Origin of the sequence: Caballeronia sp. LZ016 (assembly GCF_031450805.1) — a bacterium.
Lineage (GTDB): Bacteria > Pseudomonadota > Gammaproteobacteria > Burkholderiales > Burkholderiaceae > Caballeronia.
This window is the reverse complement of record NZ_JARTVY010000004.1, coordinates 343,186-400,856: the sequence shown is the minus strand read 5'-3', so window position 1 is coordinate 400,856 and position 57,671 is coordinate 343,186. Positions and strand designations below refer to the sequence as shown.

Sequence of the window (57,671 nt, the reverse complement as noted above, 5' to 3'; positions counted from 1 at the left end):
TTCGATCGCATGAACGGGGACCGCCTGCCTAACTCGGTGAAGTTCCTGTCCAATGACTATGGCGGCTTCACGTTCGGCGGCATGTATTCGTTCGGCAACGTGTCGGGGAATTTTCATCAGAACAGCGCATGGAGCGTAGGCGGGCATTACGCCGCGAACACGTTCAACCTCGGCATCGCCTATACGCAGCTGAACAATCCGAATGGAATCTATGCGTTCGATCCGTACGCGATGATCGGCGCACACACTTTTCTAGGGCAACCGGCAGTCAGCATCGACCCGGCCACGGGTGCGCGCACCGATCCATACAGCACCAACGCTTTTCTCGTCGACAGGCAGGGCGCGCTGGCCGTGGGTGGCGCATGGACGATCGGTAACCTGATGGTATCGGGCAACTTCACGTGGACGAACATCAAGGGACTGGGCGTCACTTCGTACATGAAGGTGTACGAGGCAGGCGCATCCTACAACTTCAGGCCGGATATCGCGCTATACGGCGGCTATCAGCACACGCGCTTCGAAGGCAATCACTGGAATCAGGGATCGCTCGGTCTGCACTATCTGCTGTCCAAGCGCACCGACGTCTATATTTCCGGCGATTATCTGCGCGCCTCCGGCCCGGTCGATGCGGTCATCGGCTATAGCTTCACGCCGTCGACCTCGAACACGCAGGCCGATGTCCGGATCGGCATGAGGCAATCCTTCTAGCGTCACGCGGCCTGTGCGGCGACCACGGCGCGCAATGCGCTGCGGTCCTGACGCGGGCTCGTGTTGAAGCGCGCGCGATACGTCCGCGAGAAATGCGACGGCGATTCGAAGCCGCACGCGACGCACACCGCGAGTATCGACATGTCGGTTTGCTGAAGCAGTTCGCGGGCGCGCGCGAGACGCAGGCCGAGATAGAAGTGCGTCGGCGTGTCCTTCATCGCCGAGCAGAAAAGACGTTCGAGCTGGCGCCGCGTGACACCGATGGATTGCGCGAGCGCATCCGGCGAGAGCGGCTCCTCCATGTGCTGCTCCATCACGCCGATAACCTGAATCAGCTTTCGATTGTGCACGCCGTAGCGCGCCGCGATCTTCATGCGTTGATGATCGCTGCGCTGACGAATGCGCCCGAGCACGAACTGCTCCGAGACCTGCGCGGCGAGCTCGGCGCCATGATCGCGCGCGATCAGATCCAGCATCAGATCGATCGACGCGGTGCCGCCCGCGCACGTGATGCGCCGCGCGTCGATCTCGAACAGTTCCTGGCTCGTTTCAATCGACGGATAACGTTCGGAGAACGCGGCCAACGCTTCCCAATGCAGCGTCGCTCGCTTGCCCGAGAGCAGCCCCGCTTCGGCGAGAATGAAGCTGCCGGTATCGATGCCGCCGAGCGTCGCGCCCGCCCGATCCAGCCGTCGCAGCCACTCGCCGATGCTGCGCGTGTATCGCGCAAGCGGCTCGAACCCCGACACGACGATGACCGTGCGCGCGTCGGCGGCAGCGGCGATCGATGCCTCCGCATTGAGCGAAATGCCGTTGCTCGCGACGACCGGCCCGCCATCCACCGACAGGATATGCCAGCGGTAAAGCTCGCCCTGGAAGCGATTGGCGACGCGCAACGGCTCGATCGCCGACATGAAGCCGATCGACGAGAATTGAGGCAGCACCAGAAAGTGAAAGTCTTGAGGAGCGGGCATCGATGATTGAGCACCAGGCGGCGATCCTTCACGCTAACAAGCGCAAAAATCGCGCGCAATCAGGCGTGTCCCTGAAAACCCTGACGTCGCTGACAGTCAACTCGCGGTCGCAATGGGGCGTTCGGGTCTTTTAATGCAGCGGTACTTTCTACTCACGTTCTCTAGACGGTCACTCCACCATGAAACATCGCCTGCTTTCGATTCTCGTTGCATCCGCCTGCGCAGCCAACGTCGCGAGCGCCTTCGCCGCCGACGACGCCACATGCCGCACGGTGCGCTTCGTCGATATCGGCTGGACCGACATCACTTCGACGACCGCGCTGGCCTCCGTGCTCTTCGAAGGGCTCGGATATACGCCGCGCACGACGGTCGCCTCGGTGCCCATCTCGCTGGCGGGCCTGAAGAGCAAGCAGATCGATGTCTCCCTCGGTTACTGGTGGCCGGTGCAGGAAAAGGCGGTGCAGCCATTCCTCGATGCGAAGAGCATCGACAAGATCGAACCGCCGAACCTCTCGGGCGCGAAAGCGACGCTCGCCGTGCCGGCCTATGCCTACGACGCGGGCATCAGGACGTTTGCGGATATTGCGAAACACAAGGACGAGCTCGACGGCAAGATCTACGGCATCGAGCCGGGCAGCAGCGCGAACGCAAAGATTCAGAAGATGATCGACACCAATCAGTTCGGTCTCGGCGGCTTCAAGCTGGTGCAATCGAGTGAGGCCGGGATGCTGGTGACGGTCGAGCGCGCGATTCGCGACAAGAAGCCGGTCGCGTTTCTCGCGTGGGAGCCGCATCCGATGAACATTCAGATGAAGATCAACTATCTGTCCGGCGGCGATGAGGTATTCGGCCCGAACTATGGCGAAGCACGCGTCTATACGCTCACGAACCCGGACTTCCTCACGCGCTGCCCGAACGCGGGCCAGCTCGTGAAGAACCTGCGCTTCACGACCGATCTCGAGAACCGCCTCATGCAGCCGGTGATGAACAAGGAGCGTCCCGCCGAAGCCGCGAAAGCCTATCTCAAGAAGAACCCGCAACTGCTCAGTTCGTGGCTTGCAGGCGTGAAGACCGTCGATGGAAAGGACGGCCTGCCCGCCGTCAGGCAGTATCTCGGACTCTGAATCTCCGGCCCGGTGACGCGGTCGCCGGCTTCAATAACGATTAGCTATCCCTATCATCATGAACTACGACGTCATCGTAACCTGCGCAGTCACCGGGGCCGGCGACACGACCGCCCGGCATCCCGCGATTCCTGTCACGCCGAAGCAGATCGCCGGGGCAGCCATCGAAGCGGCCCGCGCCGGCGCGACCGTGGCGCATTGTCATGTGCGCGATCCCCGCACCGGACGTGGCAGCCGCGATCCCGCGCTTTATCGTGAAGTGGTGGACCGCATTCGCTCATCGGATGTCGATGTCATCATCAATCTGACAGCCGGTATGGGCGGCGACCTGGAGATCGGTCCGGGCGAGGAGCCGATGCGCTTCGGCAAGGGCACCGATCTCGTCGGCGGTCTCACGCGTCTCGCTCACGTGGAGGAGTTGCTTCCCGAGATTTGCACGCTCGATTGCGGCACGCTCAATTTCGGCGACGGCGACTACATCTATGTATCGACGCCCGCGCAGTTGCGCGCCGGCGCAAAGCGCATTCAGGCACTCGGCGTGAGGCCCGAACTCGAGATCTTCGACACCGGCCATCTATGGTTCGCCAATCAGTTGCTCAAAGAAGGGCTTCTCGATGCGCCGCCGCTCTTTCAGCTTTGCATGGGCATTCCGTGGGGCGCGCCGCCCGACACCGGCACCCTGAAGGCGATGGTCGACAACTTGCCGCCCGGCGCGCACTGGGCCGGCTTCGGCATCGGCCGGATGCAGATGCCGATGGTCGCGCAAGCGATGCTGCTCGGCGGCCATGTACGCGTAGGGCTCGAAGACAACCTCTGGCTCGACCGCGGCGTGCACGCAAGCAACGGAACGCTGGTGCAGCGCGCCATCGAGATCATCGAACGGCTGGGTGGCCGCGCGCTCACGCCCGCGGAAGGACGCAGGAAACTGGGTCTGCCCGCGCGCGGCGAGCGTCCGCTGGAGAAGCGCGTCGTCGAACAATTCGCCTGAGTGTCGAAGGAGAATCACATGCAAGTCAAACAGTTCGCCGCGCTCGGCGCTGGCGTAATCGGTAGCGGATGGGTGTCCCGTGCGCTGGCGCATGGTCTTGACGTGACCGTGTGGGACCCGGCTCCGAACGCCGAAGCGGTCGTGCGCGCCAACGTCGCGAATGCGTGGCCTGCGCTGGAGCGCGTGGGACTCGCGCCGGGCGCATCGCAGCAACGGCTGCGCGTCGTCGAGACCGTCGAGCAATGCGTCGCGGGTGCGGATTTCATTCAGGAGAGCGCGCCGGAACGCGAGGAACTCAAGCTCGCGCTGCATGAGCGCGTGAGCCGCGCAGCGAAGCCGGAGGCCATCATCGCATCATCGACGTCGGGGCTTCTGCCGAGCGATTTCTACGCGAACGCGGTCCGTCCCGAGCGATGCCTCGTGGGGCATCCGTTCAATCCGGTCTATCTGCTGCCGCTGGTCGAAGTGCTCGGCGGCGGGCACACCTCGGAAGAGGCGATCGATGCGGCATCGACGTTCTATTCGTCCATCGGCATGCGGCCGTTGCGCGTACGCGCCGAAGTGCCGGGCTTCATCGCCGACAGATTGCTCGAGGCGCTGTGGCGCGAGGCGCTTCATCTCGTGAACGAGGGCGTCGCGACGACCGGCGAGATCGACGACGCCATTCGCTACGGTGCGGGCATCCGCTGGTCGTTCATGGGCACGTTCCTGACCTACACGCTTGCAGGCGGCGAAGCGGGAATGCGGCATTTCATGCAGCAGTTCGGGCCGGCGCTCGAATTGCCGTGGACGAAGCTCGTTGCGCCCAGGCTGACCGATGAACTCATCGATCGCGTCGTGGAAGGCACCGCGAAGCAGACGAACGGGCGCAGCATCAAGGATCTTGAGCGGTATCGCGACGACTGCATCACGAGCGTCATCGAGGCGATCGCGCAGGCCAGGGCGCGTCACGGCATCGAGGACTGAGCGATGATCTACCGCGACACGGTCAGGCCCGAATGGGTCGATTACAACGGCCACTTGCGCGATGCGTTCTACATGCTGATCTACAGCCTCGCCACCGATGCCTTCATGGACGGCATCGGTCTCGGCGATGAAACGCGCCGCGCGCGGCATCGCACGCTGTACACGCTGGAGGCGCACGTCACCTATCTGCGCGAGTTGAAGGAAGGCGCGGCGGTGCGTGTCGATGTCCGCGTGATCGCGAAGGACACGAAGCGCATTCACCTGTATCTGCAAATGTTCGAAGGCGAGGGCGTCGATGCGGTGTCCGCGTGCGAACAGATGCTGATGCATATCGATACGAGCGGCATGCCGAAGGCCGCTGCGTTCGACGGCGATATCGCTGCGAATATCGCGGCGCAGGCGACGATCGCAGCGGCGCAGGCGAGTCACGCGGGGCGCGTGATCGGCTTGCCGGTGCGCCGGCAATAGTGGTCGAAGTCAGCTCTGCGCGCTTCTTTCCTGCGACTGGTTCGAGGCGCCCGTTCGCGCCAGGAAGAAGCTGATTCACGCAGCCACGGCTTCCGGCGGGCGCCCGCGCTTCGATCCGCTCACGGTGGTAGCCAGCAGCGACGCCGCCACGATCAGCCCGCCACCAATCCATGCAATGAGCGAGATTGTTTCGCCCAGCCAGAAGCACGCGAACAACGCGCCGAACGCCGGCTCGCTGCCCATCAACAGCGCGACGCGCGTCGGGCTACTGTGCTTGATGCCGTAGTTCTGCGCGAAGAACGCGAACAGCGTGCATGCCAGCACCAGGTACAACACGCATCCCCAGAACATCGGATGAGCGGTCATCGACGGCAGCGATTGCCACTGCGCACGCGAGAACATCAGCGCCGCCGCCGCACTGCCGATCGCCACCACGCCGGATTGCACAGCGGTCACCGTCAAGGGCGGCAGCGCCGCATCGCGCATCAACTGCTTGGTCACGCAGACGGTGATCGCGCGAAGGAATGCGGCTGCAAGAATCAGCATGTCGCCACGATTGAGCGTCAATGCGCCATCCCCGGTCAGGAGCCATGCGCCCAGCAGCGATACCCCCACGGCCATCCATTCGATGCGACCCGGCCGCCGCTTCAGCAGCGACCATTCCACGAGCGGCGTCAACACCACGCACAAACCAATCAGAAACGCCGCATTGGCTGCGCGCGTGAGCAGCAAGCCGAACGTCTCGCACAGAAAGATCCCGAGCAATAGCAGGCCCACGCCGATTACGCGGCTCAGTGTCCGGACACCGGCATGACGCATCGCGCGCAGCGCAGGCGACAGCAACACGAACGTGATGCCGAAACGCAGCGCAAGCAGCCCGAGCACCGGGTAGTACACGAGCGCGCTCTTGGCGATGCCGTAGCTCGAGCCCCATACGACGGCGACTGCCAGCAGCATCAGGTCGGAAATCAATTGCAGGCGATAGGGTCTGGACATGGCGAATCTCGATGACGGGATTCGCATTGTCGAGCTTTGCTTTTCTCGTGATAATCCGGTCACGGCGCATAGCCATTGTGCGTGGCGTGCATGAATCCTTCTTTGCGGACACGATGGACCACAACGAACTCTTCGACTTGTTGCCCGACATGGCGGTCTTCGCGCGGGTCGTCGACGCCGGCAACTTCTCGCTGGCGGCACGCCAGCTCGCGAGCACGCCATCGACGGTCAGCCGGCAGATCAAGCGTCTCGAAGAAGCGCTGGCCACGCGCCTGCTGGAACGTTCGACGCGCAAGGTCCGCGTCACCGAAGCGGGCGAGCAGGTCGCGCGCTACTGCCGCGAGATGGTGAGCGCCGCCTCCGCTGCGGTCGATGCCGCGGGTCAAGGCGGCGACCGTCCGCAAGGCAGAGTGAGCGTCAGCGCGCCGAGCCAGTTCGCGAGAACGGTGCTTCATCCGCTCGTGCCCGCATTCCTCCGTGCCTATCCGGAAGTCGACCTGAAGCTGTTGTATTCGGACCGCGACATCGACCCGTTGACCGATGGCCTCGATCTCGTGATCCGCTTGACCGAGCGGCCGCCGCCCGGTCTCGCGGGCCGGCAGCTCGGTGCGGTGCGCTGGGTGCTCTGCGCGTCGCAGGCCTATCTCGACGCACGAGGTACGCCGCAAGAGCCGCGCGATCTTGCGCAGCACGATTGCATCTATCTGGGAGAAACGCCGGGGGACAATCGATGGCGGTTCCGGCGCGGCACGCACGCGCAGACCGTCGACGTGCATGGGCGCTATATCGCCAACCATGCGGGCGCGCGGCTCGAAGCGGCGCGCGACGGTTTCGGCGTGGCGAACGTGCCGGAATTCACGGCGGCGGATGCCTTCGCGCGCGGCGAGCTGGTGCGCGTGCTGCCCGAGTGGTCACTCGACGCGCAGCCGTATGCGGGTTCGTTGTGGCTGCTGTATCCGCCGAACCGGTTCTTGCCGCTCAAGGTGCGGGTGTTGATCGATTATCTGGTCGAGCGGTTGCGGGATGCCGGCTGACGTTCGCCGATAGTGTCATCGATGAGCGATCGATGGCAGCGCCGCCGCTTGCTTCGCCGCTGTCGCGCACGCCCCTTCGATGACGCCTCCGACGCCTGCCTTCGTGATAACGAGCACGCCGTCCTCGTCGCATGAAAGCCGGACACCGGGGATCATGCAAAATACGCGGCATCTGAATGCGGAGACCGGCCCGTGGGCGTCAACTTCGATTTGAACGATTTGCAGGCGTTTCGCGCGGTGGTCGAGCTGGGGAGCTTTCGCAAGGCCGCCGAAGCGGTCAACATCTCCCAGCCCGCCCTGAGCCGCCGTATCGACAAGCTCGAGGAAGCGCTCGGCGTGCGCCTCTTCGAGCGCACCACGCGCAGCGTGACGCTCACCACCGTGGGCCGCGTGTTCGCGCCGAGCGCCGAACAACTGCTCGACGATCTCGACGTCGCGCTGCTCGGTATCCGCGATGTATCGTCGAGCCGGCTCGGGCATGTGAACATCGCGTGCGTGCCTTCGGTGGCGTACTACTTCCTGCCGGGCGTGATTGCGAGCTTTCATCGCCGCTTTCCCCGCATCAGGGTGAAGCTGCTCGATTCGAGCGCGAACGAAGTGCTCGGCGCCGTCATCAGCGGCGAGGCCGATTTCGGCGTGAGCTTCATGGGCAGCCAGGAGCCGGAGATCGAGTTCAAGCTGCTGCTGCAGGAGCGGTTCGTCGCCGCGTGCCGCCGTGACCATCCGCTCGCGGGAAAGAAGCGCGTCACTTGGAGCGAGCTCTACGAGCACGAATACGTGTCGGTGGACAAGACCTCCGGTAACCGTCTGTTGCTCGATCAGGCGCTCTCGGCCGTCGCGCCGCCCGCGCCGAGCGTCTGCGAAACGCGTCACGTGACGACGATGCTCGGGCTCGTCGAAGCCGGCCTCGGCGTTGCCGCGGTGCCGTCGATGGCCATGCCCGGACACGATCACCCGATTCTCACGAGCGTGCCGCTCGTCGAGCCGGTGGTGAAGCGGCGCGTGGGCATCGTGAGGCGGCGCGGACGGCCGCTCACACCGGCCGCGCAGGAGTTCCATCGGGCGATCGTCGAGACGAAGCGCGATGGCGTCGCAGCGGGCGATGCGGCGAGCGACAGCACCACGGCAAGCGAGCGGACGAAAAGGAAGAGCGCATCGTGAGCCTGGCGAGACCGCTCCGCTTGCTCTACGTGCAGGTCGTGCTGGCGATGGTGCTCGGCGTGTCGCTCGGCCACTTCTGGCCGTCGGCGGGCGCGCTCCTCAAGCCACTCAGCGATGCGTTCGTCGGCCTCGTGCGAATGATGATCGCGCCGATCGTCTTCTGCACGATCGTCTCGGGCATCACGTCGCTTGCGAGCGGGAAGGCCATCGGGCGCACCATCGTTCAGGCGCTGGCGCTCTTCTATTTCCTGACGGCCGTTGCGCTCGCGTTCGGGCTCGTCACGGCATTCGCGCTGCGGCCCGGCGCGGGAATGCAAATCGATGTGCATCACCTGGATACGGGCATCCTCGCGCCCTATGCGACGCACGCGCAGACGCGCGGGCTCGTGGAGTTCGCCCTGGGCATGATTCCGCAGACGCTGTTCGGCGCGTTCGAAAAGGGCGAAGTGTTGCCGGTGCTGCTGCTTTCGGTGCTCTTTGGCTTCTCGCTCAACGCTTGTCCGGGCGCGGGGCGGCCGGTGCTGGCGCTCATCGACGGTGTGGCTCAGGCGCTCTTTCGCGTGCTCGGCATGATCATGCGGCTCGCGCCGCTCGGCGCATTCGGTGCGATGGCCTTCACCGTCGGCCGCTTCGGCATCCGTTCGGTCGGTTCGCTCGGCATGCTGATGGTGTCCTTCTACGTGGCCTGCGTATTGTTCGTCGTCCTCGTGCTCGGGCCGCTCGCGCGGCTGCATGGCTTCGCGCTCTGGCGGCTCTTGCGCTACCTGCGCGAGGAATTGCTGATCGTCCTCGCCACGTCATCGACCGAGCCGGTATTGCCGCGCCTGATCGGCAAGCTGGAGGCGCTCGGTTGCGACAAGGGCGTCGTGGGGCTCGTGCTGCCGGCGGGCTATTCGTTCAATCTGGATGGCACCGCGATCTATCTGACGCTCGCTTCGCTCTTCATCGCGCAGGCGTGCGATGTCCCTCTTTCCGCGCCGCAGATCGTGACGATGCTCGCCGTCATGCTGCTCACATCGAAAGGCGCGGCGGGCGTGTCCGGCAGCGGACTGGTCGCGCTCGTCGCGACGCTGACGGTCATTCCCGATCTGCCCGTCGCCGGCGTGGCGCTGCTCGTGGGTATCGACCGCTTCATGTCCGAGGCCCGCGCGCTCACGAGCGTGATCAGCAACGCGTGCGCGGTGATCTTCGTTTCGCTGTGGGAAGGCGCGTGCGATCGGGCTCGTCTCGAGCGGATGCTGGGCGCGGTCGGACCTGCCGCCCCGGATTGACGGGCGGGCCGGCTCGCGCGGGCGTCGCAAGTCGTCCGGGTCAATGCGCGGACACGGAATCCAGCCCGGTCGATTTCACTTCCGCTTGCACGTCCGGCGAAGCGAGATAGTCGAGAAGCGCCTTCGCTTCCCTCGGATGCTGCGCGCCGACGGGAATGCCGGCGGCGAAGCGCGTGACGGACTGCAAGGATTCGGGAATCTTCCCGGCGAAGGTCGCGCCCTTGACCGGCAGCAGTTCGCTTACTTGCTGGAAGCCGATTTCATAGTCGCCGTTCGCCACCACCGACGCGACGGGAATCCGCGGAATCATCTTCGCCTTGGGCTTCACTTGCTCTTCGATACCGAGCTTCCTGAACAGCTCGCGCTCGATATAGACGCCGCTCGCGCTGTCCGAATAAGCGATCGACTTTGCATGCAGCAGCGTCTCCCTGAGCCCGTCGACGGACGCGATGTCGGGCTTCGCCGCGCCTTCGCGCACCACCATGCCGATGCGCGAATCGGCCAGTTCCACCCGCGATCCGCGTATCACCTTGCCGTGCTCGATCAAGTCGTCGAGTGCGTAGCCGACCATGATGACGGCGTCCGCAGGCTCGCCGCGCCCGAGCCTGTTGGGGATGGCTTCGGGCGACTTGCCCATTGACGGGCCGAGCGCGGTGTCGAGCGTGTTGCCCGTCTGCGATGCGAACCGGGGGCCGAGCACCTTGTAGGCGGCGGTGAAGCCGCCCGAGCTCATGACGTGCAGGTCGGCGGCCTGTACGTTGGCCGCAGCGGCCGAGGCGGCGACGAGCGTGGCCGCGCCGAGTTTCAGAAGCAGTTTCTTCATGATCGTGTGTGTTCGGAGCATAGGTGACGGCTTGCGCCTCAGTGCGCGGGCGTCAGTGTCGCCGAGGGGCGTCGATAGAGCGCGAACGTCGCGAGAAGCGCGCACGCGGCGGCGAGGCTCATCCAGTAGCCGGGCGCGGCCTTGTCGCCGGTCAGGTGGATGAGCGCCGTCGATATTGCGGGCGTGAAGCCGCCGAACACCGCCGTGGCGAGGCTGTACGCGAGCGAGAAGCCGGCGACGCGAACCTGCACGGGCATGACTTCGGTGAGCGCGACGACCATCGCGCCGTTATAGATGCCGTACATGAACGAGAGCCAGAGCAACACGAACAGCATGTTGAGAAAGCTCGGCGCATGAGCGAGCAGCGACAGCGCCGGGTATGCGGTTGCGATGGCGAGCACGCTCATGCCGACGAGCAGCGGGCGGCGGCCGATGCGGTCGGACAGCGCGCCGCCGATCGGCAGCCACACGAAGTTGGACACGCCGACGCACAGCGTCACGAGCAGGCTGTCGGCGGTGCTCAGATGCAGCACGGTCTTGCCGAAGGTCGGCGCGTAGACCGTGATGAGATAGAAGCTCGTCGTGGTCATCGCAACCAGCATCATGCCGGCGATGACGACGGTCCAGTTCCGGGCCAGCGTGCCGAACACTTCCTTCATGCTCGGGCGATGCCGGCGCGCCTTGAACTCCTGCGTTTCCTCGAGATTGCGGCGCAGCATGAAGATGAACGGCACGATCATGCAGCCGACGAAGAACGGAACGCGCCAGCCCCACGCGGCGATGGCCGGCGTGCTCAGCCATTGGTTCAGCGCGAAGCCGAGTCCGGCGGCGACGACGATCGCGACTTGCTGGCTCGCGGACTGCCAGCTCGTGAAGAAGCCCTTGCGGCCGGGCGTCGCCATTTCGGCGAGATAGACGGATACCCCGCCGAGTTCGGCGCCCGCCGAGAAGCCTTGCAGCAGCCGCCCGAGCAGCACGAGCGCGGGCGCAAGAAGCCCGATCGTGGCGTAGCCCGGTACGAATGCGATGAGGATCGTCCCGCTCGCCATGATGGACAGCGTGACGATGAGGCCCTTGCGGCGGCCGACATCGTCGATATACGCGCCGAGCACGATCGCGCCCAGCGGCCGCATCAGGAAGCCGGCGCCGAACACGGCGAAGGTCATCATCAGCGAGGCGAATTCGCTTGCCGCGGGAAAAAAGACGTTGGCGATCTGCGTGGCGTAGAAGCCGAACAGAAAGAAGTCGAACTGCTCCAGGAAATTTCCGGCCGTCACGCGGAATACCGCAGCGGCCCTGGATTGCCCGGTTGAAAGGCTGGACGAGGAATGCATCGAGGTGTCTCCTGAAATCCGGAAAGAACGCCGTTTTCCGGTCGATGTTGTTCAGCCATATTCGCGCGGAACCGGCAAAACGATAAGTGCGATTTTCGGATCGATTGATGCGCGCCGGTTATCAATCGGCCGCTTGTTCGTCCGCGCGATTGTTGTCGCCGGGACAACATCCTGTGCGCCTCCGGAAGGCTACTGACGCGGGCTTCTCGTCCATACAATCGTCCACACGATCAAGGCAGAGCGCGTGATCGTGCTTCCCGTGCGGATCGCCGCACTTCCCATACAGGATTCCTGACTATGAACACGACAAGCAGAAATGTGCAGCCGGTCACCGCCAGCATCGGCAAACAAGGATCGGGCGAACTCGTGTCTTCCCGATACGCCGTGCGCGTGGGCGATGTCGATGTCGTACTGATCAGCGACGGCGTTCTGCCGCTGCCCACTTCCACCATGTCCACCAACGTGAGCGAGGCAGACCGCAACGAATGGTTCGATGGCCGTTTCCTGCAACGCGACACGTTCGACTGGGCGCTGAACGTCGCGCTCGTGCACAGCGGCGAACGCCTGGTGCTGATCGACTCCGGCGTGGGCGACGGTTTCGAATACTTCGCGCGCGCCGGCCGCTCGGTGAGCCGCCTCGAATCGGCCGGGATCGATCTCTCCGCCATCACCGATATCGTCATCACGCACATGCACATGGACCACGTGGGCGGGCTCAACGTCGAGGGCGTCAGGGCGAAGCTGCGTCCCGATGTACGCATTCACGTCGCGGCGGCCGAAGTGGCGTTTTGGAAGGACCCTGACTTCAGCCGGACGGTCATGCCGGAGTCGGTTCCTCCCGCGCTGCGCAAGGCGGCAGCCAGATTCACGACGCTCTATGCCGAGAACATCGTGGAGTTCGACCGCACAGTGAGCGTTGCGCCCGGCGTATCGGCACGCGTGACGGGCGGGCACACACCGGGGCATTGCGTCGTGGACGTCGCATCGAAAGGCGAGAAACTGACGTTCGTCGGCGATGCGATCTTCGAAGTGAACTTCGATCATCCCGACTGGCAAAACGGCTTCGAGCACGATCCCGAAACGGCGAGGGAGGTGCGTATCGCGCTGCTCGGCGAAGCGGCCAAAACGGGCGCGCTGCTGGCCGCGGCACACGTTGCGTTCCCGTCGGTCTGTCACGTGGCGAAGGAGGGCGATCGCTTCCGTTCCGTACCCGTGCTGTGGGACTACTGAGTCGGACCCGGCCCTCGACCGTTTATCGATGCGCGTCTTCGCTTGCCTGTTATTCTTTCGGGCAGGCGTCGAAGGACGGGCGATGCCGATGTCGAACCACAGGGCCATCAGCGATGAAGACAGCCGCATCACCGACTTCCTCCCATGAAAGCCTCGACGACGCGACGGGTACATTCGACGCCCTGCGTGCGCGTCTGCAGGGCATCGCGTATCGGATGCTGTCGTCGGTCGCCGAGGCCGAGGACGTCGTGCAGGACGCGTGGCTGCGCTGGTACGGCGCCGATCGCGCGAAGATCGACAACGGTGAAGCGTGGCTCGTCGCCGTGACCACGCGCCTCTCCATCGACCGGCTGCGCGCTCTGAAGGCGCAGCGCGAGCATTACGCGGGCATCTGGCTGCCCGAGCCTCAAGCCATCGACGCGCCGCATACGCCGGAGCAGATCCGCGAACGCGCGGACGACATATCGGTGGCCTTTCTGCTGCTTCTCGAACGTCTCACACCTGAAGCTCGCGCGGCGTTCCTGCTGCGAGAAGTCTTCGACGTCGATTACGACGAAGTAGCCAGCACATTGGGCAAGACCGAGACGGCGTGCCGCCAGCTGGTCAGCCGCGCGAAAATCCAGCTCCGCGAAAGCCGCCCGCGACTGTCCGTTCCACGGGAGATTCATCTGCGCCTGCTGACGAAGTTCGCCGAGGCGCTTCAGAAAGGCGACTTCGCCGAGATTCACAGCATGATTGCCGACGATGCCACGCTCGTCGGCGATGGCGGAGGGCGCGTGCCGAGCTTTCCGAAGCCGATGGAAGGAGGGCGGCGCATCGCCCAGCTGTTCTACGCGGCCAGGCTGCGCTTCAAGGACGAACTGCGCATCGAACTGGCCGTGCTCAACGGGCAATGGGCGCTTCTGCGCTTCATCGAAGGCAAGCTCGAATCCGCGCAATCGTACGAGACCGACGGCGAGCGTATCGTCCGCATTCACGTGCAGCGCAATCCCGACAAGCTCCTGCGGCTTGCTGCGGCCTTCGGCGCCTGCTAGGCCGTACCCGTGACGCCGCGTTTGTTGCCGCCCGGTCAACAGCGTGAGTCCGTCGTCGTGGCTTTCGGAGCGGGTCGCCGTTCCCTACGATGATCTCGTGCGATATCGGCGCGCCGATGCCCTCGAACAAGGCATCGAACGATACCTTCACCGGAGCAATCATGAGCCAACGCATCAACTACATTCAACAATCGCCGGAACTGTTCAAGCGGTTCGTCGCTTTCAGCATGGCGGCGCATGAAGGCAGCATCGAAAAGTCCGTCTCCGAACTGATCGCGCTGCGGGCGTCGCAGATGAACGGCTGCGGCTTCTGCGTGGACATGCACGTCAAGCAGGCGACGATACACGGCGAGCGCGCATTGCGTCTTCATCATGTAGCGATCTGGCGCGAGTCCGCCTTGTTCTCCGCGCGCGAACGTGCCGCGCTCGCGTGGACGGAAGTGCTGACGAAGCTGCCCGAGCACGGCGTCCCCGACGACGTCTACGAAAGCGTTCGCGCGCAGTTCACCGAACAGGAGTTGTCGGAGCTCACGTTCAAGATCGTGGAAATCAACGGCTGGAACCGGCTGAACGTGGCGTTCAGGACCGAACCGGGGTCGTCCGACAAGGCGTTCGGACTCGAGAAGGCCAATCTGGCCTGAGCGCCTGCTTCGAAAGGAGAAGCCAATGTCCGCACTCAGGAAATTCGCGTATTTCGCGCTGATGAGCTGCGCGCCGCTTGCGCACGCCGCGCCCGAAGCGGTCGTCACGCCGGTGCTGGAAAAGCCGTTGCCCGACTATCCCGGCAAGGAAGCATTGATGATCACGGTGGACTATCCGCCGGGCGCGGTGGACCCGGTCCATGTGCATCGGGCGCATGGCTTCATCTATGTGCTGGAGGGATCGATCGTCATGGGCGTCAGGGGAGGCAAGGAAGTCACCTTGACGCCCGGACAAACCTTCTATGAAGGCCCGAACGATGTTCATACGGTTGGCCGCAATGCAAGCGACAAGGAGCCGGCCAGGTTTCTCGTCCTGTTGCTGAAAGACGAGAAGGCGCCTGTGCTCACGCCCGTGAAATGACGCCCTGAGCACGGCGCCGATCCTCCAACCCGCCCGCCACGGAAAAAATGGCGGGCGGTGTCACAACTTGCCCGCATCGAACGTCTTGTGGATGTGCTTCCTTCGATTCGGGCAAATCATGTCATTCACCTCAACTACGTCTTCGCCGACCCGCGACGATTCGCTCGCCAGCAGCTTCGCAACGAGCTACGCGGGCGTGGTCGCCTTCCTTGCCGTGGCGAGCGAGGGCAGTTTCGCCAAGGCCGGCGACCGGCTGGGTATCGGCCGCTCCGCCGTCAGCCGGAACGTTCAGAAGCTCGAAGCGCAACTCGACGCGCGGCTCTTTCTGAGGACCACGCGCAGCACATCGCTCACGCGGGAAGGCGAACTCTTCTATGAGCATTGCCATCCGGGCGTGGAGCGGATCGTCCAGGCACTGGAAGAGATGCGCGAACTGCGCAACGGCCCGCCCCGAGGCCGCCTGCGCATCTGTTCGACGACGTGCTTCGGACGCGCCATCGTCGCGCCGCTCCTGCACGGATTCCACGAAGCGTACCCCGACATATCGCTCGAACTTCTGCTCGACGATCACCCCGTGAACTTCACGACGGACCGGGTCGATGTGGCCTTCCGCGATGGCCGCATGGAAGACAGTCAGATCGTTGCACGACAGCTCATCCCGATGCAGATGCTCGTCTGCGCATCGCCCGGATACGCAAGCGAGCACGGCTTGCCGCGCAACGTCGGCGAACTCGGCGGACATCGCTGCATCAACTTGCGGACGGCGTCCGGACGCATCGCCGAGTGGGAGTTCAAGGTCGACGGCCGTCCTCATAAGGTCATGCCGGGCGCATATCACACGTTCAACTGCCCGGAGCTCGTACTGCAGGCGGTCAACGCGGGGCAGGGCATCGCGCAGCTTGCGGCGTTTCAGGTCTGTGACGCGTTACGCGACGGACGCCTCGTCACGTGTCTTGCGCAAGATGCGCCCGACGACCGCGGCCACTACGTTTGCTATCTCAGCCGCAAGCATCTGCCGGCGCGCATCCGCGTGGTCGTCGACTACATGACGGAGCACATACGCGCGCTCGACCTCGATTTCCTCACTGCGTTGCCGCCGGCCGCCCCGGCCGATTGATGCCGCGTCGTCAACAGTGCGAGTCCTCGCGCGCGTCTTCCGGACCGCTCATCCGGCGCCTACGATTCATCCCGTACGGTGGCCGCTCGCAAGCGCGCTCCGGCAACAGGTGCGGCGCAATCACGCGGCGCGGCCGCGGCTTCGTGCCGCTGCGAAGTCATAGAGGGAAACACCATGAAAATCGTCGTCATTGGCGGTAGCGGACTCATCGGCGCGAAGGTCGTCGAGCATTTGCGCGCGCGTGGCCATGAAACCATCGCGGCATCGCCTGCATCGGGTGTGAACACCGTCACGGGCGAAGGTCTCGCAAATGCGCTGGCAGGCGCACACGTCGTCGTGGATGTCGCCAACTCGCCGTCCTTCGAAGACGATGCAGTCCTCGCGTTCTTTCAGACATCGGGCCGCAATCTCTGCGCCGCAGAGAAGGCCGCGGGCGTCGGTCATCACGTCGCCCTGTCGGTGGTCGGCACCGACCGGCTGGAAGAAAGCGGCTACTTTCGCGGCAAGATCGCGCAAGAGGCGCTGATTCGCGAATCCGGCGTGCCGTACACGATCGTGCGTTCGACGCAGTTTTTCGAGTTCGTCGGCGGGATTGCGCAAGCAGGGGCCGATGGCGATACGGTGCGTCTTCCGCCTGCCGACATCCAGCCGATCGCATCCGACGATATCGCGCTGGCCGTCGCGGACTACGCGCTCGCCGCACCGATCAACGGCGTCGTCGAAGTAGCCGGGCCCGAGGGGATGCGGCTCGTGGACCTGGTTCAGCGCTATCTGACCGCAACCGGCGATGGGCGCAAGGCCATCGAGGACGAGCAAGCACGCTACTTCGGCGCACGACTGAACGACGATACGCTCGTGCCGGGCGCGAATCCGCGGCTTGGCAGCACAGGTTTCGATGCGTGGTTCGCCCGCTCGCGTGCCGTTGCCGCGCGCTGACCGGAGCGAGAGCCGTCGTCATGAATCCCTTGCGTCCGCCGCCCGCGTCGCTGCTCGACAAGTTTCACGGCCAGGACCCGCGCGAACTGTACTCGACCTCCGTTACCGTCTCGGGCGGCGAGGCCGGGCACGGCCGCGCCTCGGGCATCGCCCGCTCGGATGACGGCAACCTCGACGTGCATCTGCGTCTGCCTGCCGAACTCGGCGGGCCCGGCGGCGGCACGAATCCCGAGCAGCTTTTCGCCGCCGGTTACGCGGCGTGCTTTCACGGCGCGTTGACGCTTCTGGCGGCCAGGGAAGGCATCGAAATAAAAAGCGCCGCGGTCGTGGCGACGATCAGCTTCTCACGCGATCCGATGGACGGCCTCTTCATGCTCGCAGCCGATATCTGCGTGCATCTGCCGGGCGTCGAGCGCGAACTCGCGAGGGCGCTGGTCCGCAACACCGAACGATTCTGCCCATACGCGAAGATGGCGCGGCAGGGCATCGTGAATGTGGTGAGGCTCGCATCGCCCGATGAGGCATTGCCCGATGCCGGGTGGATTGCAAGTGCCGGGCGGCGTGAGGGCTGAAGGCGGTCTGCTTCGCCACTTGGTCGCGCCCAATCATCGACCTGCTGCCGCCTTCACAACCGCCAAACTGCTTTCTAATCGTCGTCTCCGGATAGAACCGCTTCGGTATCTTCCACTGCTCACTCGCCAGTCCGCGCTCTGCCGCCCTTCACACCGAATCATTTCTGCGCCTGCAAGAGTGTGTTTTACCGCGCTCTTTCTTTAACGATAAGGGAGTGAGTTATTGCGTTGCGACAAGCGCGCAACTCAGGCGGAGCGAGCAACTCACTCATGGAATTGCTGCGCCCGCGAGAGAAAACGCCTGGGTTTAAAAGCAACCGCATACGGGAAAATCCCAAGAAATACATCAGACGTCTGATGTATATTTGACGCCGGGCCACTTGCGAGAGCACCATGCGTCTAAGCGTCGAACGTTCGATGAGCGACAAGATTCAGGATTCGCTACTCACGATGATTCGCGAGCGCAAGCTGAAACCGGGCGACCAGATTCCCACGGAAATAGAATTGTGTGAGTTGCTGGGCGTCGGACGTTCCAGTTTGCGCGAGGCGGTCGCGCAGATGATTTCGCATGGACTGCTCGAACGCGTGCAAGGCAGGGGTACCTTCATCAGACAAATTTCGCTCAAGCTGCAAGGCGGGCTGGATGATCTGATGTCCGTGACCGACATGATCAAGAGCGTCGGCGCAGTGCCGTCGACGAGTCGCATCCAGATTGACACCATCGCGGCGTCGGAGAGTCTCGCGGAGAAGCTCGGCATCGAAGCGGGCGACGCATGCGTTCGCATCGAGCGCGTGCGCCGCGCCGACGACGCGATCGCCGCGTACTGCATCGACACCATCCCGAAGACGTTGTTCGATGCCGCGGACGGTGAGCTGGGCGAATCGCTGTTCGGCATGTTCGCGCGTACCGGGCGGCGTCTGTCGCATACGCATACGTCGATACAGCCGACCATTCTCACGCCGCGCGATCTGCCCGAACTGGGCGACGGCTTCGGTCTGTTCTTGCTGCTGGACGAAGTGGATTTCGATCAGAGCGGCCAGCCGCTTTGCTATAGCAACGACTACTACAACACGAGCATCTTCAAGTTCGATCTGGTGCGCAAACGTCGCTGAAGCGTGTCGATGGCTTGCGCTTTGCAACACATCGGAGGAGACACCGATGGAGTTCGAAGCATTCACCGCATCGGCGCTTGCCGATTACCTGGGCGGCATCGCCGAGCTGCGCGCCCGTCTGGGCGATCCCGCCGATCTGGAGATCGTCGAAGTCGGCGACGGCAATCTCAACTTCGTGTACTTCGTGACCAATGCGAAGGCGCGCGAGCGCAGCGTCGTCGTCAAGCAGGCGCCACCGTTCCTGCGGCTCGTCGGCAAGAACTGGCCGCTATCGTGTCAGCGCATGGACCATGAGGTCGCGGCGTTGCGCCGCTTCGGCGCACTCTGTCCGCAGCATGTGCCACAGGTCTATCACGCCGACGAAAAGCGCTATCTGATGGTCATGCAGCATCTCTCCTCGCATCGCATTCTGCGGCAGGGATTGATCGATGGCGTCACCTATCCGCTGATGGCCGAGCATCTGTCGACCTATCTCGCGCAGACGCTGTTTTTCGGCTCCGACCTGTATCTCGCACCCGACATCAAGAAACAGGCAGTGGCCGCGGCCGTCAACGCGGAGCTATGCAAGATCACCGAGGACCTGGTCTTCACGTTCCCGTTCGAAGCGCATCCCTCGAATGTCTACAGCGCCGCCCTGCCGAAGTCCGCGCTCGAGCGGCTGCGCACGAACGGCGCCTTGCGCAGCGCTGCGGCAGACATGAAGTGGGCCTTCATGAATCATGCGGAGACCTTGCTGCACGGCGATCTGCATACCGGCTCGATCATGGTCAACGAGCGCGAGACGTATGTGATCGACCCGGAGTTCGCTTTCTATGGGCCGATGGGATTCGACATCGGCGCGCTGATCGCGAATCTTCTGCTCGCCTATTTTTCGCGTGACTATCACGGCCGCCTCGATGGCGGCGATCCCGTCGCGTATCAGGAATGGCTGCTCGAACAGATCACGCGCATCTGGAACGGCTTCAGCGCGAAGTTCCTCGCGCTGTGGCGCGATCACGAGAGCCGCAGCGGCCGGCCGTTCATCGGCGGATCGGCGGACGGCCGCGCGGCCGAAGCATATCGCGCCCACTTCATGCGGCGGCTGCTCGCCGACACGCTGGGCTTCGCGGGCTGCAAGATGATCCGGCGCATCGTCGGCATGGCGAAGGTCGCGGAGATCACGCGCATTCCCGATGCGGACCTGCGTGCGCAGATCGAAGTGCGCTGCCTGCGCTGCGCCGAAGCGTTGCTCGTGCAGCGCGCCGCGCTGACCGATATCGAACACGTCGTCCTGCTCGCGCGCGACATGGCGCGCGATGCCCTCGCACAACGCTGACCGGAGCCTCAATGAATTCGCAGACCCTGTTGCCGACGCTGGCGCCGACCATCGAATGGCGTGACGGCAAGCTGCTGCTGCTCGACCAGACGCGCCTGCCGCACGAGATCGTCGTGGAGCATGTCGCCGATGCCGCCGCTGTGTGGCGCGCCATTCACGAACTGCGCGTGCGCGGCGCGCCGGCCATTGGTGTTGCGGCGGGATACGGACTTTGCGTCGCGATGCAGGATGCGCGCGCGTTGCCGGTGGCGCAGTTTCGCGCGGAACTGGAACGGCGCGCCGCATGGCTCGACACCGCGCGGCCCACGGCTGTGAATCTGAGCTGGAGTCTGCGGCGCATGACGAGCCGCGCGCGCGAATGCGATACGCAGGACTCCGCCGTGCTGTACGACGTGCTCGTCGATGAAGCGAGGCGCATCCACGAAGAGGACATCGCCTTGTGCGAAGGCATAGGCGTGCATGGCATGTCGCTGATCGGCGAGGGCAACGGCGTGCTCACGCACTGCAACGCGGGTGCGCTCGCGACGACCGGTCTCGGCACGGCCACGGCCCCGATCTATGCGGCGCATCGCGCGGGCATCGCGTTCAGCGTCTTCGCCGATGAAACGCGCCCCCTGCTGCAGGGCGCGCGCCTCACGGCTTTCGAGTTGCAGCAGGCGGGCGTGGACGTCACGCTCATCATGGATGGCGCGGCCGCGTCGATCATGTCTCAGGGGCTGGTCGATCTCGTCATCGTCGGCACGGACCGGGTGGCCGCGAACGGCGACTTCGCGAACAAGATCGGCACGCTCGGGCTCGCCATCGCCGCGCGCCATTACGGCATCCCGTTCTATGTCGCGTGCCCGTCCTCGACGCTCGACTTCTCGTCGGCGACGGGGGAGCGCATCGAAATCGAGGAACGCTCCGGCACGGAGGTCACGCATCTCGCGGGGCAGCGGGTCGCGCCCGAGCACATCAAGGCCCGCAATCCCGCCTTCGACGTGACGCCGCACGAGCTCGTCACCGGCTTCATCACCGAGCGCGGCATCGTGAAGGCGCCGTTCGAACGATCGCTGAAACGCCTCTTTGCCGCCGAAGGCAACGCCGCATGAGCGCCGTGAATGAAGCTGAACTGCGACAGGGCATCGTCGAAACGGCGCTCGAAATGGAGCGGCTCGGCATCAATCAGGGCACATCGGGCAACGTCAGCGCACGCTTTCGCGATGGCTTGCTCATCACGCCGAGCGGCGTTCCGGCACGCGAACTGAGCGCGGCGAGCATCGTCTATCTGCCGCTCGATGTATGCGACGGCGACGACGCGCTACGCGTGCAACGGCCTTCATCGGAATGGCGCATTCATCGCGATCTGCTGCGCGCGCGCCCGGACATGCATGCGGTCGTGCACACGCATTCGACGGCGGCAACGGCGCTCGCCATTCACGGCCGCGAGATTCCGGCCGTGCATTACATGGTGGCCGCCGCGGGCGGAACATCGATTCGCTGCGCGCCGTATGCGCTCTTCGGCACGCAGGCGCTGTCGGACCATGCGCTCGCCGCGCTCGCAGGACGGCGCGCATGTCTGCTTGCGCATCACGGTGTCGTCGCGCTCGGGGCGGATCTGTCGGGGGCCGTGTGGCTCGCGCATGAAGTCGAAGTGCTCGCGAGGCAATACCTGCTGGCCTTGCAACTGGGCGCGCCGCCGGTGCTGTCGAACGAGCAGATGGATGAAGTGCTGGAGAGATTCAAGACGTACGGCAAGCGCAGCAAGGATGAATGAAATCGGCGACAAGACATCAAGCTAACTGCAATGAACAACTCGTACAAAGGAGACAGTGATGGCCTGGAGTTCAGCACGGTTCGATAGTTGGGGCAGCTTCGGCAAATCAACCGGCGCGTTGCTGCTGTGCGCAGCGGCGCTCGCGGGATGCAACAAGAGCGAGAACGCGTCGTCGGGCAGCAGTTCCGCGAAAAGCGCGAGCGACAGCGCAAGCGCACCGGCGAGCGCGCCAGCGGCGGCTGCGGCGAGCGGCAGCAAGCCAAAGATCGGCTTCTCGATCGCGACGTTGAACAATGCGTTCTTCGTGGGCCTGAAGGCCGGCGTGGAACGCGGCGCGAAGGATCAGAACTTCGACCTGGTTCAAACCAACGCGAACGGCGATGCGCAACAGCAGGTCAACGATGCGCTGAACCTGCTGAGCCAGGGCGTGACCGCGCTCGTGCTGAATCCGATCGATTCGAAGGCGATCATTCCGGCGGTCGAGAAGGCGAACCAGATGAACGTCCCGGTCTTCACGCTCGATCGCGGATCGGACGGCGGCAAGGTGACGTCCTTCGTCGCATCGGACAACGTCGCGCTCGGCCAGACAGCCGCGAAGTGGATCGCGGAGCAACTGAAGAAGCGATACGGGTCGGAGAAGGGCAACGTCGTCGACCTGATCGGTCTCGTCGGCACCACGGCGGCGACCGACCGCGAGAAGGGCTTCAGCGATGAGATTGCGAAGTATCCGGACATCAAGGTGGTCGCACGTCAGGAAGGCGCGTTCGATCAGGAGAAGTCGCTCAACGCGATGACCAATATCCTGCAGAAGTATCCGCAGATCGACGCGGTGTTCGGCGCGAACGACGACAACACCGTCGGCGCGGAGAAGGCCATCGACAACGCGGGACGCTACAAGCCGCTCGACGACAAGGCGCACATCATGGTGATCGGTGCGGACGGAACCGCACAGGCGCTCTCGGCGATCCGCGCGGGCAAGCAGGACGCGACCATCTCGCAGAACCCCATCAAGATGGCGGCGAAGTCGCTGCAGTTCATCGCGGACTACAACGGCAAGAAGGACGTGCCCGCGAACTATGCGTGGCCCACGATGCTCATCGACAAGTCCAACATCGACTCGGATGCGGTCAAGCAATATGGCCTGTGGTCCGAGGAAGTGAAGCAGTAAGGCCAACCGGCGGCCGCGCGTGCAGCAAGCGCGCGGCCGCGAGCGGAATGCGAACATGACAGTCGAAACCGAAGCGCTCGCGCGCATGCCTTCCGGCACGAAGGCGCCGCTGCTGCGCATGCAGGGCATCGTCAAGAGCTTTCCCGGCGTGAAGGCGCTGCGCGGCGTCAGTCTCGAACTGCACGCCGGTCACGTGATGGCCATCGTCGGCGAGAACGGCGCGGGGAAGTCGTCGCTCGTGAAGACGCTCTCGGGCGCTTACGAGCCGGACGAAGGCAACATCGAAATCGACGGCAGGCCGCTTGCGCGCGGCACGAATGCGGCGATCGACGCGGGCGTGGCCGTCATCTATCAGGAGCTGTCGCTCATCAACGACATGACGGTTGCCGAGAATCTCTTTCTCGGGCGCATGCCGGCGAAGCGCGGCTTCGTCAGACAGCGCGAGGCCCATGCGATGGCGCGCGAGGCGCTCGCGCGGGTGGGTCTCGACAACGTGCCGCCGTGGATGCGTCTCGGCGACCTGCCGCTCAACAAGCGGCAACTCGTGGAAGTGGCGAAGGCGATTGCGCGCGATGCCCGCATCCTCGTGATGGACGAGCCGACCGCCGCGCTCCAGAGCCACGACATAGAAAACCTCTACGCGGTCGTGCGGCGATTGCGCGAAGAGGGCATGGGCATCATCTTCATCTCGCATCATCTGGAAGAAGTCTTCGAGCTGGCGGATTCGGCGGTCGTGATGCGCGATGGCGCGACGGTCGGCGCGCGTCCCATGTCCGAATGGACCGAAGCCGAACTCGTGCAGGCGATGGTCGCGCGCAATCTCGAGTCGTTCTATCCGTGGGAGCCGCGCGAGTATGGCGACGTCGTGCTCGACGTGCGCAACCTCGCGAGCGCGCCGCTTCTGCGCAACGCGAGCTTCACCGTGCGCGCCGGGGAGATCGTCGGCATTGCGGGCATCGCGGGCGCGGGACGCACGGAATTGCTGAAGACGATCTTCGGCGCGCTGCCCGCGACGCACGGCGAGATCGCCGTGAGGGGCAGGACAGTATCGAATCATTCGCCGACAGAGGGCGTGCGCCACGGGCTTGTGTATACGTCGGAGGATCGCAAGCTCGAAGGGCTCGTGCTCGACGCCAGCATCGAAGAGAACATTGCGCTCTCGAGCCTGAAGGCGCTGGCGAGCGGCGGCTTCGTGCGGGGCGCGCGAAAGCGCAAGCTCGCGCAGGATGCGAGCACGCGTTTCGGCGTGCGCGCGTCGTCGGTGCTGCAGATCACGGGCACGCTCTCGGGCGGCAATCAGCAGAAGGTCATTCTCGGCCGCGCCACGGCGACAAATCCCGCCGTCATCATGCTCGATGAACCGACGCGCGGCATCGACGTGGGCGCAAAGACCGAAATCTACGCGCATATGGTGAGGATGGCGCGCGCGGGCGCGGCGGTCATCATGGTGAGTTCGGAGTTGCCGGAACTGCTCGGCATGTCGGATCGCGTGCTCGTGATGTATCGCGGCAGCATCGTGACCGAAATCGCCCGCGACAAGGCGGACTCCGAAACAGTGATTCAGTGGGCAACGACAGGAGCAGGCGCATGACATCCACGGCAGCCAACCGGGCGGACACCGAAGCGCTGTCGCGCCGCGTGATCCGTCAACTGAGAAGCGGCATCGGGCCACTGTTCGCCGCGCTCGTCATCATCTGCGTGGCGTTGTCGATCGCATCGCCCGAATTTCTGACGACGAGCACGCTCACCAACATCATGGTGCAGGTGTCCGTCGTGGGCATCGCGGCGGTCGGGGGCACCTTCGTCATCATCACGTCGGGCATCGATCTGTCGGTCGGGTCGCTCGTCGCGCTGAGCGGCATGGTCGCGGCGACGTTCATGGCCGGGTCGAGCCCGGATGCGGTCGGTCTCGGCATCGGCGGACTTTTCATTGCGCTGGCGGCAGGCGCGGCGGTCGGGGCGATCAACGGCTTCGCGATTTCATGGCTGCGGCTCGTGCCCTTCATCGTCACGCTCGCCGCGATGGCGATGGCGCGCGGCCTCACGCTCGCCATTTCCGACGGCCGCACCAAGTTCGACTTCCCGAACGCGTTCACCGTCTTCGGCGCGAAGGCGATCGCGGGCCTGCCGATGCCGATGATCGTGATGCTCGTCGTGTTCGTCATCGGCCATGTGCTGCTGCGCAAGACGACGTTCGGCCATCAGGTCTTCGCGGTCGGCGGCAATCAGGAGGCCGCGCGGCTCGCGGGCATTCCGGTGCGGCGCGTTGTCTTTTTCACGTACATGCTCGCGGGTGTCACGGCGGCGATCGCGGGCATCGTGCTCGCGGGGCGTCTGAACTCCGCATTGCCCTCGGCGGCCAACGGGCTCGAGCTTCAGGTGATCGCGGCCATCGTGATCGGCGGCACGTCGCTCGCGGGCGGACGCGGATCGATCGTCGGCACGTTCATCGGCGTCGTGCTGATCGGGGTCATCAACGTCGGTCTGTCGCTGCTCGGCGTGAACCCGTTCTGGACGCAGTTTATTCAGGGCGGCGTGATTTTCGCGGCGGTGCTGCTCGACGCACTGAGCCAGCGCAGGAAGCTTTGACGCCCGCCATCCACGCAAATAACGGAGACACCAGAATGAAGAAGATCATCAACAACCCGGAAACCTTCGTCGACGAAATCATCGATGCGCTGCTGCTCGCGCATCCGAAATGGATCAAGGCGGCCAACGCGGACAAGCGCGCACTGGTTCGCGCCGATGCGCCGAAGGAAGGCCGCGTGGGCATCGTGACGGGCGGCGGCTCGGGCCATATGCCGGGCTTCCTGGGCTACGTGGGCGAAGGTCTGTGCGGCGGCGTGGCGGTGGGCAACGTGTTCTCGTCGCCGTCGTCCGAGCAGATTCTGGAAGCGACGAAAGGCGTGAACGGCGGCGCGGGCGTGCTGTACGTGTACGGCAATTATGGCGGCGACGTCCTGAACTTCGATCTCGCGTCCGACCTCGCGGATGCGGAAGGCATCGACATCGAGACCGTCGTGCTGACGGACGACGTGGCATCGGCGCCGAAGGAACGCGCAGCCGACCGGCGCGGCGTGGCAGGCATGGTGTTCGCGTTCAAGTGCGCGGGCGCGGCGGCCGAGCGCGGCGATTCGCTCGATGAAGTCGCACGCATCTGCGCAAAGGCCAATGCGAACTGCCGCACGATGGGCGTGGGGCTGTCCCCGACGATCCTGCCTGCAGCGGGCAAGCCGACCTTCACGCTGCCCGATGGCGAGATGGAGATCGGCATCGGCATCCATGGCGAACCGGGCACGCATCGCGGCGCGCTGCAATCGGCCGATGCGATCGCGGACGACCTGATGCGCCAGATTCTCGACGATCTCGCCGCGCCGAAGGGTTCGCGTCTTGCCTTGCTCGTGAACGGACTCGGCGCGACGCCGCTCGAGGAACTGTATCTGCTGTACCGGCGTGCGGCGAAGATCATCGACGGCGACGGGCTGACGGTCGCGTGGTCGTATGTCGGCGAGTACGTGACGAGCCTGGAGATGGCGGGCGCATCGATCACGGTGATGCTGCTCGACGACGAGCTTGAAGCGCTGCTGGCCGCGCCGGCGCATTCGCCGTTCTTTCGTGAAGGCACGCGTGCATGATGAGGATCACGAAATGATGACGACGAAGCAATTGATCGACGTTCTGAGCCGCGCGTTGAGTGCGCTTCCCACGCATGCCGACGAGTTGCGCGACCTCGACGCCGCGCTCGGCGATGGCGATCTCGGCATCACGGTGCGCGCGGGGTCGGAAGCGGTCGTGAAGGCCATCGGCGCGTTGCCGGACGAGGCGAGCGTCGGCGACGTGCTGCTCGCGGCGGGGAAGGCGTTTTCGACGGCCAATCCATCGACGTTCGCGGCATTGGTGGGCGGCGGACTGCTCGCTGCCGCGAAAACGATGCAGGGGAAGACCGGCATCGGCCGCGAGGATGTGCTCGGCATCGGGCGGGCGATGGCGGCGCGCATCATCGAGCGCGGCAAGAGCAATGTCGGCGACAAGACCGTGCTCGATGCGCTGGTGCCGAGTCTCGACGTACTCGAAGCATCGCAGGGAAGCGCGGCCGATGTACTCGACGCGATGATCGCGACGGCGAGCGAGCGCGTCGCCGAAACCGCGAAGATGCAGTCGCAGAAGGGTCGCGCGGCGTGGGTGCAGGAACGCAGCATCGGCCATCCCGATCCGGGCGCAACGGCTTACGTGCGCTTTCTGGAAGCGTTGCGCAAGGTGGTGGATCAGGAAGCGTGAAGGCCGGATGGACGGCGTCAGAGGCGGTATGCCCGGCGCCGATTTGGGATACCGAGCTCATCGAGCTTTCGATGTGGGATGGCGGCGTTGGGTTTGTTTGGGGGATGGGAGGTCGCCGGCGTTGCGGGCTCGTCGGAGCGGGTTCTGCGAGGACTCGTTTCCGTTCGATAGAGTGAGACTAGCGTCGATTTGACAGATCGGCAGAGCTTTCGAAAAGAAATGGTCGCCTCTCGCCTTAACGGGTGCGGCAGTCTCGCGTCCAGAGCATGCGACTTTGCTGGTTGGGCGTCCCAGCCGTCAAGTAGAACCAGATGAAACCCATAACCATTGCCATCGATCTGGTCACGCACGCTCCACACATTCATTAGGATCAGCCAGAGACTGGCGCGATCCGAAACAAATTGCCGCTAGCCGTGTCGTCATGGAGGCCTGCGGCAGGGCCCATCACCGGGCACAAGGGCTTGGCGCGGCTTCGCCACGACGTCCGGCTGGCTGATCGCGGCCCAGTCCGTACGGCCATTCGTGAAGTCGAACACGAACGACGCGGCCGACGCTGCGGCGATTGGAGAGGCCGCCCAGCGTCCCAGCATGCGGCTTGTAACCGCCAAGGCCGTAGATCAGCAGGCGATGCTGGCGATGCACCGAATACGCCCGCAACAGGTTTGGGTTCCCGCCACTGATTTGCGCGCTATGCGCGTGATGTCAAGACCGGTCGCGCATCGCTGCCGTCAGTGTCTGGTCGTCGGCGAACGCTGTTGCCCGTTGCATGAATGGCAGGTGACTGGTCGAGAGGATCGAACCGCGCGCGTAGCGTTTCGCCACTACGTTGAATTAGAGCTTCGCCTCCGCGCGCCGGAATAGCACATAGCGGATTTCGTCGACGACCAGCAGCTAGATCCAGTAACCGCGCGATTGAAGATTTCGCGGAGCCGGTTCTGTTGCCGGGCGGCTGCCAGTCGCATCATCAGGTCGCCTCCCATCTGCAAATCGTGCGGCGATAAGGGTGGTTGCAGACTCATATCCGCACTCGATCGCGGGCGTGCCCGCCGGCCCCGATGGGTTTCGCCGCAAAGGTCCTGATCTAGAAGGCGGACTCGATGTCCGAGTAATGTTTCAGGCTTGCCTCGGTGCTGTCCAACCTGTTGCTGATCGCGCCGAGCTTTACCTTGCCTCCCGAGCGGTTCTGTCGTGACAGGAAGCTCAGATATGCAACGGATTCGCGCCCGGATCGAAATGTCTTGCCTGTCCAGGGTCCGACACCGCAGCGGGCGCCGTCAGCACACCGACGCCAGGAATCTCAGAGATGCGTCGCCATCGCCAGTCGAGAATGCGCTGCTCGATCCGCCCGCTCTGCTCGTCGAGCGCGCGCAGTCGTGAGAGCTGATCGCGCAGGCTGTTCAGCTGCATGGCCGTCAACTCGTCCGCATGTGAGCCAGTGCAACTTCAGCAGCGTCAGTTGATGCACGACGGCCTCGATGCAACACGACCCTGAACTCGTAGCGCATCCCGCGCAACTGGTTGACCTGCATGGACGCGAACCAGGCATGCTCGATACGCCGCCACTACGGCTGAGGGTGGATTCAGCCATGCCCGATTGGTGGCCTGTCGCGCCGGAGGATTCGACTCTCGTCATGCTGAGCCACACGTCGGGCACGACCGGTGTGCCAAAGGCTGTACGATTCGAGCACCGTCAGTTTTTCATGGGCAAGAGGGCGCGCATCGGGCGCTTTGCTGAAAGCCGCGACGAACGCTTGCTCAGCGCACTGCCTCAATCGCATTCAGCAGCAATCAGCCATCTTGAAACTGCGACCTTGCACGGCATTCCGACTTATGTGATGGATACGCAGGATGGTCCGATCGTTGGCGAGGCAATTCGCGCGTTCGCGCCAACGGTTGTCGTGGCCTTCCCGAAGACTTACGTGCAGCTAGTGGAAGGCGGCGTTGCCGACGGAGAGTTCGCTTCGGTGCGTCGCTGGTTCAGTATGGGCGATGCCGCGCATCAGAGTCATACGCGGCAGATTCTGAAGGGCGCGCCACACTCGCGCTTCATCGACGCTTTCGGCAGTTCCGAATTGGGCATGGCGCTCTTCCGCAGCGAATCAACTACCGGCGCGCTCGCGCCGCGGCGCTCGATTGGACGGCCTGTGGAGATGGCGATGGCAAAGATTCTCCACCCCACAACCGGCCAAGAAATGGCGCCGGGCCAGGTCGGGCTGCTCGGCGTGCGCGCACCCACGATTACCTCTGGTTACTGGCTCTCGCCCGAACGGACCTCGGGATCCTGGCGCGACGGCTATTTTCTGACTGGCGACATCGCCTACTGCAAGGACGGAAATTACTTCCAGATCGACCGCGAAGTGGACGTCATCTCGTCGCCGTCGGGCCCGCTGTACACGCTTCTTCTAGAGGAAGCCATGCAGCAGGTGGACGGCGTGTGCGATGTGACGGTGGTCGGGGTCGATGACCAGGATGGGAAGCTCCCCTTGCTGTGCGCGTTGGTTCTAACCGACCAAAAGACAGATGAGAGGCCGCATTTGATCGCGAATCGTGTGCGCGCAGCATTGCACCACGAACTCGAGGCGCAGGGCGTGGCCCTGACGGATGAAGCGATCGCAGTGGCGATCCTGCGTAGCCTAGCTGTCCTTCCGCTGGGCGCGACCGGCAAGGTGCTCAAACGGCTCGTGCGGAGCGCCATTCCGCCCATGCTCCGGCGGACCTCGCACGATGTCCACGCAGATACGGGCGTGCTGCACCTCGCGTGGCCGGGGAGCGAGGCTGCTTCCGCGCACACAGACTTGCATTGACGAGATCCTTACGGAGACCAGATGAAAAACCAAGCTTTTATGTCCGAGGCTGTCGCGTCGGTTCGGCAACGGTTAGATGCGGCGAATACCCAGCAGTTGTCGAACTACACGTATGAAGGGCGCCGTTTCCTCGTCTATCCGGACGTCTTTCCGCCCACGCATTTTCAGTCGACAGGAATCTTCACGCGCCTGCTTCCATATCCGCGGGGCGGAGCGCTCCTCGAGATCGGATGCGGCGCCGGAGTCACGGCCGTCGTTGCAGCGCTGAGCGGATGCCGGCGCGTGGTCGCATCGGATATGCTGACAAGCATCCACTTACCGCAGCCTACATGGCCTCGAGCATCGCCACCGGACTGAGATCGATCTCGCTGAACGCTGGCGGGCCGCTCGACGGTGTGGGGGTCACCGAAGTTAATGCAACGCCGGAGGGTGCACGGTCTGGCCCTGCGGAGGCGTTTCTCGTGCCCGCGCTTGTGCGCCCCAACCTGAAAGTGCTGACGGGCGCCCTCGTGACGAGACTGCTGCAGCAGGGCACGACGTGCCTTGGCATCGAACTGACAGCTGGTAGTAGCGTGGCCCGCATCATGGCGACACGACGCACGCTTGTCTGTATGGGGGCGTGTGCGACGCCTCAGTTGCTCATGCTGTCGGGCTTTGGTCCAGCGGAGCAACTGGCGCCGCTGGGCATCCAGGTTCGGCAGGATATGCCAATGGTCGGCAGCGGACTGCAGGACCATGTGCTGTTGAGCGTGTTGTTCAGATCGAGACGCAACATCGCACCGCTGGTGTCAAACGGTGTATCAACGATGGCGTACTACGGCGGCTCGCAGACAGCACCACCCGATATCCAAGTGGCTGGCATGCAATATCCCTTCGGTTCCTCGACGGTGCCCGCCGGCGGTGGCTACGCGGTGATTCCTTTTCTCGCGAAGCCGCGAAGCCGAGGCCAAGTGCGGCTCGTCACCGCCGACCCGAGGGTGCCGCTTCGCATCGATCCCAACTACCTTGGTGATCGGATAGACCAGGACAACATGGTGGCGGGTTTGGACCGTGCACTGGAAATCGGCGCCGGCACGAGCATGCGCGAGTTCTACAGTTCAATTGCGACCGACATGCCGCTGCGAACGCGCGCAGACAAGCAAGCGTTCGTCGCGGCAAACGCGGCGTGCGGTTTGCATCTGGTCGGGACGTGCTCCGCGGGCAGCGATCCGCGCTCGAGTGCAGTCGACGGTCACTTCCGTGTGCGCGGCGTCGAAGGACTAAGCATCGTAGACGCCTCCGTGATACCCGAAGTCCCGGCCGTCAATGTGCACGCTTCCGTGCTGACGATCGCGCAACTCGCTGCCCAGCAGCTTACCGGGTAGGCGCGCCTCCAATCCGGGCGAATTCGCCATCACCTGCACGAGCCGCAAATCGAAGCCGACTCATAGCCGGCTCACCACATAGACAGGGAGCAGAATCATGTCTGATTTCTCGAACAAGAACGCGCTTATCACCGGCGCCTCGCGAGGCATCGGCCGCGCAACAGCCATTGCGCTAGCGCTGCGTGGCGCGAACGTATTGATCCACTACGGACGGGATGCGGAAGCGGCCCATGAGGTCGTCGCCGAGATACGGAAAACGGGGGGGCGCGCCGAGTCTTTTGCGAGTGATTTCACGAATCCCGCCAGCCCACACGCTCTCGCCGAACGAGCTTGCCGCTATTTTGACGGATCGCTGGACATCTTTGTCGCAAACGCCGGTATCGCACATTCCGCGCTGCTTCGCGACACCCGTATCGAAGACTTTGACCGGTTGATGGCCATCAACGTCCGCGCGCCTTACTTCCTTATACAACAACTCGAACCGATCATGCGGGAAGGAGGGAGCATCGTGCTCCTATCGTCGCTTGCATCACGCTCGCCGGTCGGCGACATTTCGGCTTACGCGGCGACGAAAGGCGCTGTCGACACACTGGTGAAGCACTTCGCCCATGCCTTAGCGCAACGGTCGATACGGGTAAATGGCGTCGCACCGGGCGTCGTTGATACGGACATGTCGAGTTTCGTGCGCACGGCAGAAGGACGCAAGTTCGTACTAGGTTTGCAAGGGCTCAAGCGAATTGCACAGCCCGAAGATATCGCCGACGTCGTCGTCTTTCTGACATCAGAAGGAGCCCGCTGGGTCAACGGCGACATCGTACAGGTCGACGGTGGCACAAAGCTTTAATTTCACATGCGTGCCGATGAGCGCGCAGCGATTGCTCCGATCCAGCATTCTGTTATCCAGAGGTAGCCAATGAGCGGCACCCCGCGAAACCTTGAACTCGATCGTCTGCGCGCAATTGCCGCGCTTCTGACGTTCTATGTCCACTTCCACCAGGTTTTTTACCCGTGGAGCTTCACCATGCACTACGCACGCCCAGCCAGCCTCGCAGATCTGCTCGGCAACGCATGGGCGGGTGTCGATCTCTTCTTTGTCATCTCCGGCTACATCATTTCACGCACGCTCGTGGGCGGGCTGGACTCCTTGCGGCACAGGCCAAATGCGCTCGCCGCGTATGTGAAGATGTTCTATGTGCGGCGCATTTTTCGTATCATGCCGGTCGCTTGGTGCGTCGTAGCGATCGTGATCCTGTGTGGTGCGCTTCTCAACGAAGGGCAGTATTTTGCCGACTCGACATACAACGTTCAGGCAGCACTCAGCATCTTCACTTACACGTTCAATTTTTGGTTGCCTGACAACAAAATCGCGCAGGGCGTGCCGCTCGCCCCGTTCTGGAGTTTGTCGGTCGAGGAACAGTTCTATCTGATTTTTCCGCTGTTCATGATTTCAGTCTGGACTCTACGCTGGCGCGTCGTGATCCTGGTTGGGCTGCTCGCTTTTATATCGTTCTTCCTCAGGCCGTATTCGCTCTCGGACCCGATCAAGGTGTTTTTCTACACCCAAACCCGTTGTGACGGCTTGATCTACGGATGCCTGCTGTATTTCGCATCGACACGACCTTGGTTTGCTTCCTTGCGCGTGAGCTTGGGCCGGCGCCGCCATGCTGGGTGCGCTCTCGCGCTTCTTCTGTCGTTGGTGTTGGGTTCAATTACCGCTCTTGACTTCAGCAATACGCTGTTGATTCCGGTAGTTTCTATCCTGTCTGTGTTATTGGTATTCATGGCGATCTGCGAGGCAGATCTGGTCAGCTTTCCGCGGCTGCTACAAGCGATACTGGACTGTATTGGCAAGCGTTCATACACGCTTTACCTTGTGCACCTGCCCATGTTCTATCTCACGACGGAGCTGATGTTTCGTTACGCGCGCGCCCGGCAAATCCCGATCGCGCAGAATCTCTGGCTCGAGTACACGCTACTGATGCTGGCGTTGGTCATCGTGGTGACAGAGTGCCTGCATCGATTCGTCGAAGTGCCGATGATTGCGCGCGGAAAACGGCTTTCCGCTTCGATTATGCAGCGCGAAGTGTCGAATGCGATTCACTCTTCGTCAAACCCAGAAGCGGCCTACAATCGAGGCAAATAGCGATGAAAGGAGACCTAACATGCAAACGCTGACTGCTGCCAAGCACGAGATCATAGAACGCAACATCCGCCTGATGGACGCATCATTTCCTGAAGAAACGTGGACGCTAGAACAAAAGGTCGCTCTGACGTGCCGGGTGCTTTTTTCTCACGGTCACGATTCCGGTCTGGCCGGACAGATCACAGCGCGCACAGCTGAACCGGACCGCTATATCACCCAGCGGATGGGGCTTGGTTTCGATGAGATCACTTGCAACAATCTGCTCGTGGTCGATGGGGACTTGAACGTCATTTCCGGAACCGGAATGGTAAATCCGGCGAACCGATTCCATTCCTGGATTTACCGACTACGCCCGGATGTGCACTGCATTGTGCATACGCACCCGATTCATGTGTCGGCGCTTTGCCTGCTGGAGCGCCCGTTGAGAATCGCGCATATGGATAGCTGTATGCTCTACGACGAAGTCGCTTTCCTGAAGCAGTGGCCGGGGTTGCCGGTCGGAAACGAGGAGGGCGAACTAATCGCCGCGACATTAGGACGACGGCGCGCCGCTATGCTTGCACACCATGGGTTAGTCGTGGCCGCGAGCACGGTTGAGGAGGCGTGCGTAATGGCGGTTCAGATTGAGCGGACGGCACGAATGCAGTTATTAGCCGAAGCGGCAGGAGTGGTTCAAGATGTCGATCCGAAGCTAGCGAAGGAGGCGCGCGACTGGATCCTTCAGCCGTCGCGCAGCCGTGCCACCTTTGGCTATCTAGCGCGGCGAGTTTTGCGGGAGCTGGAGACCCATCCCGTCCGCACGAGTGGTGAATCGATATAGCGGTTTTGCATTCGTGTTCGGCAGGCACATGCCTGCCGAATAGCTAGCTGACTGATTCCAACGCGTTGGATGATCGCAAAGCTTACAGACCGGATTCGCCGCTTTGTATCGTGCTCGCGAGTTGCGCAACGCGTTCATTTGACAACACGCACGTCTCGTCGTTTTGCAGTCCGCTTGTATCGTCTATAGCACTCGCGCTGCTGGCGGTACCTTCGCCGTCGCCGCCGCATGCTGAAAGGACCAGAGCAGCAACCGCAGTAATTAGCATCCTGCCCGGTCCACGACGAATGATGGCCATATACGATTTATTCCACATACGGATCTCCTGAAAGTCTGCATTTTGGAGCGGATATGCATGAGGTAATAGAGCGAAAACTCCGAATCTCATTCGAAGTGACGGCCGCTCTTTGCGTGAGGCGCGCGAAATGTCGTTCGGCGAGCGACGAAGTGTGTGCAAGAGGTGCAGGCGAACCGACGCGATAAAGCGCGCGGATAGTGCTAAGGGTGGACGAATAGAACTACTATGCACTTCTGCAACTTCTTTGCAGCCAATTTCTTGCTCGGAGGGAATTGATAACGATGCGTACCGTAAGGCCAAAGGTCGCGTTCGCCGATTTTCTCTGAACGCTGGACCATGGCGCACGGAAAGTAATCCCCGTGCATTTAGGATTTACCGCATCGTAGTTTACATAATGCAATTTAGCGTCGGTTTGGTTTGTCACGCCTTTTTAGTAATGTCCGATTTGGGCTCATTAGAAATGTCCGATTTCCGCCCTTGGGCGCATGCTGGCTCGATGCGTCATCGAGGGCTCAATCATGGACAGGCGTGGACTGATCACGGCAAGCATGCGCGAACTGGAGCGAATCAAAGTCATCGAGGCGGTCGTCGACGGTCGACTGGCTTGTTACCAGGCGGCCGAGCGGCTGGACTTGTGTGTGCGGCAGATCAGCCGCTTGTGTCGGCGCTATGAGGCGTGTGGTCCGGCGGGTTTGATCTCGGGCAAGCGCGGCAAGACGAGCAATCGAGAACTGCCGATCGAACTGCATGCGCGGGCCGTGGCGCTGATCCGCGAGCGCTACGCCGATTTCGGTCCGACGCTGGCGTGCGAGAAACTCGCGCAATGCCACGGCATCGAACTGGGCAAGGAAACGGTGCGGCGCTGGATGCGCGAGGCCGGCCTATGGATTCCGCGCCGGCAACGCCCGCCCAAGACCTACCAGCCGCGTGCACGACGTGCGTGCCTGGGGGAATTGATCCAGATCGACGGCTGCGAGCACCGCTGGTTCGAGGAGCGCGCGCCGCAATGCACGCTGCTGGTGTATGTGGACGATGCGACGAGCCGCCTGATGCACCTGCACTTCACGGCGAGCGAGTCTACTTTCAGCTACTTCGAGGCCACGCGCGCGTACATCGAGCAGCACGGCAAGCCAGGCGCGTTCTACAGCGATCGCGCCAGCGTGTTTCGCATTACACGAGCGAACCGGACTGGCGACAGCACGACGCAGTTCGGCCGGGCGATGTACGAGCTCAACATCGACACCTTCTGCGCCAATTCGAGTTCGGCCAAGGGCCGCGTGGAGCGCGCGCACCTGACCTTGCAGGACCGGCTGGTGAAGGAGTTGCGCCTGCGCGGCATCAGCACGGTGGCGCAAGCCAACGCCTACGCGCCCTGCTTCATGGCCGACTACAACGCGCGCTTTGCCAAGCCGCCGAGAAGCGCCTTCGACGCGCATCGGCCGCTGCGCGCCGATGAGAGTCTGGAGCGAGCGCTGACGTGGCGCGAAGCGCGGCGCGTCACCAAGGCGCTCACGGTGCAGTATGACCGGGTGTTGTATCTGCTCGAGGACACCGACGAGAATCGCGCGCTGATTCACCGCACATCGAGGTCTGGGAACACCCGGACGGACGCATGGAACTGCGCGCCGGCGAGCGTGTGCTAGCGGCTCGGCAGTACGACCGGCTCACGGAAGTCGATCAGGGTGCCATCGTTGAATGCAAGCGTCTCGCGCATGTGCTCGAGTTGGCGCAGGCGGTGCAGACGCAGCGCGATAACCGCAGCATCGGCACGGCGCCCTCACGCGCCCATCGAGGCGCGCAGGTGCGCACGTCACAACGCGCGCCGGGCACGAAGAAACAGCGTGAACTCACGCGACAGGACCTGGAGGCGACCCTGCTCGCGCTGCAGAAGCAAAAACGCAGCGCGCCGTCGATCAAAAGCGAGTCAACGGTCGTAACCGGTAGCGCGCCATGCTTGCGCGCCCTGCCCGTTCAGATGCCTTGCTTCAACGCTGCCTTGCGATTGCTCGCATATCTCAATCGGACATCTCTAATGAGCCAGACATCGGACATTTGTATTTGGCCGTGACATGGTTGTAGGTCCCAAGTTCAAATGTCGTGTTTCTGCTAAGTGGAGATGTCGCATTTGCCGTAGGTTCGTGGCCAGACAAGCGTTTCTGGAGCGCGGACCATGAACACCACTGGGACCATTACGCATGTCGATGCGCGATCATATGTGGCGCCTAACTCGCCCGCCGCCTACGGAAGATAAGCCAGCAGTCGATCCTTTAGCGTTGGTGGTAATTTGATGGTGCCCATGACGTCAGGATCTTGATCGTCGAACAACACGCGGTTAGCCTCCCACCACACAGGCACCGGTTCGCTTGAGCGTGGAAACGTTCGCTCGGCCAGCAGCGTCGATTCATCTGCCGACCACAGTCGTAAAACTTTTGCGTCGCCGGCAGAACAGACTCGCACAACATATCGTCCATCGGGTGCGGTCGATTTCTTGCATTGTTCTTCCGCTATCCCCGCGCGCCATCGTGCCATCTGAAAGTAGTGAACGCTTGCATAAGTTATTACCAGCCCGATAATCGTGAGCGCACTCCTTTTCAGCACGATGCGGAACCCGCGTTTGGCTGAATAGTATGCGACTGCCGCAACGATGGTGGCCGAGACTAGAATCAAGGATGCGAGTGCCGCCCCTTCCGCTGTTTCGCCTATCCCTGGCATCAGAAATTGACCTTGATTGGTGGGTTGAGTTTGACTGTCTGGTAGTCGCTGAAAATTACAAAGTCGCCGCCTCGTTTATGCGCTCGTTGCCATTCGCGATAAGAGGAATTGTAAACGGGATAATAGACGTTTCCACGCTTGCGGGGATCGCCCACTGTCACTGCTGGAAAGTCTGCCGGAAACTCATCCATTGCCTGGAACTCGCCGACCTGCGGTAGATGCCAGCTCACCATGCTCATGCCAACGTTGTATGGCACCACAGTCATGCCATTTGCACTCCAGTGTCCAAGATATTGAGGGTCCTTTTTCGGACGGTCGGTAAACGTATAGTTATCTTTGACGTAGACGATAATCTCATGCACCAATGCGTAGGAGGCATCCCGATAGAAGAAGACGCGTCCGGGCGCTGCATAAAAATTAAAAGAGCCTAGCGCGGCTGTCAGGTCATCTGGCAGTCCCCTCGCCGCATACTCACGATGCGCAAACTGCCTGAGCTTTTGACTCATCGATCCTTCTACCTGTGAATACTGAAATTGGAACGATTTGTGTAAAACCGGCAGGCTGTGATGGCTAAGATCAATCATGCCGACGTCGATGTCTACCCCCTTGCTGGGCCTAAAAGGCATCAGCTTGGCGCGGAGCGCGTCCATCGCCCTCACGCTGGTCAACGTATCTCGTGTGATTAAGTGCTGATACGCTTCCACTGCCCGTGAATACTTGAAAACCCATTCCAGTTTGATGATCGACAGTTCATACATCGATGGAGGATACGGTTTTCCCTCTTGGTTAATCAGATCCTCTTCGTCATCCTCGGTCGGCGAATAATTGAGTGCCCCCGCGAACCACCTATCCATGAGTTTCGCTGCTGTCGGCATCTCCAAGCGACGCATGACGCCTGGGATCTCTTGCAGATCGAACGGCGGAACCTTGATTTCCTCGACCTTCGGTTTCGGAGGGGCGGGCGGGCGCTCCTTCGGCGGTGCATGGAAGAAGTCGTAGACCTTCTGAAGACCGTCGATAAAGGCGATAGCCCGATCGGTCTTTTCGGCAGGTGGCGGTGGTGGAGGTGGTGGCTGTGGTGGCTCGACGTGGAACTTGCACTCGGGCGGTTCTCGCCGGTATGAAACCTTTAGATCCGAGACGACTTTGCAACCGTCGCGGCGCTGCCATCGTCGCAAAGTGTCAGAGCTGTAATAGGGAATGGCAACGTCGGAAATCTGCATGGCGTCTCAGAGGTATTCTTATTGCAGATACCATATCAAACACACCCTGCTAATCAACCTTGCCGGACTGTCATTTTCTTACGTCGGGTCACTGGGATCATCGTCGGCATCTAGCCATATCATCGAGATCATGGGTATGCGATCAGTCCGACTAGGGAATGGCGGCGGGCGCGGGCAACGGTGTTACCTTCAACATCGGCTTCAGTTTCGAACTGTGCAGCGCCAGCACCGAAAACGCTGTCGTGCCTACTCGGAAAGTCGTGTCGTCCGTTAGTTCGTAGCCAAACTTATCAAGCGGCCAATGCACGGAGAGTGCATCGGCCAGCATGGGCGCTAACACCGCATTCGGCAGCGTTCCTACTACGAGCTGCTAGACCTGCTCGTCGAAAGAAATCACGATCGATTTCTGCATCAATATCCTCTGCATCGGTGGGGTTCGACCTTGAGTTGGCGCAAGCGCTGCAGGCGGAACGCGACAACCGGTGCACGTCGGCTACACCCTCGCGCACGCACCGGGCCGTCGGGTGCGCTCGCCTAGGCGTTTGCTGGGCAGCAAGAAGCAGCGCGAGTTCATGCGCGACAATGTGAATCGAATGTGATGCGAATCGCGCAGGAACACGTCATAGCGCGACGCGCAAAGCAAACTCGGCCATCGGTCTGGTAAGGTTCGCGGACACCGCACCCGCGCCCTGCCCGTCCAAGGCCTTACCGTCCCCGTGAACAGACGCGCTCTTTCAAGGAACGCCCAACGCCCAAGGCTCGGCAGCAGATCCCTGCGAAGCCATGATCTTGCATCAACGCAATCGCGCCAAAGCGAGCCGACTTACTCCTCCGCAGCACTAAACCGTGAGCAACTTCGCCCTTACCCCTTCAATGCAGCGCAGCAGAGGCGTCACCAGCCGCAACGCCCCCACGCGATGGCTCGCACCGAGACAGTCTTAGTTGAAGATGCCGGTTTTATGTGACACGACCGATTCACTCATCGAATAGCGTTTCACAACGTTATCCGGAGAGAACAGCACAACCAGCTCCTTTTTCTTGCCGCTCGCGCTCGAGCCTAGCAAATTGACCACGGGGATATAGCTGACTGCGTCAGCGTGGACCTTGGTCAGTTCGTAACGCCAGATCTCCAGCCCGCCGTCGGTGAACTCCGTCTTCAGCGGCGAGCCGAACATGCCGCGAATCTCGTCCTTCGTCGTCTTGCCATCGACGATCTTCGTCGACACGGTAGCCTCGGTTTCCGAGCGCAGCGAATCGTTACCCGTACCGGCGCAGCCCGCGAGTGCAAGAATGCACGCTGCGATAGCGGCGGCATAGCGAATTTCTTCATAAACCCCTCTTGACGTTTTTATTGCGCGACGAATAACCAATCGCTGGTGTCGCCGCTCCGGTTTATCGGCCAGACAACGCAAAAACTTGAGGCGTGGTGCGCTCGACACCGTGAGCTAGTCGCTCGTCTATGTCACGAGGCGGGCAGTTTTTGTTCGGCTGCTTCGAATCCAGTGTTCATGCCTCAACTATCGAAGTTTCAGCATACTCGCCGGGGCATCAACGCAACCGGGACGATGGTCGCCGACGCTATGTCTGCGTCGATGGCAGCCCGGGTTGCGTTTGTTGTCGAAACCCGATGCGTGGTTGAGCGGACCGCAACGACGATGCATTTGCATCGGAGTACGGACGATTGCTTGCTTAGCAAGCGGAAAAAAATCGTGCTGTCTCGCGTGTCATCGATCAAGCAGGACTCTCTCATCGACGACAAACATGTCTGACACGCAAAGGCCAATGCCTTCCTGTCCCGAGTCGGTTCAGTCCGACAGACGGGGACGCGCTCCTTCAGCCCCGCGGTGCCTTTTGCATGAGCTCGCGCGCCGCGCCAAGCATCCCGTCGGCGATGTTGCCCGAATCGATACGGTAGCTACCGTCACGCAGGGCGGCTTTGATCGCTGACACCTTGTCCATATCGATATCCGTCGCACTCGAGGGGCGCAAAGTGGAGATTGAAGCAAGCGTCACTGCGGAGTTAGGCGCGCGAACGGCGTCAGCTTGCTGTGCGGTGCCGGCGGCGTAGTTTGCACCGCTGCTTGTTGCACGTCGAACAGTAAGTTCACGCGATGTATCTGCGATGTTGGTCGTCTGGATCTTCATGATGTCGTTTCTCACTGGCAATGTTTCTTCTAACGGTGCCTGCGTTGAAATCTTTACCATGCGAGCGACCACGCGGCAGCTCGAACGCGCCAGCAGTCGCCCGAGCGCCTTTACTGACGCGGCCCTCGGGCGTTTGCAACAAATTGAAACAAAGTGTGACCAATGGCCGTTACATCGTCCGTTCGAAGAGAGCCCCGAATGGTGACACGCCTTGACCCGTTGGGGCGTCGCTCGCGGATAGCGGTGCGATCTGAGCCAGCTTGTCTGCGAGCGCGGCCTCGGAGAACGGCTTGACGATATAGCCGCTAGCACCGGCGTGAATTGCCGCGAGCACATTCTCACGCCTCTTCTCAGCGGTCACCATCAAGACCGGCAGTTCTGCGAAATCCTCGGACTTGCGGATTTCCTGCAGGAGAGACAGCCCGTCCATATTGGGCATGTTCCAATCAGTTATGACCATATCGACTTTCTGTGCGCGCAATTTCTCGAGCGCTGCGAGGCCATCTTCTGCTTCGTCGATGGTCGTATAACCGATCGCCCTCAGCATTTTCCGGATCAGACTGCGCATGGTGGCCATGTCATCGACCACCAACAAACGGGTATTGGCATTTACCATCGGTGAATTCTTCCTTCTTTCTTCTCTGCAAAAAGCGAACCTCAAGTAGCGCCATTGGCGCTCCGGCGTTGCGACGCACGACCACATGCACCGAGAGGCGTTGCCGTCGTTGTCGGCACACGCAAGTTCCGCCAGGGTTCACTGTCAGGCCCGGCCAACCGGCGACAGAAAGTATTGCGCGACCACCCACTGCAGCGGCCGCTCGTCGAGACGGCGCTCCTCAGCAAACCGCAAGATTGCGTCGAGCTGCTCCCCGCTGCAGCGAAACACCTCACGGCGCATCGATGGAGTCTTTTCGTTGTGCGTCTTCATCTGTTTTCTATCTTGCTGTCTTTTTCGCGTAGCTGCGATCCGGTGACCGAGCGGCTGTACCGACATCAACGCTACGAAGACAAGCGTGTCGTTACGCGCCGTTGCGTCCCATCCGCGTTTAGAACGTTGACCAGTCGCCGCTGTCCGCAGACACCAGTTCTGCCGCTACGATCGGCTTGACCGCCTTCGATGGCATTGGTGCCGACCGTCGAGCTGCCTGTGGACGGGTGGTTGCTGCCGGCATGACCGGCTGTCTTTCGATGATGTGGTTGTTATCCTTGACCTTGAAAACCGAGACGACATCGCGCAGCTCACTCGATTGCTGCGCCATCGACTGCGCAGCGGCACTGGCCTGTTCAACGAGCGCGGCGTTCTGCTGCGTGACCTCGTCCATCTGCGAGACCGCGACATTGACCTGTTCGATGCCGGCGTGCTGCTGGGTCGAAGCTGTCGAGATGGCGCCCATCAAGTCCGCGACACGCTTGACCGAACTCACTACCTCGGTCATTGTCAGTCCGGCCTCTTCCACTAATTGCGAACCAACGTTCACCTTGTCAACGGATGCGCCGATAAGGTCCTTGATCTCCTTTGCGGCCGTCGCGCTTCGCTGAGCGAGCGTGCGCACTTCACCGGCCACAACGGCAAAGCCCCTGCCGTCCTCCCCTGCCCGAGCCGCTTCGACGGCTGCGTTGAGGGCCAGGATATTCGTTTGGAAGGCAATGCCTTCGATCACCGCGATGATCTCTGCAACCTTCGCGGAGCTTGTGCTGATGTCCCTCATCGTTTCGACGACACGGCTGACAACCACACCACCACGTTCGGCCACCTCCGAAGCGTTTGCGGCCAGCTCGTTGCCTTGCATAGCGTTCTCACTGTTCTGCTTCACCGCCGAAGTGAGTTCTTCCATGCTTGCCGCCGTCTCTTGCAGCGAAGCCGCTTGCTCCTCGGTTCGTTGGCTCAGATCGGTGTTGCCTGCGGCGATCTGAGCAGAAGCGGTCGCGATGCTCTGACTGCCGGCGCGCACCTTGCCGACCAGGTCGGACAGACGCTGGTTCATGTGGTGCAGTGCTCGCAAGAGCTGGCCGGTCTCGTCTTTCGCGTCGTCGGTAATAGCGGATGTCAGATCGCCTTGCGCAACCGTCTCTGCGAACGCCACCGAGCGGCGAATCGGCGCGACGATGGAACGGGTGATCAGAACGGCAACGACGACGCTTGCAAGCAATGCAGCCGCGATCATGACCGCCGTTACGAGTACTGTCGTACGGTAGTTGTCGGACGCGGCCTCTGCCGCGTCGTTGGCTCCCTTTCGATTGATCGCCACGTCTTTGTCGATCAACTCCATTACCGGAGCCAGAAGAAGCGAAGAGTCGTTCCCGGCGAGCTTGCGCGCCTCGTCGAAGTGGCTATCGCCCTGCTGCATCAGCGCGGCAATCTTCTCGTCTTCCTTCAGGTAGACAGACAGGGCCGCCTTCATATCGGAGAAGATTTGCCTTTCCTCGGGCGAAGACAACATGGACTCATATCGCGACATTGCGCCGTTAAGCGCTTGCAATGAGTCAGTGTGCTTCTGAAGCTGCCTCGCTTTCTCTTGTGCATCCGTAGTCACCACGGTGACCAGCGTCGCTCGTCTCACCGCGTTCGCCGACGCGCGAATATCGCTAAGCGTTTGGACGCTGGGTAGCCAATTCTTCGCAATGTCTTCTGTGCCTCGGTATACCCGCGAAACCTGGAACATGGCGGTGCCGCCAATTAGGCACAAAGACAAGAGGGCGATTCCAAAGCCGATCGCGAGCTTGACTGCGATGCGAATGTTTCTGAACTGCATATGCTTTCCATGAGTAGGTCAATTGCCCGTCATATAACGGTCGTTTGCCAATGACCTTGAATAAGGGTGCTAACGAAAACTCGGCGAGCGTAGGCCGCAAATGACTCGACTCGCATCTACCTGTGGCTGGCACCGCTTAGCAGTTTGGGGGACTCAGTGATCGACGCGTGCATCGAAGTATCTGGCGATGAGCTCAGCCGGATGGACCTCGTCCATGGTCACAACAACGCTCGTATCGCACTGCTGCCCGCAGCTTTGAAGATATTTCCGAGGCGCCATTGTGCGTCGAAGGCACAAAAAAGTGCCCGCTCGATGGCGGGCTAACTGTCTTGACAGACGCCGACTTTCATCCGGCTGCCCTCGATATCGGCAGTAGCGCCAAGACCTTTAGGCGCTACTGACAACGACTCCGTCCTCGGTATTCCTGGCCGCAAAGATCTCGCTCATGATGTCGTGTGCCGGTCGTAACCTTTTCGCCCGAGGTCTCGATTGAGAAAGCGTGAGACTTCCGTGGGCGCACAACAGCGATGTCCCTGCCCTGCTCGTCAGCGCGTGCCGCTTCGACGCCCGCGTTGATACCCAGGATGTTCGTTTGGAAGGAGATGCCCTGGATGACGGCAATGATCTCCGCGACCCGCGTTGAGCTCTCTGAATACCGGAAATGGTCGAGACCACTTGATTAAAGAGCTCCACTTAGCGCGGTTTCTGGCTAAAAAATAGGCGACGCCTTGAACCTTCATTTCGTCCGTTTCAGCGCGTTGCCGCACGAGCGAGTTCGCACGCCGTTTCGCGGGCTTGCTGCCTTGTCCCGCAAGGCGATGCAGCACAGTTATCGACCATTAAGAATCGGCTCTTCAAGAAGCTAAAAGAACTAACTGATCGACCGGTCGTTTTTTTGCGGCGGACCTTGGCAAGGCGGAAAACACGGAACGTCGCTGTTCAGTTTTTTTCCAGCGTGCCGTTGTCCGGCAGGTAGAAGCGTTCGTCGTGATGGACGGCGCTCAAGCAGAATTTCGGACAGCACTTGCAGACATGAATAGCGATCAAAGACACGGCGCGCCCGAAGCGGGCGGCAAAGAATTCCTCATCTTCAACCTGGGCGAAGAACAGTACGGGATCGATATCCTGAAGGTTCAGGAAATTCGCGGCTATGACGCGGTGACGCGCGTGGCCAACGCGCCCGTGTTCATCAAGGGCGTCATCAACCTGCGCGGCGTAATCGTGCCGATTGCCGATATGCGCCTCAAGTTCGAGTTGGCGCGCGCCGCCTACGACGACCAGACGGTTGTCGTTGTGCTCAACGTGGCGGGGCGAGTGGTCGGCATCGTCGTGGACGGCGTATCGGACGTGCAGACGCTTACGCCTGATCAGATCCGGCCTGCGCCGGGCTTCAACTCCACGATGAGCACCGACTACATCACCGGCATCGGGACCGTCGACGACCATATGTTGATCCTGATGGACATCGAGAAGCTCATCACGAGCGAGGAAATGGCGCTGATGCAAAGCGCCACCGCCTGAACACGCCAACGAACCCGGACGCCAACGACATGACCTTTTCCAAAAAACTCTGGCTGCCTCTGCTGCTAAGCCTCGTATGCCTCGCAGGAATCTCGGTTGCCGACGCCTTTCGCATGCGCTCGATCCGCACGGAACAGACGCAGTTGGACATCAAGCACGCCACCGAAATCGCGGACAGCATCATTCGTGAGTTCGCCAAGCAGGCCAGCACTGGCGCCATCACGCAGGAGCAAGCCCGGAATGGTGCGCTCAACGCCATCCGCGATATACGGTTCGGCGACAACGGCTACTTCAGCGTTTTCGATTCGCAGGCGAAGGTGCTTGCGCATCCGATGAAGCCGGAATTCGTTGGCAAGACGATGATGGACTTCAGGGACCCGAACGGGGTCTATCTCTATCGCGAACTCATCGGTGTGGGCAAGCGCCAGGGCGCAGGCTACGCCTACTATTCGTTCGCGAAGCCCGGCAGCACTGAAATTCTGCCGAAAATGTCCTACGTGTCGATGTATCAGCCGTGGGACTGGCTCATCACAACCGGCGTCTACATCGACGACATCGATGCCGCGTTTCATGCGTCGCTCAAATGGAGCCTCGGCGTGCTCGCGGTGATCGCGATCGTCTTGAGCTTCGTCGTGTCGCGCCTCAATCGCGGGATTCTTCGGTCGATGGGCGGGGAACCGGCCTACGCAGCAGAAGTGGCCAATCAGATCGCGGACAACAATCTCGCCGTCGACGTGGCCACTGCCGCGAATGACCAGTCGAGCCTCATGTATTCGATGGCCCGCATGCGCGCGCAATTGCTCTCAGCCGTTGACAGCGTGAAGACGTCCGCTAATGCAATCGCGAACGCGAGCCGTGAAATCGCCGTGGGCAACACGGACCTGTCGTCGCGCACCGAGCAGCAGGCAGCATCGCTCGAAGAAACAGCGGCGAGCATGGAAGAGCTGACTGCGGCCGTCAGGCACAACTCCGAAAACGCACGTCAGGCGAGCGGCCTGGCCGGGAATGCGCGCGATGTTGCAAACGAAGGCGCGACGATCGTCAACGACGTCGTGGGCACGATGGCCGAGATCGAACAAAGCTCGCACAAGATCGCCGAGATCATCGGCATGATCGAAGGCATCGCGTTTCAGACCAATATCCTTGCGCTGAACGCAGCGGTGGAAGCGGCACGCGCGGGCGAACAGGGGCGCGGGTTCGCCGTGGTGGCGGGCGAGGTGCGCAGTCTGGCGCAACGTTCATCGACTGCCGCCAAGGAGATTCGCGATTTAATCGAAGCATCGAGTACGCGCGTCCACACTGGCACGCAACTCGTCGGGCAAGCCGGCGAGACGATGACCAAGATCGGCGCGGCAATCCAGAAAGTCACCGACATCATGGACGAGATCGCGTCTGCATCGAACGAACAGAGTCGCGGCATCGAACAGGTGAATCAGGCGATCAGCCAGATGGACGAGGTCACTCAGCAGAACGCAGCGCTCGTCGAGCAGGCGGCTGCCGCTGCCGGTTCGCTTCAGGATCAGGCTGAAACGCTGCGCGCGACGATGGCCGTCTTCAAGACTGCGGCCTAAGCCCCCGTCAGCGGGCGGGGCGCGGACTACGCGGCGGTATCGGCAAGCTCATAGGCGTTCCGTTTCAATAGCCCTGCACCAAAGAAATGGGACGGAGTCGCGGCGCAGTGATGGAGTCGGTCGACCAGGGCTTACCGGTCGAGCACATTGCAAGCAGCAGCTCAACCGGATGAACGTCGAGTCGGCGAAGGAAGGATCGGATCGATCGCCGCTGCGGATGGAGCGCGCCGCGCATTGACCGCGTGGGCCTGGACGTGTCTCGCCGCGACGCAAAGCAGCACGGCGCGCACTTCAGGCGGTTCGACCGCGATTGCGGCTGCGTTGGATTCTATCGCTCGAGGGCTACGTCCCCTCTTCGCTCTTGCCTCCTGCCGCGGGACGCTGCGCGCGACATCTGTTTGGCGAGCGTCCCGTCGATCCCTGCATCAAGAAATGCCGGCTGCTCCGCAATGGTAGCGGCCGCCCTTCGCCTATTGGCTGTTTTGAGACGAACCGGTCGTGCCGCTGCCCGTGCGTTTGTGTGAACCGGTGCCCTTGTGCGTTCCGCTTCCCTGGGATCGATTCGACGAGCCATTCGTCATGGCGCCGGTGCCCGTGCCCTGCGTCATGCCGCCCGCCGCGCCCGCATTTCCGCCCGCTGCCCCACCGGGGTTGCCTGCGCCCGCGCCGGTGCCCATGCCCGTCCCGCCGCCGGCTCCTGCGGCCGTCCCGCCCGCGCTGCCCGCACCGGCACCGCCACCGCCTGCGCCACCACCGCCTGCACCCCCACCACCACCGGCACCGCCGCCTTGCGCGTAGACACCTACCGACAGCGCCATCGCGAGCGCCGAAGCCAAAATCCTAGCGGTCATGCGTTTCATTGTTGCCTCCGAATGTCGATATCCTGCGAGCCCCCGCCCGCACGATGCGGAAGCTCCCGCATACGCCATGCCGTCCTCGCAGGCTTGTCGCGTTGCTGGTCTTCGATACACGCAGACTCGCCGGCGCTTTCCACGCGTCAATGGTCCTTTTGCGTTGATTCGTCCTGGTGTTGCAGCAGGCTCAAGATACTTACTGACGGTTTCCGTAGCCATTCGACTCGTCCGTCATCGCTCAAAGAAAAGCCGGGCCGAGTCCAGCGAAGCAGTGGACGCACCGCGAACTCATGCATTCCGTCAAACGGCTGCGGCCGCGCTCTCGATCGCTTCATTGAGCTGGACAACGTCTACGGGCTTCGTGAAATGGAAGTCGAATCCGGCTTCGGCGGTCCGCTCGCGGTCTTGAGGCTGCCCCCAGCCGGTGATCGCAATCATCGTCACATCCTTGATCGCGGGCGTCGCCCGGATTCGCCGGGCAACGTCGTATCCGCTCATGCCTGGCAGCCCAAGGTCGAGCAGAACGACTTCCGGGCTGTAGTGATCGAGGACGTCGACGGCTTCCTCGCCCGAATAAACCGTCCGCACCTCGTGCCCCTCGAGTTCCAGGAGCGCGGTCAGCGCATCGGCGGCATCGACATTGTCATCGACGACCAGGATGCAACGCTTCGCTCCCGCCGACGCGACGGCTGGCGCGTCCCGCGTCGGAGCAGGCGCAGGCACCACGCGGCATGCGGCCGGGAGGTGAATGGAAAAGCAGCTTCCTCGATTTTTTCCACCGCTCGACGCCGTCAGCCGGCCTCCGTGCAACTCGATCAGCGACTTGGAAAGCGCGAGACCGATCCCGAGGCCACCCTCGCGGTGATGATCGGGCTTCACCTGCGAAAACATCGAGAAGATGGCCGACAGCTTGTCGGGCTCGATCCCGATTCCATTGTCGGCGACTGACAGCACGATCTCCTCGTCATCTGCCGTCGCTGCCAGTTCGATTCGCCCACCCGGCGGCGTGTACTTCGCCGCGTTCGTCAGCAGGTTGCCCAGTACCTGCGCGAGCCGCAAGCGGTCTGCGTCGATATGCAATGGCCGGGCGGGCGGCTTTACGACAAGCTCGTGGGCCTTGCCTTCGACAATCGGCCTCGCGATCTCGACTGCTTCGTCGACGACCTCCCGGAGCGCCACGACTTCTTTGCGCAGTGTCAACGCGCCCCGCGTGATGCGCGACACGTCGAGCAGATCATCCAGCAGCAGCGCCATCGCGGCCGACTGTCGCCGCAGCACCGCGATGCACCACGCCCTGCGCTCGTCCGTCAGTCCCGGTTGCTCCAGGATCTCGGCGACCTGCCTGATCGGCGCGAGCGGGTTGCGCAGCTCGTGCGCGAGTGTCGCGAGAAACTCGTCCTTGCGGCGGTCGGCCTCGGAGAGCGCCTTCTCGGCGCGCACACGCGGCGTGATGTCGCCAAACCACGCGACGATTGAACCGCCCAGCGACGCAGCGACGACGTGAAACCATTGCTCGCCCGCGCCTGCTTGAACGCACACGTCGAACGCTTCCCGGCCAGCGCGTTCGGCCAGCGGCGCAAGCCGATTCAACAACAGGTCCGCGTCCCATCCCGTCGGACGGACATACGAGGTCGAGCTGCCCACGACCACCCCTGCGGCAGGGTTGAACAGGTGAGCAGCCGCCTCGTTCAGGTAATCCCAACGAAGCTCGGCGATGCGGCCGTCGCGCAGCATCGGCGTCACGATGAAAAACGGCACGCCTGCGCTATTCAACGCGACGTCGAAGCGGTGACGGGAGTCGCGCTCCACTTGCAACAGGCGATCCGCTGCGTCCTGTGTAGCCGCCTCGGCTCTTCCTGCCCGCCGGGCCACCTTGGCGAGTTGCTGTCCTGCAGCGACCAGCAATGCGCCGACGACGATAAAGGCCAGCAGCACCAGTCGGTCCGGAGGTTGATCGACAGCGAAGCTCCCGATCGGCTGCATCCACAGTGCGCCGTACGCCACGCCGATCGCCAGAAGCAATGCGCCGGACCACGCGCCGAACAGAACCGTGATGAGGGGAAGCGATGCACTGATGAGCAGGAAGGTCAGTCGACCGTGGGCGACCCATGTCAGCGCTTGCTGGGCCACGAGAACGGCTGCTGAAGACGCGACGCCGTACAACAGGCGTTTTTTCAAAGGGTATTGTGCGATGCGAACGATCATGGCGGCGATTTATGCTGGCGAAAGGACAGGTATGACGATTGCATCCGGTGACGGGTCTCCTCCTCGTCCTTTACCTCTCTCGGCGGACGGGGAACTACACCCGCCCTCGCTCTCCTCAGGGCGGGTTTTTTTTGAGCGCATTACGGGGGCTCGACCTTTTCGTATGCATTATGCATTCCTCCTATCTATGCAAATGCGAGTCGTTACAGCAAGGCGCAAAAAAAAGTCCCTGGGTCGTGAGCCCGGGACTTTGAAGAGGTGATCGCAGCTAGGCCGCTTACGCAATGACGCTCCCGCCACTTACCGCGTCTGCAAAAAGACGCGCATAGAGATCAGCCGGCTCTGGGTCTAGCGCGGGGCAAGTCACGAGCTGTCGTAGCCCCGCGCCGCTTGACTATGCGCTGTAGGTGCGAGGATGAATCGTCGACTCATATCCTTCGCGTGTCGCATCAGTCAACGGCGGTGAAGTCGGCTTTGCATTAGCAGTCGTGGCCGGAGCCAGGCATCAGACAACGAACACCGCCGTCGACGCGCGCAACTCGCCGGCCTGCGCTTCGAGCGCATTCGTGGCAGCCGCGGCTTCTTCGACGAGCGCCGCGTTCTGTTGCGTCACCTCATCCATCTGCGATACCGCCTGGTTGACCTGTCCGATGCCCTTGCTCTGCTCTTCGGAAGCGGCGGCGATCTCGCTCATCAGCCCGGTGACTCGCTTGATGGCTTCGGTAATCTGCGTCATCGTCGCACCGGCATTCTCGACATGGCTCGTTCCGGCGCGCACTCGATCCACCGACCTGTCGATCAGTTCGCGTACTTCTTTCGATGCCGCCGACGACCGTTGCGCAAGGGATCGCACTTCCGAGGCGACCACCGCAAAGCCCCGCCCGTGCTCGCCCGCGCGCGCGGCTTCGACGGCAGCGTTCAGCGCCAGGATGTTCGTCTGAAACGCTATGCCCTCGATGATTCCGGCGATCTCTGCGATCTGCCTCGAGTCGGTATTGATCGCTTCCATCGTCGACACGACGTCCGAAACGACGCTCGCTCCGCGGTCGGCGACATCCGCTGCGGCAGACGCAAGACGATTTGCTTCGTGCGCGTTACTCGTGTTGTTCGTAACCGTCGACGTCAATTCTTCCATGCTCGCCGCAGTCTGCTGGAGCGATGCCGCCTGCTCCTCCGTACGCTGCGACAGATCGAGATTGCCGGCTGCAATTTGTTGGGATGCAGTCGCGATCGAGTCCGCGGATGTCTTGATGGCCGTGACGGTCTGCTTAAGTTGCCGCTGCATGCGGCTGATTGAATACAGGAGGCTCGTGCGATCATCCGGTTTTGTCACGACAGATACCGATAAGTCGTTGCCCGCAATACCGTCTGCGATCTGAACCGCATATTCGGGCTCTCCGCCGAGCGTGCGTCGCAGAGAGCGGTTCAGCAGCACTGTAGTCAGCGCGAGCAGCGTGGCCATGCCAGCGAAGACCAGCAGCGCGCGATACACCGACCGCATGAAGTCCGCCTGAAGATCATCGAGGTAGACGCCCGTCAGAATCGTCCATTGCCACGGCTTGTAGGAGGCGACATGGCTCAGCTTGGGCACGCTTTCGGTTGCACCCGGCTTCGGCCAGCTATAACGCAGGAAGCCCTGGCCGTCGCGCTGTGCAAGCGCCACCGCATCGGACCACATGTGAATGCCGTCCTTGTCCTGAATGTCTTTGGCGCTCTTGCCTTCCATGTCTGGCTTGGTGGAGTGCATCACGAGCGTGACATCGGGATCGATGATCGCGAAATAGCCATCGCCGCCATAACGCATGACGCGCACGCGCTCGGCAGCCTGTGTGCGCGCCTCGGCGTCCGTGAGCTGTCCCGTCTGCGCTTTTGCCGCGTAGTCTTTGATCGTGTTGAGGGCAGCGTCCGTGACCGCGCCAAGCGTGGCGCGCCGTTCTTCTAATCGGATCTCGCGCATCTCGAAAGCATCGAAAATGGAGAGCGCGGTGAGACAAATGAGGCTGATTGCCAAAGGGATCCACATGCGGACCCGAAAGGGAATATTTTTCATGACCAGTACTTTAGGGTAAACACCCGTTTACGGCTTTATTACCGATCACTTTAGCGATTGCACTGGTCTTGCTGTAAAAGAACCGCGTCTCCCGTCAGGTCCGAGTGTGGGGTTGGCAATCGAACGGCTCGGCTTAGCGTTATCTTCAGATGCCTCGAGCTAAGAGCCAACTTGTGCCTACTGAATCTGCGCGATGCGCAAGAGATTGGTGGTACCCGGCGTGCCGAACGGCATCCCCGCAGAAATAACGACGGTCTCACCTGCTTCGCCGAAGCCTTCCGCAACAACTGTCTCGCATGCCAACTCACTGACCTCCGCCGCGTCGACCAACTCCTTGCACAAGACGGAATGGACACCCCACGCCAAGGCGAGACGGCGAGCCGTTCCCGTCTGCGGCGTCATGCCGACGATCGGCGCGCAGGGACGTTCGCGCGCCATGCACAGCGCTGAGTAACCGGAACTGGTGTACGCAACCGTGGCGACGGCCTTCAGCAAGCCCGTAACGTGCCGCATTGCATAGCCGATGGCGTCCGAAGGCGTCGCGCGAGGCTCGGCGTGAGACGCCGCAATCACCTCGCGATAGTAAGGATCATGCTCGGTCTGCGAGATGATCGAGTCCATCATCCGCACGGCTTCGACGGGATATTTCCCACTGGCCGATTCCGCAGAAAGCATCACCGCATCGGCGCCGTCATACACGGCAGTGGCCACGTCGGAGGCCTCCGCTCGGGTCGGCACGGGCGCTGTCACCATCGACTCGAGCATTTGAGTCGCCACTATCACCGGTTTGCCGGCCTTTCGACAAGCGCGCACGATACGCTTCTGAATCGCTGGCACCTGTTCGGCGGGCATTTCAACGCCAAGATCGCCGCGCGCAACCATCACGGCATCTGCCTCGTCGACGATCGCATCGAGGCTACCGATTGCCGCCGGTTTCTCCAGCTTCGCCACAATGCCCACTCGATCGCCGACGATCTTTCTGACCTCCCGAATATCTTCGGCGCGCTGTACGAACGACAGCGCGAGCCAGTCAATGCCAAGGCCGAGGCCGAACTCGAGGTCGCGGCAATCTTTTTCCGTCATGGCGGAAAGCGGCAACACCACATCGGGAACGTTGACGCCCTTGCGTTCCGACAACGGCCCGCCGACCAATACCGTGGTTTCTGCAAAGTCCGGACCGCATCGTTCGACTCGCAACTGAATTCGCCCATCGTCCAGCAATAAGTTCGCTTCTGGTTTCAGAGCCGCAAAGATTTCCGGATGCGGGAGCGCAACGCGGCTCGCGTCGCCCGGCATATTCGTGTCGAGATCGAGCCGGAATGAGTCGCCCTTCGCAAGCGACACCGGACCGCTCACGAAGGTACCGATTCGGAGCTTGGGCCCTTGAAGATCGAGAAGGATACCGATCGGCCGGCGCAGGTCCTTCTCGATCGACCGGATGATTTCTAGTCGCCGTTGATGGTCCTCATGGGAACCATGACTGAAGTTGAGGCGGAAGACATCCGCACCTGCCTTGAAGAGCGCCTCGATCGTGTCCCGGCTCGTGCTCGGCGGACCCAAGGTCGCAACAATCTTCGCGTTTCGGGTTCGCCGCATCGTTATAGACTCCTTGAAAGGCCGCCGCACTGACCGGCGATGTAGATGGGAAACTGACGAACACGCAAGGCCGGCTGCGCTGTCGCCATCGCAGCGTCGAACATGTCCTTGAGTAGACGGTCCCCGTCCGCGCCATTGATCTCGACCGGCAGACTGCTCGATCGAGAGGGTTTCATCAATGCTTTCGCACGTTGGCGTCCGGCCTTGATCGAAGCGAAACGCGCTACGGGTCTTTTCACCCGCATCACGAATATCAATCGCTCAGCGAACGTCATGACGCGCCACATGGCGTCGCATTGGTGAGGTCGAAAGTGCAGTACGCGCCCGCCGTCATGCCGACGAGCGCGGAACTCACAGTGTCATCCCTCAAGCAGCCTGCCCCGCAGCTATCTGTTGAAGTTGCGAGCAGACCGCTTCGGTGACTTGCGCGGTCGTTGCGGTACCGCCAAGGTCTCGCGTATGGAGAGACTTGTCAGCGGTCACCGTTTCGACTGCCTGCATGACACGCCTGGCAGCATCGAATTCACCGAGGTGTTCGAGCAGCATCACCACCGACCAGAATGTGCCGACCGGATTCGCGAGGCCTTTGCCCATGATGTCGAATGCAGAGCCGTGAATCGGCTCGAACATCGACGGATAGCGGCGCTCGGGATCGATGTTGCCGGTCGGCGCGATGCCGAGACTACCCGCAAGTGCAGCAGCCAGGTCGCTCAAGATATCCGCGTGCAAGTTGGTGGCGACGATCGTATCGAGCGTCTCCGGGCGGTTCACCATGCGCGCGGTCGACGCATCGACGAGTTCCTTGTCCCATTTGACGTCGGGGAACTCCTTTGAAATTTCGAGCGCGATCTCATCCCACATGACCATTGCGTGGCGTTGCGCGTTGCTCTTGGTGATAACGGTGAGCAGCTTGCGCGGACGAGATTGCGCCAGCTTGAATGCGAAACGCATGATCCGTTCGACACCGGCGCGAGTGAGGATAGACACGTCCGTTGCCGCCTCGATCGGATGACCCTGGTGCACGCGCCCGCCGACACCCGAGTATTCGCCTTCCGAATTCTCGCGCACTATCACCCAGTTCAAATCTTCCGGCTTACAGCGCTTGAGCGGTGCGTCGATGCCCGGGAGAATGCGCGTCGGACGCACGTTCGCGTACTGATCCAGACCTTGGCAGATTTTCAGGCGAAGGCCCCAAAGCGTGATGTGGTCGGGAATATCCGGGTCGCCTGCCGAGCCGAACAGAATGGCGTCCTTGTCGCGAATCGCATCGAGACCGTTCTCGGGCATCATCACGCCGTGCTTGCGGTGATAGTCACCGCCCCAGTCGAAGTTCTCGAACTCGAATGCAAACGACTTCTCCGAGTTGGCGAGTGCTTCGAGGACTCGTTGGCCAGCGGGAACCACTTCTTTGCCGATGCCGTCACCGGGGATGGTTGCAATGCGATAGGTTTTCATGTGTGTCTCCGTCCTTCATGGATTGGGTGTATGCAGTGCCTCGTTCAAGGCTGCCTGAACAAAGGTCTGGGGCAGCCTGAGCAAGGGCTTACTTGATGAAACTGAGTTGGGCGCTGATCTTCTCGAGAATCGGCTTCTTCTTTTCGTTGAACGCGGTCTTGTTTTGCGCCATGAGGTTATTCCCCTTGGTGTCGATAGAGATAATAAGAGGACCGAACTCTTTCACGCGATTGATCCACAACGTTTCGGGCATGCCAAGATCCTGCCATTTCGCGCCCTCGATTTCCTCGACGAGCGTGGCAGCCAGCACCGCGCATCCGCCCGGGAAAATCGCGTGTACGGCTTTGTGCTCTTCGCAGCCGGCCGCCGTCTCGGGACCCATCCCGCCCTTTCCGACAATCAGCTTCACGCCAGTCTGCCCGATGAACTCACGTTCGAATTTTTCCATTCGCATGCTGGTCGTCGGACCGATCGAAACCATTTCGAAGCTGCCGTCTTCTTTCTTTCGAACGATTGGGCCAGCATGAAAGATCGCGCCGCCGGCGAGATCGACAGGAAGCTGCCTGCCTTGCTCGATGAGCCTTCGATGCGCCACATCACGACAGGTCACAAGACGGCCAGTCAGATAAACCACGTCGCCGACGTTGAGACCTTCGAGGTCTTCGCTCTTGATGGGGGTCGTGAGGACCTTCTTCATAGCGCCACTCCTTCATGCGACAGGATTTCGTACGACGCGTCGGCATGGATGCGAATCTTTCCGCGTCGATGTGCCCAGCATCCCGTGTTGATCGCAACGCCGATCGTAGATGGATGACGCGCCGAAGATTCGATATTCACGCCCATCACGCTGTTGTTACCGGTGAGCCCCTGCGGACCGATTCCTATCTCGTTGAGGCCTTCTTCAAGCAGTGCTTCCATCAGCGCGGCCCGCGGATTCCCGCTTCTGGAGTTGACTGGCCGCAAGATCGCCAGCTTGGAAAGACGCGCGGCAGTTTCGACGGACGTCGAAACACCGATGCCGACCAACAGCGGTGGACACGCGTTGACGCCGCGTTCGGTAATGACGTCCATCACGAACTCCGCCACGCCCTCGTAGCCCTGCCCCGGCATGAGTACCTTTGCCGCCCCTGGCAGCGTGCAGCCGCCACCGGCCATATACACATCGATCGTGCAACTATCGCTTTCGGGAACAATGCGCCAGTCGAGCCATGGAATCTGAGTGCCGGTATTCGTGCCCGTATTTTTCTCGTCGAACGTCTCGACTGCGTTGTGGCGCAGCGGTCCCATCTGCGTCGCGCCTTCAGTCGCTTCGCGGAGGATTTCTTCCAACTCTCCCAGCAGCGGAAAATTGGCGCCGGCTTCAACGAAGTACTGAATTACGCCGGTATCCTGACAACTCGGACGGTTCAATTGATCGGCCGCCTTCTGGTTGCCGTCCATCGAATCGTAGATCGATTTCGCAAGCGGATTCGTTTCCAGCGTGCGCAATTCGGCCAGCTTTTCCTTGACGTCCGTCGGCAGACGTTTTCCGATATAAGCAGTGAATTTGGCCATCGTGTCAGTCACAGACTGAACAGCTGCTTCCTTGTCCATCATGATTTCCTCTAGCAACATCGTGATCGGGGCATTCCCATTGGCTTTCAATGCGCCGCGGCATTGCCGGGCGTGACAGGCGCTTTCTGCGTACGGGCGAGCAGCAAGGTAAGCGCGGCGGAAAGTACGAGCAGCCCTGCAACGAAATAGAGTCCGCCTGCGTAACTGCCAGTCTGATCCTTCACCCAGCCGATCATCGCGGGTCCAGCGAAGCCGCCCAGGTTGCCAATCGAATTGATCGTCGCGATGCCGGTAGCGGCTGCAGCGCCTGACAGAAACATCGTCGGCATGGTCCACAGCGGCGGCTTGGCGCAGCTGATGCCGATATTGACGAGCGTGAGCGCAGCGATCAGTCCTACGACGCTATTGGCGACCGCCGCAATAGCCAGGCCGACGGCAGCTGCAACACACGCCAGCGCAACGTGCCATGTACGTTCACCGGTGCGATCGGAGTGCCGTGACCAGAAAATCATGGCGATGACCGAGACAACGGGCGGGATCGCATTGAGTACGCCGACAGTCATGGACGAGACGCCGAGCTGCTTGATGATCTGCGGCGCCCAGATGCCGAGCGTATAGAGGCCTGCCGATGTCCCGAAGTAGATCAGCGACAAGGCCAGCACACGCGGATTAGCCAGGCCACTGATGATGCCGTGCTTGGCGCTGGTAGAACGCCTCGAAGCTTCGTCGTTCATGACGTTGACGAGCCAGGTGCGTTCGTCGTCCTTCAGCCATTTCGCCTTTTCGGGTTTGTCGGTCATGTAGAAGAACACGACGACACCGAGAATGAGCGCTGGAATGGCTTCCAGAATGAACATCCACTGCCAGCCGTGCAGCCCCATCACGCCGTTCATTTCGAGCAAGGCGGCGGAAAGCGGCGAACCCAGCGCAGTGGAGAGCGGTGCAGCCGCCATGAAGAAAGCCACTACACCGGCACGGTGACGCGCCGGGAACCAGTAACTCAGGTACAAGATGATTCCCGGGAAGAAGCCCGCCTCAGCGGCTCCGAGCAGGAATCGGATGATGTAGAAGCTCGTTGGCCCTTTGACGAAGGCCATCGCAGCGGAGATGATGCCCCAGGTGACCATGACCCGGGCGATCCACATCCGGGCTCCGACCTTGTGCAAGATGATGTT

At 62.0% G+C, this 57,671-nt stretch carries 54 protein-coding genes and 2 pseudogenes (2 of these 56 only partly in view); 33 read left to right on the top strand and 23 right to left on the bottom strand.

Going from position 1 to position 57,671, the window contains the following annotated elements; translation table 11 throughout:
* On the top strand, positions 1-708 hold the 3' portion of the coding sequence (locus P9220_RS22360) for a porin (protein ID WP_404989567.1). The gene continues 459 nt to the left of window position 1, outside the view; only the last 708 of its 1,167 coding nucleotides appear in the window; its start codon lies off the left edge, out of view; its stop codon occupies positions 706-708.
* 2 nt (positions 709-710) lie between these two features.
* On the opposite strand, the gene P9220_RS22355 is transcribed toward P9220_RS22360, so the two are convergent.
* Positions 711-1,682 (bottom strand): GlxA family transcriptional regulator, encoded by a 972-nt coding sequence (locus tag P9220_RS22355; RefSeq protein WP_309767798.1) that lies wholly within the window; start codon positions 1,680-1,682, stop codon positions 711-713.
* Positions 1,683-1,861: 179 nt separating this feature from the next.
* Between P9220_RS22355 and P9220_RS22350 the strand changes: the two genes are divergently transcribed.
* The 4 genes from P9220_RS22350 to P9220_RS22335 are packed head-to-tail and all read left to right on the top strand — an operon-like array spanning position 1,862 to position 5,228.
* Entirely contained in the window at positions 1,862-2,806 is a 945-nt protein-coding gene (locus P9220_RS22350; RefSeq protein WP_309767797.1) for a choline ABC transporter substrate-binding protein, read from the top strand.
* A gap of 58 nt (positions 2,807-2,864) precedes the next feature.
* Positions 2,865-3,794: a 3-keto-5-aminohexanoate cleavage protein gene (locus P9220_RS22345; protein WP_309767795.1), complete on the top strand. Its 930-nt coding sequence runs from the start codon at positions 2,865-2,867 to the stop codon at positions 3,792-3,794.
* Positions 3,795-3,812: 18 nt separating this feature from the next.
* Entirely contained in the window at positions 3,813-4,760 is a 948-nt protein-coding gene (locus tag P9220_RS22340) for an L-carnitine dehydrogenase (protein ID WP_309767793.1), read from the top strand.
* A 3-nt stretch (positions 4,761-4,763) separates the two neighbouring features.
* Entirely contained in the window at positions 4,764-5,228 is a 465-nt protein-coding gene (locus P9220_RS22335) for a thioesterase family protein (RefSeq protein WP_309767792.1), read from the top strand.
* 75 nt (positions 5,229-5,303) lie between these two features.
* On the opposite strand, the gene P9220_RS22330 is transcribed toward P9220_RS22335, so the two are convergent.
* The gene (locus tag P9220_RS22330; RefSeq protein WP_309767790.1) at positions 5,304-6,224 is read right to left on the bottom strand and encodes an EamA family transporter; all 921 of its coding nucleotides are present in this window, start codon (positions 6,222-6,224) and stop codon (positions 5,304-5,306) included.
* A gap of 113 nt (positions 6,225-6,337) precedes the next feature.
* On the opposite strand from P9220_RS22330, the gene P9220_RS22325 reads away from it, so the two are divergent.
* The 3 genes from P9220_RS22325 to dctA all read left to right on the top strand — a co-directional run bounded on the left by P9220_RS22325 (position 6,338) and on the right by dctA (position 9,690).
* On the top strand, positions 6,338-7,258 hold the full coding sequence (locus tag P9220_RS22325) for a LysR family transcriptional regulator (protein WP_309767788.1): 921 nt from the start codon (positions 6,338-6,340) through the stop codon (positions 7,256-7,258).
* A 192-nt stretch (positions 7,259-7,450) separates the two neighbouring features.
* Complete coding sequence (locus tag P9220_RS22320) at positions 7,451-8,419, top strand: LysR family transcriptional regulator (protein ID WP_309767786.1); 969 nt, start codon at positions 7,451-7,453, stop codon at positions 8,417-8,419.
* Positions 8,416-9,690 (top strand): C4-dicarboxylate transporter DctA, encoded by a 1,275-nt coding sequence (dctA, locus tag P9220_RS22315; RefSeq protein ID WP_309767785.1) that lies wholly within the window; start codon positions 8,416-8,418, stop codon positions 9,688-9,690. The genes P9220_RS22320 and dctA overlap by 4 nt, the downstream gene beginning before the upstream one ends.
* A 40-nt stretch (positions 9,691-9,730) precedes the next feature.
* Here the strand turns inward: dctA and P9220_RS22310 are convergent, their stop codons facing one another.
* Complete coding sequence (locus tag P9220_RS22310) at positions 9,731-10,513, bottom strand: substrate-binding domain-containing protein (protein WP_309767783.1); 783 nt, start codon at positions 10,511-10,513, stop codon at positions 9,731-9,733.
* A 38-nt stretch (positions 10,514-10,551) separates the two neighbouring features.
* Positions 10,552-11,847 (bottom strand): MFS transporter, encoded by a 1,296-nt coding sequence (locus P9220_RS22305; RefSeq protein ID WP_309767781.1) that lies wholly within the window; start codon positions 11,845-11,847, stop codon positions 10,552-10,554.
* Positions 11,848-12,144: 297 nt separating this feature from the next.
* On the opposite strand from P9220_RS22305, the gene P9220_RS22300 reads away from it, so the two are divergent.
* From P9220_RS22300 to P9220_RS22220, 17 genes and pseudogenes are all read left to right on the top strand, one after another.
* Entirely contained in the window at positions 12,145-13,077 is a 933-nt protein-coding gene (locus P9220_RS22300) for an MBL fold metallo-hydrolase (protein WP_309767780.1), read from the top strand.
* Between the two features lie 113 nt (positions 13,078-13,190).
* On the top strand, positions 13,191-14,111 hold the full coding sequence (locus tag P9220_RS22295) for an RNA polymerase sigma-70 factor (protein ID WP_309767777.1): 921 nt from the start codon (positions 13,191-13,193) through the stop codon (positions 14,109-14,111).
* A gap of 161 nt (positions 14,112-14,272) precedes the next feature.
* The gene (locus P9220_RS22290; RefSeq protein ID WP_309767775.1) at positions 14,273-14,752 is read left to right on the top strand and encodes a carboxymuconolactone decarboxylase family protein; all 480 of its coding nucleotides are present in this window, start codon (positions 14,273-14,275) and stop codon (positions 14,750-14,752) included.
* A gap of 25 nt (positions 14,753-14,777) precedes the next feature.
* Positions 14,778-15,173, top strand: coding sequence for a cupin domain-containing protein (locus tag P9220_RS22285; RefSeq protein WP_309767773.1), 396 nt, complete (start codon positions 14,778-14,780; stop codon positions 15,171-15,173).
* A gap of 118 nt (positions 15,174-15,291) precedes the next feature.
* Complete coding sequence (locus P9220_RS22280) at positions 15,292-16,290, top strand: LysR substrate-binding domain-containing protein (protein WP_309767770.1); 999 nt, start codon at positions 15,292-15,294, stop codon at positions 16,288-16,290.
* A 174-nt stretch (positions 16,291-16,464) separates the two neighbouring features.
* A complete protein-coding gene (locus P9220_RS22275; RefSeq protein ID WP_309767768.1) occupies positions 16,465-17,226 on the top strand; it encodes an SDR family oxidoreductase in 762 nt (253 codons plus the stop codon).
* 20 nt (positions 17,227-17,246) lie between these two features.
* Positions 17,247-17,798 carry an Ohr family peroxiredoxin gene (locus tag P9220_RS22270; protein WP_309767766.1) on the top strand — a complete coding sequence of 184 codons (552 nt, stop codon included), beginning with the start codon at positions 17,247-17,249 and terminating at the stop codon, positions 17,796-17,798.
* Between the two features lie 417 nt (positions 17,799-18,215).
* Positions 18,216-18,911 (top strand): GntR family transcriptional regulator, encoded by a 696-nt coding sequence (locus P9220_RS22265; protein WP_309767764.1) that lies wholly within the window; start codon positions 18,216-18,218, stop codon positions 18,909-18,911.
* A 46-nt stretch (positions 18,912-18,957) separates the two neighbouring features.
* Positions 18,958-20,226, top strand: coding sequence for an S-methyl-5-thioribose kinase (gene mtnK / locus P9220_RS22260; protein ID WP_309767761.1), 1,269 nt, complete (start codon positions 18,958-18,960; stop codon positions 20,224-20,226).
* Between the two features lie 11 nt (positions 20,227-20,237).
* Positions 20,238-21,317, top strand: a complete 1,080-nt coding sequence (gene mtnA, locus P9220_RS22255; protein ID WP_309767760.1) for an S-methyl-5-thioribose-1-phosphate isomerase — start codon at positions 20,238-20,240, stop codon at positions 21,315-21,317.
* Positions 21,314-21,982 carry a class II aldolase/adducin family protein gene (locus P9220_RS22250; RefSeq protein WP_309767758.1) on the top strand — a complete coding sequence of 223 codons (669 nt, stop codon included), beginning with the start codon at positions 21,314-21,316 and terminating at the stop codon, positions 21,980-21,982. Before mtnA ends, P9220_RS22250 begins: the two co-directional genes overlap by 4 nt.
* Positions 21,983-22,040: 58 nt before the next feature.
* A complete protein-coding gene (locus tag P9220_RS22245; protein ID WP_309767756.1) occupies positions 22,041-23,150 on the top strand; it encodes a sugar ABC transporter substrate-binding protein in 1,110 nt (369 codons plus the stop codon).
* A 55-nt stretch (positions 23,151-23,205) separates the two neighbouring features.
* Positions 23,206-24,741: a sugar ABC transporter ATP-binding protein gene (locus P9220_RS22240; protein ID WP_309767755.1), complete on the top strand. Its 1,536-nt coding sequence runs from the start codon at positions 23,206-23,208 to the stop codon at positions 24,739-24,741.
* Positions 24,738-25,739 (top strand): ABC transporter permease, encoded by a 1,002-nt coding sequence (locus tag P9220_RS22235; protein ID WP_309767753.1) that lies wholly within the window; start codon positions 24,738-24,740, stop codon positions 25,737-25,739. The genes P9220_RS22240 and P9220_RS22235 overlap by 4 nt, the downstream gene beginning before the upstream one ends.
* A 35-nt stretch (positions 25,740-25,774) precedes the next feature.
* Positions 25,775-26,785, top strand: a complete 1,011-nt coding sequence (locus tag P9220_RS22230) for a dihydroxyacetone kinase subunit DhaK (protein WP_309767750.1) — start codon at positions 25,775-25,777, stop codon at positions 26,783-26,785.
* Between the two features lie 13 nt (positions 26,786-26,798).
* Entirely contained in the window at positions 26,799-27,428 is a 630-nt protein-coding gene (locus tag P9220_RS22225) for a DAK2 domain-containing protein (RefSeq protein WP_309767748.1), read from the top strand.
* 311 nt (positions 27,429-27,739) lie between these two features.
* Positions 27,740-28,079, top strand: a pseudogene (locus tag P9220_RS22220) (IS110 family transposase); the annotation flags it as partial.
* A 51-nt stretch (positions 28,080-28,130) separates the two neighbouring features.
* Here the strand turns inward: P9220_RS22220 and P9220_RS27100 are convergent.
* The gene (locus P9220_RS27100; RefSeq protein WP_404980322.1) at positions 28,131-28,250 is read right to left on the bottom strand and encodes a hypothetical protein; all 120 of its coding nucleotides are present in this window, start codon (positions 28,248-28,250) and stop codon (positions 28,131-28,133) included.
* A gap of 378 nt (positions 28,251-28,628) precedes the next feature.
* Entirely contained in the window at positions 28,629-28,835 is a 207-nt protein-coding gene (locus P9220_RS22210) for a hypothetical protein (protein ID WP_309767746.1), read from the bottom strand.
* A 68-nt stretch (positions 28,836-28,903) separates the two neighbouring features.
* Here P9220_RS22210 and P9220_RS22205 point away from each other — a divergent pair, with 68 nt between their 5' ends.
* From P9220_RS22205 to P9220_RS22180, 6 genes and pseudogenes are all read left to right on the top strand, one after another.
* Positions 28,904-30,232 (top strand): fatty acid--CoA ligase family protein, encoded by a 1,329-nt coding sequence (locus tag P9220_RS22205; RefSeq protein ID WP_309767744.1) that lies wholly within the window; start codon positions 28,904-28,906, stop codon positions 30,230-30,232.
* Between the two features lie 230 nt (positions 30,233-30,462).
* On the top strand, positions 30,463-31,596 hold the full coding sequence (locus P9220_RS22200; RefSeq protein ID WP_309767742.1) for a GMC family oxidoreductase: 1,134 nt from the start codon (positions 30,463-30,465) through the stop codon (positions 31,594-31,596).
* A gap of 97 nt (positions 31,597-31,693) precedes the next feature.
* Entirely contained in the window at positions 31,694-32,440 is a 747-nt protein-coding gene (locus tag P9220_RS22195) for a glucose 1-dehydrogenase (RefSeq protein WP_309767740.1), read from the top strand.
* A gap of 69 nt (positions 32,441-32,509) precedes the next feature.
* Complete coding sequence (locus P9220_RS22190) at positions 32,510-33,739, top strand: acyltransferase (protein ID WP_309767738.1); 1,230 nt, start codon at positions 32,510-32,512, stop codon at positions 33,737-33,739.
* A gap of 19 nt (positions 33,740-33,758) precedes the next feature.
* Entirely contained in the window at positions 33,759-34,559 is an 801-nt protein-coding gene (locus P9220_RS22185) for an aldolase (protein ID WP_309767736.1), read from the top strand.
* An 816-nt stretch (positions 34,560-35,375) separates the two neighbouring features.
* Positions 35,376-36,751, top strand: a pseudogene (locus tag P9220_RS22180) (ISNCY family transposase); the annotation flags it as partial.
* A gap of 344 nt (positions 36,752-37,095) precedes the next feature.
* On the opposite strand, the gene P9220_RS22175 reads toward P9220_RS22180, so the two are convergent.
* From P9220_RS22175 to P9220_RS22140, 8 genes are all read right to left on the bottom strand, one after another.
* A complete protein-coding gene (locus tag P9220_RS22175) occupies positions 37,096-37,569 on the bottom strand; it encodes a hypothetical protein (protein ID WP_309767734.1) in 474 nt (157 codons plus the stop codon).
* On the bottom strand, positions 37,569-38,792 hold the full coding sequence (locus P9220_RS22170) for a DUF6402 family protein (RefSeq protein ID WP_309767732.1): 1,224 nt from the start codon (positions 38,790-38,792) through the stop codon (positions 37,569-37,571). The genes P9220_RS22175 and P9220_RS22170 overlap by 1 nt, the downstream gene beginning before the upstream one ends.
* Before the next feature lie 938 nt (positions 38,793-39,730).
* The gene (locus P9220_RS22165; RefSeq protein WP_309767730.1) at positions 39,731-40,231 is read right to left on the bottom strand and encodes a hypothetical protein; all 501 of its coding nucleotides are present in this window, start codon (positions 40,229-40,231) and stop codon (positions 39,731-39,733) included.
* Between the two features lie 394 nt (positions 40,232-40,625).
* The gene (gene flgM, locus P9220_RS22160) at positions 40,626-40,997 is read right to left on the bottom strand and encodes a flagellar biosynthesis anti-sigma factor FlgM (RefSeq protein WP_309767727.1); all 372 of its coding nucleotides are present in this window, start codon (positions 40,995-40,997) and stop codon (positions 40,626-40,628) included.
* Between the two features lie 109 nt (positions 40,998-41,106).
* Positions 41,107-41,553, bottom strand: coding sequence for a response regulator (locus tag P9220_RS22155; RefSeq protein ID WP_309767726.1), 447 nt, complete (start codon positions 41,551-41,553; stop codon positions 41,107-41,109).
* A gap of 144 nt (positions 41,554-41,697) precedes the next feature.
* Positions 41,698-41,865: a hypothetical protein gene (locus tag P9220_RS22150; RefSeq protein ID WP_309767724.1), complete on the bottom strand. Its 168-nt coding sequence runs from the start codon at positions 41,863-41,865 to the stop codon at positions 41,698-41,700.
* A 118-nt stretch (positions 41,866-41,983) separates the two neighbouring features.
* Positions 41,984-43,690 carry a methyl-accepting chemotaxis protein gene (locus P9220_RS22145; RefSeq protein WP_309767722.1) on the bottom strand — a complete coding sequence of 569 codons (1,707 nt, stop codon included), beginning with the start codon at positions 43,688-43,690 and terminating at the stop codon, positions 41,984-41,986.
* 394 nt (positions 43,691-44,084) lie between these two features.
* Positions 44,085-44,294 (bottom strand): methyl-accepting chemotaxis protein, encoded by a 210-nt coding sequence (locus P9220_RS22140; protein ID WP_309768242.1) that lies wholly within the window; start codon positions 44,292-44,294, stop codon positions 44,085-44,087.
* Positions 44,295-44,722: 428 nt separating this feature from the next.
* Between P9220_RS22140 and P9220_RS22135 the strand changes: the two genes are divergently transcribed.
* Positions 44,723-45,211 carry a chemotaxis protein CheW gene (locus P9220_RS22135; protein ID WP_309767721.1) on the top strand — a complete coding sequence of 163 codons (489 nt, stop codon included), beginning with the start codon at positions 44,723-44,725 and terminating at the stop codon, positions 45,209-45,211.
* 29 nt (positions 45,212-45,240) lie between these two features.
* Positions 45,241-46,782 carry a methyl-accepting chemotaxis protein gene (locus P9220_RS22130; protein ID WP_309767720.1) on the top strand — a complete coding sequence of 514 codons (1,542 nt, stop codon included), beginning with the start codon at positions 45,241-45,243 and terminating at the stop codon, positions 46,780-46,782.
* Positions 46,783-47,252: 470 nt separating this feature from the next.
* Here P9220_RS22130 and P9220_RS22125 read toward each other — a convergent pair whose 3' ends face one another.
* From P9220_RS22125 to P9220_RS22085, 9 genes are all read right to left on the bottom strand, one after another.
* Positions 47,253-47,633 carry a hypothetical protein gene (locus P9220_RS22125; RefSeq protein WP_309767718.1) on the bottom strand — a complete coding sequence of 127 codons (381 nt, stop codon included), beginning with the start codon at positions 47,631-47,633 and terminating at the stop codon, positions 47,253-47,255.
* 303 nt (positions 47,634-47,936) lie between these two features.
* Positions 47,937-49,841 (bottom strand): ATP-binding protein, encoded by a 1,905-nt coding sequence (locus P9220_RS22120; RefSeq protein WP_309767716.1) that lies wholly within the window; start codon positions 49,839-49,841, stop codon positions 47,937-47,939.
* Positions 49,842-50,346: 505 nt separating this feature from the next.
* A complete protein-coding gene (locus tag P9220_RS22115) occupies positions 50,347-51,852 on the bottom strand; it encodes a methyl-accepting chemotaxis protein (RefSeq protein WP_309767714.1) in 1,506 nt (501 codons plus the stop codon).
* Positions 51,853-52,068: 216 nt separating this feature from the next.
* Positions 52,069-53,487 (bottom strand): pyruvate kinase, encoded by a 1,419-nt coding sequence (gene pyk / locus P9220_RS22110; RefSeq protein ID WP_309767713.1) that lies wholly within the window; start codon positions 53,485-53,487, stop codon positions 52,069-52,071.
* Positions 53,488-53,489: 2 nt separating this feature from the next.
* Complete coding sequence (locus tag P9220_RS22105) at positions 53,490-53,774, bottom strand: hypothetical protein (RefSeq protein WP_309767712.1); 285 nt, start codon at positions 53,772-53,774, stop codon at positions 53,490-53,492.
* A 79-nt stretch (positions 53,775-53,853) separates the two neighbouring features.
* Entirely contained in the window at positions 53,854-54,942 is a 1,089-nt protein-coding gene (locus P9220_RS22100) for a tartrate dehydrogenase (protein WP_309767711.1), read from the bottom strand.
* 88 nt (positions 54,943-55,030) lie between these two features.
* A complete protein-coding gene (ttdB, locus tag P9220_RS22095; protein ID WP_309767709.1) occupies positions 55,031-55,639 on the bottom strand; it encodes a L(+)-tartrate dehydratase subunit beta in 609 nt (202 codons plus the stop codon).
* Complete coding sequence (gene ttdA / locus P9220_RS22090) at positions 55,636-56,535, bottom strand: L(+)-tartrate dehydratase subunit alpha (RefSeq protein ID WP_309768241.1); 900 nt, start codon at positions 56,533-56,535, stop codon at positions 55,636-55,638. The genes ttdB and ttdA overlap by 4 nt, the downstream gene beginning before the upstream one ends.
* Positions 56,536-56,582: 47 nt before the next feature.
* A protein-coding gene (locus P9220_RS22085; RefSeq protein ID WP_309767706.1) for an MFS transporter crosses the window boundary here: on the bottom strand, positions 56,583-57,671 show its 3' portion. 213 nt of this gene lie beyond the right edge of the window; 1,089 of the gene's 1,302 nt are visible here — the last part of the coding sequence; its start codon lies off the right edge, out of view; it ends in the stop codon at positions 56,583-56,585.

Bases quoted from the DNA above. Each gene is read 5' to 3' on its own strand.
- P9220_RS22355 (WP_309767798.1), bottom strand. From the start codon at position 1,682: ATGCCCGCTCCTCAAGACTTTCACTTTCTGGTGCTGCCTCAATTCTCG.
- P9220_RS22350 (WP_309767797.1), top strand. From the start codon at position 1,862: ATGAAACATCGCCTGCTTTCGATTCTCGTTGCATCCGCCTGCGCAGCC.
- P9220_RS22345 (WP_309767795.1), top strand. From the start codon at position 2,865: ATGAACTACGACGTCATCGTAACCTGCGCAGTCACCGGGGCCGGCGAC.
- P9220_RS22340 (WP_309767793.1), top strand. From the start codon at position 3,813: ATGCAAGTCAAACAGTTCGCCGCGCTCGGCGCTGGCGTAATCGGTAGC.
- P9220_RS22335 (WP_309767792.1), top strand. From the start codon at position 4,764: ATGATCTACCGCGACACGGTCAGGCCCGAATGGGTCGATTACAACGGC.
- P9220_RS22330 (WP_309767790.1), bottom strand. From the start codon at position 6,224: ATGTCCAGACCCTATCGCCTGCAATTGATTTCCGACCTGATGCTGCTG.
- P9220_RS22325 (WP_309767788.1), top strand. From the start codon at position 6,338: ATGGACCACAACGAACTCTTCGACTTGTTGCCCGACATGGCGGTCTTC.
- P9220_RS22310 (WP_309767783.1), bottom strand. From the start codon at position 10,513: ATGAAGAAACTGCTTCTGAAACTCGGCGCGGCCACGCTCGTCGCCGCC.
- P9220_RS22305 (WP_309767781.1), bottom strand. From the start codon at position 11,847: ATGCATTCCTCGTCCAGCCTTTCAACCGGGCAATCCAGGGCCGCTGCG.
- P9220_RS22300 (WP_309767780.1), top strand. From the start codon at position 12,145: ATGAACACGACAAGCAGAAATGTGCAGCCGGTCACCGCCAGCATCGGC.
- P9220_RS22295 (WP_309767777.1), top strand. From the start codon at position 13,191: ATGAAGACAGCCGCATCACCGACTTCCTCCCATGAAAGCCTCGACGAC.
- P9220_RS22290 (WP_309767775.1), top strand. From the start codon at position 14,273: ATGAGCCAACGCATCAACTACATTCAACAATCGCCGGAACTGTTCAAG.
- P9220_RS22285 (WP_309767773.1), top strand. From the start codon at position 14,778: ATGTCCGCACTCAGGAAATTCGCGTATTTCGCGCTGATGAGCTGCGCG.
- P9220_RS22280 (WP_309767770.1), top strand. From the start codon at position 15,292: ATGTCATTCACCTCAACTACGTCTTCGCCGACCCGCGACGATTCGCTC.
- P9220_RS22275 (WP_309767768.1), top strand. From the start codon at position 16,465: ATGAAAATCGTCGTCATTGGCGGTAGCGGACTCATCGGCGCGAAGGTC.
- P9220_RS22270 (WP_309767766.1), top strand. From the start codon at position 17,247: ATGAATCCCTTGCGTCCGCCGCCCGCGTCGCTGCTCGACAAGTTTCAC.
- P9220_RS22265 (WP_309767764.1), top strand. From the start codon at position 18,216: ATGAGCGACAAGATTCAGGATTCGCTACTCACGATGATTCGCGAGCGC.
- mtnK (WP_309767761.1), top strand. From the start codon at position 18,958: ATGGAGTTCGAAGCATTCACCGCATCGGCGCTTGCCGATTACCTGGGC.
- mtnA (WP_309767760.1), top strand. From the start codon at position 20,238: ATGAATTCGCAGACCCTGTTGCCGACGCTGGCGCCGACCATCGAATGG.
- P9220_RS22250 (WP_309767758.1), top strand. From the start codon at position 21,314: ATGAGCGCCGTGAATGAAGCTGAACTGCGACAGGGCATCGTCGAAACG.
- P9220_RS22245 (WP_309767756.1), top strand. From the start codon at position 22,041: ATGGCCTGGAGTTCAGCACGGTTCGATAGTTGGGGCAGCTTCGGCAAA.
- P9220_RS22240 (WP_309767755.1), top strand. From the start codon at position 23,206: ATGACAGTCGAAACCGAAGCGCTCGCGCGCATGCCTTCCGGCACGAAG.
- P9220_RS22235 (WP_309767753.1), top strand. From the start codon at position 24,738: ATGACATCCACGGCAGCCAACCGGGCGGACACCGAAGCGCTGTCGCGC.
- P9220_RS22230 (WP_309767750.1), top strand. From the start codon at position 25,775: ATGAAGAAGATCATCAACAACCCGGAAACCTTCGTCGACGAAATCATC.
- P9220_RS22225 (WP_309767748.1), top strand. From the start codon at position 26,799: ATGATGACGACGAAGCAATTGATCGACGTTCTGAGCCGCGCGTTGAGT.
- P9220_RS22210 (WP_309767746.1), bottom strand. From the start codon at position 28,835: ATGCAGCTGAACAGCCTGCGCGATCAGCTCTCACGACTGCGCGCGCTC.
- P9220_RS22205 (WP_309767744.1), top strand. From the start codon at position 28,904: ATGCAACACGACCCTGAACTCGTAGCGCATCCCGCGCAACTGGTTGAC.
- P9220_RS22200 (WP_309767742.1), top strand. From the start codon at position 30,463: ATGCGGCGCCGGAGTCACGGCCGTCGTTGCAGCGCTGAGCGGATGCCG.
- P9220_RS22195 (WP_309767740.1), top strand. From the start codon at position 31,694: ATGTCTGATTTCTCGAACAAGAACGCGCTTATCACCGGCGCCTCGCGA.
- P9220_RS22190 (WP_309767738.1), top strand. From the start codon at position 32,510: ATGAGCGGCACCCCGCGAAACCTTGAACTCGATCGTCTGCGCGCAATT.
- P9220_RS22185 (WP_309767736.1), top strand. From the start codon at position 33,759: ATGCAAACGCTGACTGCTGCCAAGCACGAGATCATAGAACGCAACATC.
- P9220_RS22175 (WP_309767734.1), bottom strand. From the start codon at position 37,569: ATGCCAGGGATAGGCGAAACAGCGGAAGGGGCGGCACTCGCATCCTTG.
- P9220_RS22170 (WP_309767732.1), bottom strand. From the start codon at position 38,792: ATGCAGATTTCCGACGTTGCCATTCCCTATTACAGCTCTGACACTTTG.
- flgM (WP_309767727.1), bottom strand. From the start codon at position 40,997: ATGGTAAAGATTTCAACGCAGGCACCGTTAGAAGAAACATTGCCAGTG.
- P9220_RS22155 (WP_309767726.1), bottom strand. From the start codon at position 41,553: ATGGTAAATGCCAATACCCGTTTGTTGGTGGTCGATGACATGGCCACC.
- P9220_RS22150 (WP_309767724.1), bottom strand. From the start codon at position 41,865: ATGAAGACGCACAACGAAAAGACTCCATCGATGCGCCGTGAGGTGTTT.
- P9220_RS22145 (WP_309767722.1), bottom strand. From the start codon at position 43,690: ATGCAGTTCAGAAACATTCGCATCGCAGTCAAGCTCGCGATCGGCTTT.
- P9220_RS22135 (WP_309767721.1), top strand. From the start codon at position 44,723: ATGAATAGCGATCAAAGACACGGCGCGCCCGAAGCGGGCGGCAAAGAA.
- P9220_RS22130 (WP_309767720.1), top strand. From the start codon at position 45,241: ATGACCTTTTCCAAAAAACTCTGGCTGCCTCTGCTGCTAAGCCTCGTA.
- P9220_RS22125 (WP_309767718.1), bottom strand. From the start codon at position 47,633: ATGACCGCTAGGATTTTGGCTTCGGCGCTCGCGATGGCGCTGTCGGTA.
- P9220_RS22120 (WP_309767716.1), bottom strand. From the start codon at position 49,841: ATGATCGTTCGCATCGCACAATACCCTTTGAAAAAACGCCTGTTGTAC.
- pyk (WP_309767713.1), bottom strand. From the start codon at position 53,487: ATGCGGCGAACCCGAAACGCGAAGATTGTTGCGACCTTGGGTCCGCCG.
- P9220_RS22105 (WP_309767712.1), bottom strand. From the start codon at position 53,774: ATGTGGCGCGTCATGACGTTCGCTGAGCGATTGATATTCGTGATGCGG.
- P9220_RS22100 (WP_309767711.1), bottom strand. From the start codon at position 54,942: ATGAAAACCTATCGCATTGCAACCATCCCCGGTGACGGCATCGGCAAA.
- ttdB (WP_309767709.1), bottom strand. From the start codon at position 55,639: ATGAAGAAGGTCCTCACGACCCCCATCAAGAGCGAAGACCTCGAAGGT.
- ttdA (WP_309768241.1), bottom strand. From the start codon at position 56,535: ATGGACAAGGAAGCAGCTGTTCAGTCTGTGACTGACACGATGGCCAAA.